The following is a 57533-nucleotide window of genomic DNA, read 5'->3' on the forward strand; positions in this document are numbered from 1 at the left end:
GTTGGTGTCGACGCCGGCGTCCTAGCTGGGATCGGGACCTTGGGGATCCAGGCAACCGACGAGGTTTGTATTGCTGAGGCTGACGACGTTGACGCAGTGGTCTACGCCGTGAACGCCGACTTTCGCCCCGAAGCGTCCCTGGAGGAGGTGGAACGGGTGCTTGCCTCCGGCACCGACGTCGTCTCAACGGCATTCCATGGTTTGCTCCATCCACCGTCGGCGCCGGAACCACTCCGGTCTCGTGTGGTCAGGGCCTGCGTTGAAGGCGACAGCTCGATCTTGGTGTCGGGCATCGACCCTGGCTGGGTTCTTGACATCTTGCCGCTACTCCTGACCGGGGTTTGTGCCGACATCACCGAAGTACGGGCCCAAGAGATCGCCAACTACACCGGTTATGACCAGCCTCAGGCGGTTCGGGACCTCTGCGGCTTTGGCCACCCGCTCGACTACCCAACTCCCATACTGAGCGAATACGGGCTAATGACAGTCTGGGCCCCAATGATCCGGGTATTGGCCGATGGTCTAGACCTCAAACTGGACTCGATAACCACTGACACCGACCGTCGAGCTCTCGAACGAACCGTGCACGTGGACGGAATGGGTGAGTTCGAAGCTGGGACACAGGGCGCTTTTCGCTTCGAGGTGAACGGAGTCATAGGCGGACGGCCGGTTCTAGTAGCAGAGCACGTAACCAGGATTGACGACAGTTGTGCACCTGACTGGCCTCAGTCCAGTGCCGATGGTGGACTTCACCGCGTCGTGATTACCGGTAGGCCGAATCTGGCCGTCTCGGTCCACGGTGAAGATGCGTCAGATCCGGGTGCAGCAGCCGGAGGAAACACTCTGGCTGCCAACCGAATCGTCAACGCGATCCCGGCAGTATGCGAAGGGGAGCCGGGGCCGATCCATCCCCTTGCTCTTCCGTCAATCGTCGGCTCCAGCCAACTTCGCCTGTCTTGACCGGTCGGTTTGACTGACGGCCCAAGACAGCGACCCGTCGATGTCGGCTGGCTTGGTTGATGTAGCCAAGTTGGCAAAAGAGTTCTCGATACTGCGTCGCACGGCTTCTGATTCAGTCGTCTGGTCGCGGCGGAGCAACTGAATTCTGAAGTGATCGTCATCGAGTACGTCTGTTGCTGTGGCTCCAACTAATAGGGGATCGTTGAGCACGCGATCTCGTTCGTATTCCACGAGATTGAAGACAAGATGGGCTTTCCCAGTGCCCTTGACCTCAGCAAGGTTGCATCGGGTGGTCTAGTCCGACTGCAGTCGGGCTTAGATGATGGCTTTTTCAAGAAAGGGCTTTCCGGCCACGATGCGGTCGTGGCCCATCTGCGACAGGTCGATGGTGCGGTACTCGTTGTAGGTGATGAGTTCGTTGAGTGCCCGGCCCACCCCGGCGCTCTGCTGAAGGCCGTGGCCGCTGAACCCGTTGCAGAAGTAGAAGTTGGGAACCGCGCCGGCCGGACCGACCACGGCGTTGTGGTCCAGCGTGTTGTAGGCGTAGTGCCCGACCCACCGGTGGGTCACCCCAATGCGCTCAAAGGCCGGGATCCGGTGCACCAGGGCCGGCCAGATATGGTCCTCCCATTCAGCCTCGCGGACGGCGAAGTCCTCCGGATCCACCGCGATGTCGTCGACTGGTGGCATACCGGCCAGGTAGTGGGGTGGTTCGGTCCGTACGTGCATCCCGGTGGTGTCGATGGTCAGCGGCAGGGTCGGGCCGTCCAGTGGGGTTCGGCAGTCGAACACCCAGGCACCCCGGATCCGGGGCTCGACGGGTAGCGGAAGGTCGACCAGGTCGGCCATCCAACGGGCCCTCGGACCGGTGCAGTTGACCACGCGGTCGCAGGCCACCACGGCTCCCGAGGCCATCTCCACGTGGGTTACCCGGTCGCGGGCCGGGGTGGTACGTAGTCCAATGACCCGGTCGGTGGCGTACTCCACGCCATTGTGTCGGGCTCGCTGCTGGAAGCCCCGCATCAACGAGTAGGCGTCTAGCGTGCCCTCGTTGCGGAGGCCGAGGCTGGCACCGGCCAGATCGTCGATGTGCATGTACCCAAACCGGTCGGCCAACTCCCCGGGTGACAGCAGGGCCACTTCGGCTCCGCATGAACGTTGTGCCTCATGGTTCTCTCGCAGTACGTCCATGCCGTCGTCGGTGGCCAAGAACAGGTATCCGGTGTCCCGGAATCCGAGGTCCGGGGACTCGCCGCCCACCTGGACGTGTTGGTGGAACTCGGCGATGAACTCGGTAGCGAACATCGATAGGCGAATGTTGACTGGCTCGGAGAACTGGTGTCGGACGCTGGCCTCCGACAGCGTGGTGGAGGCCCGTTCGTAGGTGGAGTCCATCTCTACGACCAGCACAGTCCCGTCGTAGTCGGGATTCTCCGAGAGCCAATAGGCCAGCGAGCTACCCATGACGGCACCGCCCACGATCACCGTGTCGTAGGCGGTTTCACGTGGTCCTCCGCCGCGACCGGTCCCGGTCACGTCACGTAGCCCTGCATCCGGTCGTCGTCGATGGCGTCGGGATCGCGTTCGGATGGGTTGCCGAGACCGCCGCCTCCCGGCAGTTCCAGCACCAGCGTTCGGCCTGGTGGTACAGGCTGCTTGCCCTTGGCGTCAAACGGTGTGTCGTCGTCGAGGTGTACGCCACCCGGTGCTCCATCGGAGCCGCCGCGGCGACCCCGAGCCGGGTTGGCGACCCGGTCGAACATGCATGACACGGAGATGTCGTAGCCGGCGGCCGGCCCGATCTCGATGACCTGCCCCAGGCCGCCCCGTTGGCGACCCTCGCCGCCCGAGTCCGGTCGTAGTTCCTTGCGCCATACCACGACCGGACCGGACTGTTCGGTCGCTTCGGCGGGCATGGTTCGCACTCCACTGGGAAACGCCGTGGCGCTGATGCCGTCCAGCGTGGGTCGAGCCCCCGTGCCGCCGCTGTTGAACATCAGCACCTCTCGGGGCGGAAGGCCCGACGACGGGTCCGACGCCCGGGCACTCACCTGGAAGTTCCAGAGGGCTCCGGCGCCCTCGGCGGGGACCACGTCGGGCAGGGCACTGGAAATTGCCCCAAGGCAGAGGTCGGTGACGAAGTGCCCGATGACGTGGCGCACCGCCACCGGTTCGGGATGCTTGGCGTTGAGGATGCAGCCCTCGGGGGCACTCACGGTGAAGGCGGCCAGCGACGCCCAGTTGGATGGCATCTCGGGGGCGAGGGCAACCAACATGGCGTAGGAGAAGTAGGCGTGGGCGTACGTCAACGGCACGTTCACGCCGTGGGCACAGGTTGGCGACGTTCCGGTGAAGTCGGCGTGCACTTCGCTTCCCTCTGCCGTCAACGTCACCGCCAGGTCGATCGAGTCGTTGTAGCCGTCGACCCGCATCACATTGGTGTACGTCCCGGCTGGGAGGTTGGCGAGCCGTTCCCGGGTGGCCGTGGCTGTCCGGTCAAAGACGAAGGACGCCAGGTCCTCGAGGTCGTCAATGGCGAATTCGTCGAGCATGGCGTGTAGTCGCCGGGCTCCCGTGTCGTTACAGCCCGACAGCGAGTACAAGTCGCCGACCACCTGTCCGGCCTCGCGCACGTTGTGGCGCACGATGTTCAACAGGTCCTCGTTGACCACGCCCCGCTCGGCGAACTTCATGATGGGGACGAACAGTCCCTCCTCGTAGACCTCGGTGGCGTCGGGGCCGTAGCCCCGTCCGCCCACATCGACCACGTGGGCCGTGCAGGCGAAGTAGCCGATGAGGGCGCCGGCCCGGAACACCGGGTCCACGACCGTGAAGTCATGCAGGTGGCCGGTGCCCTTCCACGGGTCGTTGGTGACGTACGAGTCGCCCTCGTAGATGCGATGTGGGCCGATGTCCTCGATGAAGTTGGCCACTGCGGCAGCCATTGTGTTCACGTGGCCGGGCGTGCCGGTCACCGCCTGGGCGATCATCCGGCCCTGCACGTCGTAGACGCCGGCTGACAGGTCGCCCGCCTCGCGCACGCTGGTCGAAAATGCGGTCCGTACCAGCGCTAGGGCTTGTTCCTCGACAATGGAGATCAGGCGGTTCCACATGACCTGATGGCGAAGCTCGCTCATGGCGTGACCTCCCCGTTCCGAGGAGTCGCCCGTGTTACCAGCAGACAGCCGTCCGGCTGCATGACGGCCTGCTGGCGCGATGACAGCAGCGTCGTGGTCTGGGTTTCGACGATGACGGCCGGGCCGACCAGCCGATCCCCAGCGGCCAGGTCGTCGCGTTCGATGACCCCGGCCGGCTGGGTGGTGCCGGTGGCTGTGTCGTGGATGGGGCGGGTGCGGTCCGGGGTGATCTCCCGGACTGCGGCCATCCGCTCAACATGGTTGACCGGGGGTTGCGGGGTGGACACCCGAACCGACCAGCCGATGGCTTCAACGGCCAGGCCGGCAATGGCCCGGCCGAAGAACTCCTCGTAGGCCTTCTCGAACCGATTGGCCAGTAGTTCGCCGCCCACTGCGTCAAATGGGGCGGCGTCGACAGGCACAGGGATCTCCCACCCCTGCCCTGCGTAGCGCATGTAGGCCCACCGCTCGGTTTCCAGCGTCACGTCGGCCACCGAAGCTCCGGTCGAGGCCAGCGCTTCGGACACGAAGGCGGTGGCCTCGTCGGCCAGGTCCACCAACATGGCGTTGACGGCTCCCGGATCGAACTGATCGATGGCGGCGTGATGGCTGCGTAGTGCCTCGTAGGCGAACGGGGCTCGCAGGAAGCCGATGGCCGACCCAACGCTGGCACCTGGCGGCACCAGCAGTTCGTCCACGTCAAGCTTTTCGCAGAGCCGTCCGGCGTGGAGGGGAGCCCCACCGCCGAAGGCGATCACGGTGAAAGCGGCGACGTCCTTGCCGTTTTCGACGGCGTGTACGCGGGCTGCGTTGGCCATGTTCTCGTCGACGACCTCAGCCACGCCTGCGGCTGCTGTTTCGGCGTCCATGGCCAGTGCGGAGCCGACCGTGCGATTCAGCGCGTCCCGGGCTGCCTCGTCGTCCAGGTCGATACCGGGAGCCCCGAACGTGTCGGCCGACAGGCGACCCAGCACCAGGTTGGCGTCGCTGACCGTGGGTTCGACGCCGCCCAGCCCGTAGGCCGCCGGCCCGGGTTCCGATCCCGCACTCAGTGGCCCCACCCGAATCTGGCCCAGTACGTCGACCGTGGCGATCGACCCGCCACCGGCCCCGATTTCGATCATCTCGATGACGGGGATGGAGATGGGCATGCCACTGCCCTTGGTGAAGCGGTGGGTGCGGGCCACTTCGAACGTCTTGGCCGTGCGAGGCATCTGGTCTTCGATCAGGCAGATCTTTGCTGTGGTGCCACCCATGTCGTACGACAGCACCCGATCGAGGCCGTGTCGGGCTGCGATGTCCGCTGCGAAGATCGCTCCACCGGCCGGGCCGGATTCCACGAGTCGCACAGGGAATCGGGCTGCCCCGTCGACGTTGATGAGCCCGCCGCCCGAGTGGATGAGGTACACGGGGCACGTGGCGCCGGTCTCGAGTAACTGGGCTTCGAGGTTTCGCAGGTATGTGGCGATGAGTGGTTGAACGTAGGCGTTGGCGCACACCGTGTTGAACCGCTCGAACTCCCGCATCTGGGGGGCAACCTCCGACGAGATCGACACCGGCACGTCGGGGAGGCGTTCCACCAGAAGGTCGCGGAAGCGGCGCTCATGGCTGCCGTCCACGTAGGCATGGATGAAGCCGACGGCGATGGCCTCGTAGGCCTCGTCGTCGGGACGGTCGGCCAGTACTTCGATGAGCGCCCGTGCCTCGTCCTCGTCGAATGGACGGAGCACCGTCCCGTCTGCTGCGATGCGTTCCCGTAGGACATGGCGGTCCCGGCGTTCGATGAGCGCGGCGGGTAACACGAGGTTCAGGTCGTACTGCTCGAATCGACTCTCGGTACGCATTTCGATGGTGTCGCGGAAGCCGTCGGTGGTGACCAGCGCCGTGCGGGCCCCGGTGCGGCCGATCAGGGCGTTGGTGGCGAGCGTCGTCCCGTGGATGAAGGTGTCCAGGTCAGCGAGGTCAGCGCCCGCTTCAGCCACCACAGTGGCCACGCCGTCGAGGATGCCCCGCTCAGGGGCGTCATAGGTGGTGAGGACCTTGGTGGAGAACATCCGCCCCTCGGACCCGTCGCCCTGACCCTCCTCGCGGTCCAGTTCAAGTACGACGTCGGTAAACGTTCCTCCGACGTCGGCGCCGATCCGCATGCTTCCCATCAGTGCTGCCTCATCCGGGTCGTTCAGTCTCCGCCGAGGACCTGTTCGAGCGACGGGAAATCGTTGGGCGGCATGATGTCGACGGTGGCTGAGCGCTGCTGGGACAGCATCCCGCCATCCACCTTGATGACGTCACCGGTGATGTAGCAAGCATCGTCGGATGCCAGGAACAGTGCTGGTCCGGCCATGTCGTCCGGGTCGCCGGGCCGTCCCAGGGGAATGTTCTCGCCCCTCAGGTTCCTGGCTGCTTCGTCCATGCCCTCGGTATCGATTGAGCCGGGCATGAGGGCACACACCCGGATGCCGTAGGGCCCGAGGTCGAGTGCCATGGCCCGGGTAAGGGCCTCAATGCCCCCCTTGGAGGCGTCGTAGGCGGTAAACGCCCGGTGGGCCCGTGTGGCTCCGCCCGACGACATGTTGATGATGACGCCGTGGCCGGCCGCCGCCATGATGCGGGCCGCCCGGTGTGAGCACAGGAAGTGACCGGTCAAGTTGACGTCGATGATGCGTCGCCACCATGCCTCGTCGGCCTCGAAGAAGTGGAGCATCGGGCTGATGATGCCGGCGTTGTTGACCAGCACGTCGACGGTGCCGTAAGCCTCGACAGCCGAGTCGAACATGGCTGCCACCTGGGTCGAGTCCGACACGTCGGCCGGCGTCCCGATGGCCGAGCCACCAGCGACGGTGATCCCGTCGACGACGGTGGCGACCCGTTCGGCGTCGACGTCGTTGACCACCACGTGGGCGCCCGCTCCGGCAAACCGTTCGGCAATGGCCTGGCCGATGCCCTTTCCGGCACCGGTGACGACGACGACTCGTCCCTCGTGTGATTCAGCCATGTCTTGCGCCCTCCGGCGATCGATCGAATGGAGCCCCAATGCGCGGAGACTACCCGTGGCCTCGTTTCGGGGTCGCCTCAGGTCCGAGTCAGGTGTCCGGCTCAGGCGGCCTGCTCGAAGAAGCGGGCAAACGAGTCGATGACGTGGTCGGCCTGTTCGTCGTCGACGTCAAGGTGGGTCACGAACCGCATGGTGGGTGCCCAGTAGGTAGCCAGGATCCCATCGGCCTTGAGGTGGTCGACCAGTGCACCGTGTACTGCGGCCGGTGGGGTGATCCACAGCATGTTGGTGGTGTGCACCACATCTAGGCCGTGGTCGGCAAGGGGTGCCAGCCCGGCACCGATGCGACCGGCCCGGACATGGTCGTCAGCCAGTCGGTCGACGTGGTGATCAACGGCGAAGAGCGCTGCGGCCGCCAGGTGGCCGACCTGGCGCATCCCGCCGCCTAGAACCTTTCGAAGCCGGTGGGCCCGGGCGATCGATGCCCGGTCACCGACCAGGACCGTGCCGACCGGAGCGCCCAATCCCTTGGAAAGGCACAGCGACACGGTGTCGGTATGGGTGGCGTAGGCATCGATGCCCACGCCTTGGGCGACCGCCGCGTTGAACAGTCGGGCCCCGTCGAGGTGGACGGCCAGCTCGCATTCCCGGGCCGCCGAAGCCAGCGACGCCACGTGATCGACCGTCTGTACATGTCCGTTCACCGTGTTCTCGAGGCTCAACAGGGTGGTGACCGGGTGGTGCTGGTCGGGTTCCTTCACGGCGGCCCGCACGTCTTCAGCTAAGAAGTGGCCGGTTTCGTCGACCTCGATGGGCCACGGGACGGCACTGCCCAGCATTGCCGTGCCGCCGGCTTCGTTTATGAGCACGTGCGAGGTGCGCCCGATCAGGTATTCGTCGCCCCGTCCACAGTGGCTGAGCACGGCAGCCAGGTTGGACTGGGTGCCCGACGAGAAGAAGAGACCGGCTTCCTTGCCGGCCATGGCAGCGAGCCGGTCCTGGAGGGCGTTGACCGTGGGGTCCTCGTCGTAGACGTCGTCTCCCACCTCGGCATTCGCCATGGCGTCACGCATGGCGGCCGATGCCTGGGTGACGGTGTCGCTTCGCAGATCGGCACGGACGCTGCTAGCCATCGACAGATCTGGGGAGGTGGGCGAGAGGTCCATCAGCGCAGGATACGCGGCACCTGTGCCACGATCTGCGTTCGCCAGCCAAACGGCAGGCCAGCTGACCGGCCCGCCAACCAATGAAACGGGGAGACGATGGGGGATACACGAGAGGCATTGCTGCCCGATGGGGTGGTGGCGCCCATCCTGACCCCGTTCGAGGCTGACCTTTCGGTGTCACACCGCCGGATGCGGGCCCATGCGCAGAGCACCCTCGACGCCGGGTGCGTGGGCCTGGCCGTCTTCGGTACCACCGGTGAGGCCCTGTCGGTGGCCTCTAAGGAGCGGGAGGCCGCTCTCGAGATGCTGGTGGACGGCGGGATTGACCCGGGGGTGCTGGTGGTGGGCACCGGCCTACCCGATCTCCCGGGCACTACTCGCCTGACCAGGCATGCCGTCGACCTGGGATGCCGGGCATGCATGGTGCTGCCGCCCTTCTACTTCAAGGATCCGACCGATGAGGGCCTGTACAGGCATTTCGCCGGGCTCATCGAGCGGGTGAACGACCACCGCCTGCGGGTCGTGCTGTACCACATCCCCCAGGTAGCAGGCGTGGGCATTCCGACGGCCGTCGCGGCCCGACTCCGAACCGAGTTTCCCGAACAGGTAGTCGGCCTGAAGGACTCGTCGGGTGACTGGGCAACCACCGAGGCCTTCCTCGACATCGACGGCTTGACCGTCTGGCCGGGCGCCGAGCTGCCCCTACTGGATGCGTTGGACCGGGGGAGCCCGGGTTGCATCACTGCCACGGCCAACGTGAACCCCGGCCCAGTGGTCGAGGTTGTCCGGCAGTACGGAAAAGGGGGTCGCGAGGCGGCCGCTGACGCCATGAGACGGGCTCGTGCCTACCGCCTGGCCCTCCAAGATCAGCCGGCCATCCCGACCATGAAGCGCCTGTTGGCGCTGGCCCACGACGATCCGACGTGGGCCACCGTCCGACCGCCGTTCGTCGAGATGGACGAGGATGAAGGTCGGACGCTGATGGACCGTCTCGCTGCGATCTGACCGACTAGCGAGGATCGGGCGCCTCGACCTGTGATGCTGTCGGTATGAGACCAGACGAGAACGAGGAACGCATAGCGGTCTTCGTCGACTACGAGAACCTCGCCATCGGTGCCCGTCAGGACCTCGGCATTGCCCGTTTCGACTTTGGACCGATCGCCAGGGCCATGGCCGAACGGGGTCGGGTCGTCTATCGGCGGGCCTATGCCGACTGGTCCGGCTTCGACGATGACCGCCGGCACCTGACCCGCCACCAGGTCGAGCTGATGGAGATCCCCCAACGCATGGGGACCAGCCGCAAGAACTCGGCCGACATCAAGATGGTGGTCGATGCCCTCGAGCTGGCATTCGAGCGCGACTTCGTGACGACCATCGTGATCTGCACCGGAGACAGCGACTTCACGCCTCTCGTCCAGAAGCTGCGTGAGCTGGACCGCAGGGTCATCGGGATCGGCGTGAGGAACTCGACCTCCAAGTTGCTGCCGCCGGCGTGCGACGAGTTCCTCTACTACGACAGCCTCGAGGGCGTGGAGGCGGTCATCGCGGCCAGCAAGGCCCCGAAGAGGAAGGCGCCCACTGGTGGCCGTTCTTCGGTCGAGTCCGACGATGAGCCGATGGCCGAGGCCCCACCGCTCGAGGAACTGGTCGTCTCGACGCTGGCCGGCATGCAGGGCTCCACCGAGGACGTACGGGCCTCGACGCTGAAGCGGGCCATCACCCGCATCGACCCGACGTTCAACGAGGCCGATCACGGGTTCCGGGGCTTCACCGAACTGCTGCGCCACCTGGCCGGGCGGAAGCGGGTGGAGTTGTCCGGTGAGAAGCGCGATCCCGAGGTCGACCTGGTAACCGGTGACGGGCCAGCCCAGGTCGGATTCGACCTGCTGGTCGACGTCGTGACCGCCAAGTCGAAGAAGGGCGGAGCGGTGCTGTCCGGCCTCAAGACCGAGATGAACCGACGGGACGAGACCTTCAACGAGCGGGCCCTCGGCTACGGCGGCTTCCTGCAGTTCTGCAAGGCCGCAGCGGCGCGCGACCTGGTGGTCATGGCCTGGGACGACGACCGGGGCGACTACCTGCTCACCCCGGCTGGTTGAGGGTCTGGTCCGGCGACCCCGAGGCTGGGGTCAGGCCGAGCGAAAGCTGAGGTTGAGCGGACGCCGCACGTAGTTGCCGGTGGCGTACGCCATGTCGTCGACGTCGACCACGTAGTCCGGGAAGCGGGCCAACAGTTCCTCGAGGGCCACCCATCCCTGTAAGCGGGCGGCGGCAGCCCCCAGGCAGTGGTGGGCCCCGTAGCTGAACGTCAGGATCCTCGCCGGGTTGCGACCCACGTCGAGGAGTTCGGCGTCGTCGCCGAACTCGCGCTCGTCCCGGTTGGCTGCCCCGTAGCTGAGCAACACCTTGGATCCCTCGGGGATAAACCGTCCATGGAGCTCGACGTCCCGGGTGGTGGTACGGGCCAGGTTCTGGACGGGGCTGGTCAGGCGAAGCAACTCCTCGACAGCGGCCGGGATCATCGATGGATCGTCCACGAGCCGTCGTCGCTGGTCTGGGTGCTGATGGAGCAGCGCTGTCGATCCGCCCAGCAGCCCGGTCGTGGTGTCGTTGCCGCCGGTGACCATGGTGAAGGCGAAACCGAGGATCCACAGGATTGACACCGCGTCCTCGCCCATGGCGATCAGCTGGCTGACCATGTCGTCGCCTGGTTCGAGCCGTCGACGCTCGATGAGGTCGGTGAAGTAGGCAAGCAGGTCGCCGATGCCTGAATCGGGCTCGTCGGTCCGGCCCTGGGCTGCGGCGGCCACGATCTGGTCGGTCCATTCGTCGAAGCGGAAGCGGTCTTCGACCGGGACGCCGAGGTAATGGGCCACCACGAAGCTGGGTAGCGGCTTGAACAGCTCGGCCACGATGTCGCCGCCACCGTCCTCGGCTATTTGATCCAGACGCTCGATGACGAATGCCCGCACGTCGCCCTCGATGGCTGAGACCTGGCGGGGGGTGAAGCCCGACCCGACCAGTCGTCGGAAGGCCGTGTGGTCGGGCGGGTCGAGGAACACGATCGGTGTGGCCTCGCCCATGTCGACACCGGCGCCTCGTTCGACGGTCAGGCCGCTCGCTGAAGAGAAGGTGGCGGTGTCCCGGGCGGCGTCGAATACGTCACCGAACCTGGACAGGACCCAGAATTCGTCCCGATGCTCGGCGCCCTCCACGCGGTGGACCGGATCATTGTCTCGCAGCGCCCGGTACATGCCGAACGGGTCGCGCCACGACTCGCCGGATCGCAGGTCGAATCGGGCCATTTGCTGGGCGATGGGGTCAGCCCGCCTTGGGGAGCACGATGAAGGCGATGGCCACGTAGTGCAGCGCTGCGGCGGTGACCGTACAGGCGTGGAACACCTCGTGGAACCCGAAGGTCTGTGGCCACGGATCCGGCGACTGGAAGGCGTAGACCACGGCACCGGCGGTGTAGAGCAACCCGCCGATCAGCAGGAGCACGAAGCCGGCCACGCCAACTTGCTGCCAGGCGTCGACCGCCACCGGGAGGAGGCACCACCCGACGACCAGGTAGGGGATGGCCACCACGGGGGTGGGCGCCTGGGTGTACCGCAGTCGCAGCCAGATGCCGATTGCCGCGCCTCCCCAGACCAGTGGCAGTACCAGTTTGGCGGCCCACGGGGATAGTGCGAAGGCGGCGATCGGCGTGTAGCTCGCGGCAATGGCGATGAAGATCGTGGAGTGATCGAACCGTTGCATGATCCGGTCGCCCCGTTCGCTCCACGGGATGCGGTGGTAGAGCGCCGAGACGCCGAACAGCGCCACGACGGCCAGCGAATAGAGGGCGATGACGAATCGGGGCCATACGTCGGGCGCCCGCACGACCATGATCGGGGTCAGGGTCAGGGCGGCCACGAACGCCATCCGGTGAGACACCCCCCGGTACCGGGGCTTGGGTGGCCTCGGTTCCGTCATCTCGGTGACTGCTGACATGGACATCAGGCTACGGGTGAGCACTGACCGACCCGGTTCGGGCAGAATCGGGGAATCGCCGGGCCTGACCAGAGGGCCACCCGGCCGGAAGGGACCAGGTGTCGGATCGCTACGACTTCGTGATCATCGGGGGTGGTTCGGCGGGCTGTGCGCTGGCCAACCGCCTGAGTGCCGATCCGGCCAACCGGGTACTCCTGATCGAGGCCGGTCGGCGCGACTGGCGGGCCGACGTGGTCATCCACATGCCGGCCGCCCTGTCGATGGGAATCGGCAACCGGTTCTACGACTGGATGTACGAGTCCGAACCTGAACCCGAGATGGGTGGCCGCCGGGTGTACCACGCCCGCGGCAAGGTCCTGGGCGGCTCGTCGTCCATCAACGGGATGATCTTCCAGCGGGGCAACCCGATGGACTTCGACCGCTGGGCGGCAACGCCGGGTTGCGAGCAGTGGGACTGGGCGCACTGCCTCCCGTACTTCAAGCGGATGGAGACCTGCCTGGCCGGCGAGGACGACTGGCGTGGTGGCGAGGGCCCGCTCAAGCTGGAGCGGGGTCCGGCTACCAGCCCGCTGTTCCAGGCGTTCTTCGAGGCCGTCCAGCAGGCCGGACATCCGATGACGCCTGACGTCAACGGCTACCGCCAGGAGGGCTTCAACGCCTTCGACCGCAACGTCTATCGGGGGCGCCGCCTTTCAGCCGCCCGGGCCTACCTGCATCCGGTCCTCCACCGGAAGAACCTGGACCTCTGGACAAAGGCGCATGCCACCCGACTCCTGATGGATGGAACACGAGTGACAGGGGTGGAGGTGAGCCACCGGGGCCGCAACCGAACCGTCGAGGCCGCCGAGGTCATCTCGTCCAGCGGGGCGATCAACACACCGCAACTGCTGCAGTTGTCGGGGATCGGGCCGGCCGGCGTGCTGCGCGACGCTGGGGTTACGCCGGTGGTGGACCTGCCGGGCGTCGGAGAGAACCTCCAGGACCATCTAGAGGTGTACGTGCAGTACGCCTGCAACGAGCCGGTATCGCTGGCGCCGCAGTTGGCCCAGTGGCGCAAGCCGTGGATCGGTCTCCAGTGGTTGTTCCGGAGGGGCCCTGGGGCGTCGAACCACTTCGAAGCCGGTGGCTTCCTGCGCAGCAATGACGACGTGCCGTGGCCGAACCTGATGTTCCACTTCCTGCCCATCGCCATCCGCTACGACGGTTCGGTATCCACCGAAGGGCACGGCTACCAGTTCCACATCGGGCCGATGTTCTCCAACAGCACCGGGTGGGTACGGATCCAAAGCGACGACCCGTTCCAGAAGCCGAAGATGCTCTTCAACTACCTGTCGACACCGGAGGACCGGCGAGAGTGGACCGAGGCCATCGAGGTGGCCCGCAACATCATGGGGCAACCGGCATTTGCTCCGTTCAACGGTGGCGAGATCTCGCCCGGTCCTCACGTAGCCAGCGACGAGGCGGTCCTCGACTGGGTTCGTGCCGACGCCGAGACGGCTCTGCATCCGTCGTGCACAGCGCGCATGGGCACAGACGAGATGGGTGTCGTCAACCCGGCGTCGATGCGGGTACACGGCGTAGACGGGCTGCGGGTGGTGGACGCCTCGGTGATGCCGACGTTGACCAACGGCAACATCTACGCGCCGGTGATGATGACCGCCGAGAAGTCCGCCGACCTGATCTTGGGCAACACGCCGTTGCCGGTCAGCGACGCCCCGCAATATCGACATGGCGTATCTGAACCGGACTGGTAGTCGATCACCGGTGGAGGGGAGACTCAGGCCATGAGGACCGTGACCTGCGACGCCGCCATGCTGGATGTCTTGATGCAGGGTGGTCGACTCGTCTTCGACCGACCTCGATGAGGTGGGTTCGATGACGTTGCAGATCGGACTGGGGTCGAGGATCCGGAAGTCGCCGTTCCACGACGCTCTGATGCGTCACGGCCTGACCCACGTGACCGTCTACAACCACATGTACATGCCGGGGTCGTTCGGCGACCCGGACGAGGAGTATCGGGCGCTTGTCGAGCGGGTGTCGTTGTGGGACGTGTCGTGTGAGCGCCAAGTCGAAGTGGTCGGGCCGGATGCTGGGGCCCTGTGCCAGTACGTATCGGCGCGGGACCTTCGGGGGATGAAGGTCGGCCGGGTGCGGTATGCACCGATGTGTGACCACGACGGGGTGCTGATCAATGATCCGATGGCGCTGAAACTGGCTGAGGACCGCTGGTGGCTGTCGATTGCCGATAGCGACGTGCTGCTGTGGTGCCAGGCGGTGGCTGCCGAGCGAGGGATGGACTGCCGGGTGTTCGAACCGGACGTGTCGCCGTTGGGCGTGCAGGGCCCGCGGGCTGACGACACGATGGCAGACCTGTTGGGGGAGTGGGTGCGGAACCTGCCGTTCTTCGCCTTCGAGGAGGTCGTCCACGACAGCATCCCGTTCGTGTTGTGCCGGTCGGGGTGGAGCGGCCAGGGAGGGTTCGAATTGTTCCTTCAGGACGGCTCGAAGGGGGTAGCGCTGTGGGACGCCGTGTGGGCGGCCGGCGAGAAGTACGGCATCCACCCGGGTGGGCCGACGCTCAACGAACGGATCGAGTCGGACCTGTTCTCCTACCGGGCGGACTGCGGGGCTGGGGCGACGCCGTTGGAGGTGGGGCTGGAAAAGTTCCTGTCGCTGGATCGTGACGATGACTTCATCGGAAAGGCGGCCCTTCTGGCCGAACGTGAGCGCGGCCCAGCGAGGCGCCTAGTCAAGGCATTGTTGTCGGGGGAGCGGTTCGCCTCCACGAGCGAGTCCCCGTGGCCGTCAGTCGGGCTGGACGGTCAGCCGTGCGGAGAGGTCCGGGTGGCCGTGTGGTCTCCGAAGCACCAATCAAACCTGTGCCTGGCGTTGGTGTCGTCGGACGTGGCCGGCGGTCCGTTCACAACGACGACTCCGTCGGGAGGGACGCTTCAGGCTACGCACCTTGCCTACTTTGCTGAGTAAGGGGGCCTGGGAGAACGAATACAGATTGCGTTTCAGAGGCTGACGTATTTGGTTCTCTTCACTGCCTGGACTGACCGGACCGCCCATTTCCTAGTACTGATTCCCGCTACTACCCTGGACTTGGAATCTGTTTGAGAACTGTAGGTAGGAGACGCTAATGCCAGACCTGCGAACAGAGCCGGTAACCGTTGCACGACTATTGCAATCTGATCACCTGTATTGGTGTCCACTGTTTCAACGTCAATACGTATGGACAACCTCAAAGATCACAACTCTTTTTGAGGATGCACTGACCGTTGATGAGGGAGAGTGTGAAAGCAGGTTTCTTGGCGCCGTCGTATTTGAGGCTGAGGAAGCGCGCATCGGATACCCAACGAGATTTTGGCTAATCGATGGTCAGCAACGACTAACCACCCTCTTCTTGTTTCTATCGGCGCTGGTGGAGGAGTTGCATGCAAGAGGCGAAGTAGAGAAGGCCAACTCGCTTACAGAGAACTACCTGACGATTTCTGCAGCTGGAGAAATGAAGAACGAAGCGAAGTTCAGGCCAACGGTTCTGGACACGAAGCAGTTCAATGTGGTGCTTCGCAAGCTTCAAGCGCCGGATGTGAGACTTGTCGGGAACGCTCAGGGGAAAGAGACAGGCAAGCTCAAGTCTGGTTATGACCTGGCTAGGAAGCTGTTGCGAAAGAGGGTGGCGGATCTTGAGCCAGAGGCGGCAACGGAGTGGCTATGGAGTTTCGCTAGTTGCCTTCTGACCGGAATGCGTTTTGTCACCATCACGCTTGGTGATGATCATGATTCGAACGAAGTGTTCGACAGACTTAACTCCAAGGCTGAACCGCTTAAGACGATCGATCTGGTGAGAAATGCGATTCTAAAAGAGGCGGCCAGAGATTTAAGCCAGGCGATGACGCTCCATGATGAGTACTGGATGCCCTTTCATGACGCATTCCTGGGGGACGAGTCAGCTGAGCAGAAGTACTTCTTCCCCTTGGGACTCTGTCGAGATAGCAGTATCAAGAAGTCTCAGACCTTTGATCTGTTGTCGAAGCGGTGGCGCGATATAAGAAGGGCAAGTCAGGATCAAAGTCCGAGGGAGTTGGTCCGGCTGGCGATGAATGACCTTCAGGAATTCCAGGAGGCATACTGTGCGGTCACATTGACCGGGCAGTTGGGTCCTGCAGGAGCGAATCTTCCAGCGCCCGACCGTAAGAGAGTGAATCTTCGAGTTTCAAGGCTTCACCGTCTCGAGGCATCAGTTGTGACGATGCCGTACTTGATGCAGCTCTTGAATTCGATTGTTGATCAGAGTGTGCCTCTTGAAGACGGTCTGGACTGCATTGACGTTGTTGAATCGTTCCTTGTGCGTCGTGCGATTATGGGAATTGAGCCGACAGGCCTGCACGCAGTGTTCAAGGGTCTATGGGATCCAGATGACTTGGAAGCGGAGTCATTGGAGCAGCGGATGACGACCGCAACTGTCAGTTTTCCTAGCAACCAGGAGTTCACGGACTATGTGAAGACCGGTCGTCTTTATGGGCGAAAAATTATGCACTACGTGCTTTGGGAAAGGGAGCTCGGATTTGAGGATGGGGACAGACACCCTCAGCCGATTGACTTTCATGCTGGTCATGTGATTCCCCGTCAGCTTGAAAAGAGCGATTTGGACGGTTGGGAAGGGTGGGGTGTTGATGACTGGGAGTCGATGAAGAACACATGGGGGAACCTTGTCCCACTGACTCCTGATGCGAACTTCCAAATGGGGCGGCTTGGGTGGCCGGCCGCTCGAGAACTCCTAAATGGAAACGTGATTTTCAAAACTACGCAACGCGTGGTCCAGGATTACCTCACTTGGACTCCCGACGATGTTCGAAATCGTGGTGACGAACTTGCAGTGTGGGCGGCCGGCCGTTGGAAGAAGTTGTGCTGATCAGTGCGTGTGCTTGAGCACCGCTCGGACAGCGTCCTCGTCGCCGTCCCGGTGCAGTAATGCCATCGCCCGGTCGATCTCGTCTAGGCCCACCACGGCACCTAGCAGGGGAGCGGTCGGGAACCCGCCCTCGTTCAAGATCCGGGCCGCCTCGTCGACAGAACCGGCATCGCCGCCGGCCCCACCGAGGACCCGCAGACCCTTCATCACGACCTTGTCGGTCACCACTGGCACGGCCTGACGATCCTTCAGGCCCGCCCAGATCACCGTGGCACGGTGGTGCACTAGGTCGAAGCACAAACTCGGGGTGCCCGGCGCACTGGCCAGGTCCACGGCCAGTGACGCACCGAACCCACCGGTCAGGTCCATCACCGCATCCACCGGATCGTCGACCATCACGTCGATTACATGGTCGGCGCCCACCTTGAGCGCTACATCCAGGCGCAACGCGTCGTCCGACGTTCCTGTCACGATCACCTTGTCGGCACCCAGCGACTTCGCGTACGCCGCGCAGGTCAGACCCATGTGCCCCGGCCCCTGTATGACGACGGTCTGGCCGGCCTGGAAGCCTGCCTGGCCCAGCCACGCCACCATGTTCGACAGCGGTTCGAACAGCGTGAGTTCTTCGGCTGACAGGTCATTGGTCAACTTCGCCAGGTGCGTGCCAGCCAGCACGGCCATGTACTCGCCGTAGCCACCCCACAGGCCCGCCCCCTCGTCGAGGCCGAACGAGTACCCGTAGCACCGCACCCCGAACGGGTTGTCCTCGCTCGGAGGCCCGTACCAGACAATGTCGACGGCCACCCGGTCGCCGACCGCCACACCCAGGTCGGCATCATCGGCCAGCGCATGCACCCTCCCGACGATCTCGTGGCCCGGTACCACCGGGGACACCTCACCCGGCACGTGCTTGTGGCCAGCCAACTGGGCGACGTCGCTGTGGCACAGCCCGACGGCCTCCACGGCCAGCACCGCTCCACCCGGCGGAGGAGTGGGCACCGAGAAGTCGTCACGCAACTCCCACGTACCGTCACCGCCGAACACCACTGCCCGGCACGTGTCGGTCATCTGTCTGCAGCCTCCCAGGGATCCCGTAACCGCTTAGAGGCGCTGGATGAGGGTGCCGGTGCCCAGGCCGCCACCGCAGCACATGGTCACCACGGCGTACTCGCCGTCCACCCGGTGCAGTTCGTGCACGGCTTTGGTGGTCAGGATGGCGCCCGTCCCACCCAGTGGGTGCCCCAGGGCGATGGCGCCACCATTCGGGTTGACGACCTCCATGTCCGGGGAGAGTTCCTTCTCCCACGCCAGCACCACCGAGGCGAACGCCTCGTTGATCTCGACCACGTCGATGTCGTCGATTGTCAGGTCGTTGTCGGCCAGCAGCTTCTGGGTGGCGCCGATCGGGCCAGTCAACATGAGTTCCGGATCCGACCCCACAAGGCACGAGTCCACGATCCGGGCCAGCGGTTTGACGCCTAGTTCGGCGGCCTTTTCGGCCGTCATCAACAAGATGGCGCCCGCACCGTCCGAGATCTGCGACGACGTCCCCGCCGTGTGCACGCCATCTTCGCGGCCCGATGGCTTCAGGTTGCTGAGCGATTCCATGGTCGTTTCCCGAAGGCCTTCGTCGCGGGTGATGGTCGTCGTCTCACCGGTTGCCTTGCCGTCCTCGCCCAGCACCGGCGCGTCGACGGGCACGATCTGGGTGGCGAAGCGGTCCTCGTCCCACGCCCGGGCCGCCCGGGCCTGGGACTGCACGCCGAACGCGTCGGTGTCGAGCCGGGTGATGCCCCACTGGTCGGCGATCCGTTCCGACCCCTCGAACTGCGACGTGAACTCGAAATGCTCGAAGTAGTTGCGGTTTACTGGCAGACCCGAGTTCGGTTCCTTCGGCGACGTCGCTCCGAAGCCAACCTGGCTCATCAGTTCCACGCCGCAACCCACCGCGGCGTCCACTACGCCGCCGGCGACCAGGGCGTACGCCAGGTTGGTGGCCTGCTGGCTCGAACCGCACTGGGTGTCGACCGTCGTGGCCGGTACCTCCAACGGCAACCCGGCGGTCAGCCACGCCGTGCGGGTCACGTTCATCGACTGCATGCCCACCTGGCCGACACAACCGCCGACCACCTGGCCGACCTCCAACGGGTCTACGCCCGTTCGCTCGAACAGGGCCTTCTGGACGGTACCCAGTATGTCCACGCTGTGGCATGTCGACAGGCCGCCCTTTCGACGACCCACCGGGGTCCGTACGGCATCCACGATCACGACTTCACGCATGTTGTTGCTCCTGTTTCCTTGACTGACGGCCACCTCGCTGGCGGCACGAGTATTTGAGATTCGCCTGTCTGGGTCGGCCTGTTCTAGATCGGTAGGTCGCCGGTGGCCCGGGCCGTGGAACCGGTGTCGGTCCATGCGGCGATCGAACGTTGGGCGATCCGCATCTGGTGGACCTCGTCGGCCCCGTCGGCGAATCGTGCCCACCGGGCTTGCTGGAACATGTGGGCCAGCGGCGTGTCGGTCGAATACCCCAACGCCCCGTGTACCTGGATGGCCCGGTCGATGATCCGGTTCAGGCTGTTGGCCACGAAATGCTTGGCCATCGACACCTCGGACTTGAAGTCGTCGCCCCGGTCGATCTTGTAGGCGGCGTGCAGCACCATGAGCTTCGACTGGTACAACTCCATTGTCGAATCAGCGATCATCCACTGGATGCCCTGCTTTTCGGCTAGCAGCGACCCGTGGCTGAAGCGCTCTAGTGACCGTTCCACCATCATGTCCAGCGCCGTCTCGGCTTGGGCGATCCACCGCATGCAGTGGGCGAGCCGGGCCGGTCCGAGCCGGTACTGGCCCAGTAGGTGGCCCTGGCCTCGGCCGCCCAGCATCTGGTCCTCGTGGAGCCGTAGGTCCTCGATGAGGATCTCTGAGTGCCCGGTCGAGCCGTGCATTGTCTCGATCTGGCGTACCTCGGTCCAACCATCGGACGGGATGTCCACCAGGAACGCCGTGTTGGCGGCCTGCGGAAGGTCTGGATCCTCCTCGGTGCGGCACACCAGGATGGCGAACTTGGCCCGGTGGGCATTGGAGATGAACCACTTGTGGCCGTTCACCACCCACTCGTCGCCGTCCTGGTACGCGTTGGTGCGGATCAGCGTCGGATCCGACCCAGCTACCTCGGGTTCGGTCATGGCGAAGCACGACCATGTGGTGCCCTCGCACAACGGCTTCAGGTACTTCTCCTTCTGGGCGTCGGTTGCCCAGTGGAGCAGCGTGTGCATGTTGCCCTCGTCGGGCGCCTGACAGTTCAGCACCCACGGTCCGTAGTACGAGCGGGCCGCCTCGGCCTGCACCATGGCCAACTCGACGTGGCCGAGCCCCATCCCACCCCATTCTGTGGGCATGTGGGGCAGCCACAGGCCCTCCTCCCGGGCCTGCTTGCGCATCCCTATCAACGCCCGGATGCGGTCCTCGCCGTCGAGGGCTGGCGTGTCGCCCTGGCCGTCGATGGCCGCCCCACCGGGACGGATCACGTCGTCAACGAACGTTCGAATACGGGTCCGGATCGCCTCCAGTTCGGGCGTCAGGCTGAAGTCGATGGACACGGGGTGCTCCGTCAGTTGGTTGGAAACCCGGCTAGATGGTCTTGCCCGGGCGTCCCGGGCCCTCGGCCGGGTTGCCACCCATGTCCGAGTTGAGTTGTGCCTCGGCCATCAGCCCGGCAATCACATCGGTCATGTCGGCCGGTTCGTCGGTCTGCATGGCCGTCGGGCCCAGATGCCACTGCTCGGAAATGCCGACGCGCTGGCCCATGATGTCAAATACCCGGCCGGTCACGTTCTGGGCGGCTTCGCTGCACAGCCACGTCGTGGTCACGGCGATCCAACGCGGACCCATCTTCTCCTGGGTTTCCTCGTCCATACCGGCAAACCCCGGTAGGTCCTTGGTCATCCGGGTGTAGGCACCGGGGGCCAGACAGTTGCAGGTCACGCCGTACTTGGTGAGTTCCATGGCTGTGATCAGGGTGAACGCCGCGATGCCCGCCTTGGCCGCCCCGTAGTTGGACTGTCCGACATTGCCGTAGATGCCCGACGGCGACGCCGTGTTCACGATCCGTCCGAATGCCTCACCGCCCGCCTTGACCTTCTCGCGCCAGTAGACGGCAGCGTGGTGGCTGGGGGCGAAGGTGCCTTTCAGGTGGACATTGATCACCGCGTCCCAGTCGGACTCAGTCATCGAGAACATCATGCGGTCACGGAGGATCCCGGCGTTGTTGATGAGGATGTCGCAGCTGCCGAACGTGTCGATGGCCTGCTGGACCATCTCGCCGGCAGCGTCGAAGTCGGCCACGTTGGCGCCGTTGACAACCGCCTCGCCGCCCATAGCCACGATTTCATCGACCACCGACTGGGCTGGGGTGACATCGGCACCCTCGCCGGTGGCATCGCCACCCAGGTCGTTGACCACCACCTTGGCACCATTCTCAGCGAGCATGAGGGCGTGCTCTCGCCCGATGCCTCGGCCGGCGCCGGTCACGATGGCCACGCGGCCTTCAACGATGTTGCCCATGGGGAAGTGCTCCTGTATCTGGTGCGGATCTTTGGTCTCTGGAGATGAAGTCTGAGCCTGCCACCGAGGTGGGGTCGGTGCCCACGCGGGGATGACCCGGGGACCACTGTCACACCCGTTGTGAATGGGTGCTCCTTGGATGCGACGAACATCCTCACTACGCAAAAGGAACTGACCCGGTCTGTCGCCGCCCTGCTTGTCGGGGTCGACACCGGTGATCGTGACCGGCCCGACGGCGGCCCCAAACGGGTGTTCCGATCGTCGGTCGGTCAGGAGTACCCGGTCGGCGGCACCTAGGGTCGGCCTGTGGCAGCGGACGCAAGACTGTCACGCGGAAGAACCGCCTACATTCCCTACGAGACCGGCCTCCATGAGGTGGCTGACGGCGTCTTCGCATATCTACAGCCTGACGGGGGATGGGGTTGGTCCAATGCCGGCCTGCTGGCCACCGCCGACGGCTCGGTTCTCGTCGACACCCTCTTCGATCAGGTCCTGACCCGGAAGATGCTCGACGCCATGGCCCCGATCACCGGCTCCCACCCCATTGGCACGGTGGTCAACACGCACGCCAACGGTGACCACTGCTATGGAAACGGCCTGCTTCCTGAGGCTGAGATCGTCACCACCGAGGCTGCCGCCCGCGAGATGGGTGCCGTGCCGCCGTCGGCCCTGGTTGCCCTGCTGGCCGCCGACATGGGCGAGGTCACCAACGACTACGTCCAGCGGGCCTTTGGCGGGTTCACCTTCGAGGGCATCGAGGTTCCCGATCCCACCCGTACCTTCACCGGCATGCTGGACCTCGAGGTCGGCGGCCGTCGTGTCGCCCTGCAGCAGGTAGGTCCCGCGCACACCGCTGGCGACTTGCTGGTCCATTTGCCCGACGCTGGCGTGGTGTTCGCCGGCGACATCCTGTTCGTGAACGGCACCCCGATCGTTTGGGACGGGCCCATTTCCAACTGGGTCGCCGCGTGCGACCGGATCCTGGAACTGGATGCGGACGTCGCCAACGGCGCAGCGGTCATCATCCCCGGGCATGGGCCGCTTACCGACGCCGCTGGTGTCCAAGCAGTCCGTGACTACCTCACCTGGCTTGAGGGCGCCTGTCGGGAGACCCACGCTGCCGGCCTCACCGCAGCGGACGCAGTGGCGGAGTTGGCTTCCAGCGAAACGTTCCAGCCCTACCGCGAATGGGGCGAGTGGGAACGTCTCGCGGTGAACGTCCGGGCCGCCTACCGTGAGATCGACGGCGGCGACGAGAGCATTCCCAACCTGTTCGAGGCAATGGCAAACCTGGCGGCGGGCCACTAAGGCCGTCCAAGGTTCACAACCCGAAAGCCGAACTCGAAACCCGAGAAGGAGATCACCACCATGCCGAACTGTGCATTCATCGGCCTCGGAGTCATGGGGTATCCCATGGCTGGCCACCTCAAGGCCGCCGGGTACGCCACCACCGTCTACAACCGCACCGCCACCAAGGCTGACGACTGGGTCGCTGAGCATGACGGCATATCGGCGCCCACACCCCGAGAGGCCGTGGCGGGCGCGGAGTTCGTGATGGTTTGCGTTGGGAACGACGACGACCTCCGGTCCGTGGTGTTTGGTGACGACGGAGCGCTGGCCGGCATGGCGTCCGGGGCCACACTGGTCGACCACACCACGGCGTCTGCTGAAGTGGCCCGTGAGATCCGAGCGGCCGCCGACGAACTCGGGGTCGGCTTCATCGACGCGCCGGTCTCGGGCGGGCAGGCCGGCGCCCAGAATGGTCAGCTCTCCGTCATGTGCGGCGGTGACGCCGATGTGTTCGCCGGCGTAGAGCCGGTCATCGACGTCTACGCAAAGGCGACGGTCCTCATTGGCGACACGGGTTCCGGGCAGCTCACCAAGATGGTCAACCAGGTTTGCATCGCCGGTCTCATTCAGGGCTTATCCGAGGCTCTGGACTTCGGGCGCCGCTCCGGCCTCGACGAGGAGAAGGTGCTGTCAGCCATCAGCGCCGGAGCATCCGGGTCATGGCAGATGGACAACCGGGCCCGAACCATGCTCGATCGGCACTTCGACCACGGATTCGCCTTGGACTGGATGCGAAAGGACCTCGGCATCGTGTTCGACGAGGCTCAACGCATCGGCGCCACCCTGCCCGTCACCGCCATGGTCGACCAGTTCTACGCCCGGCTCCAGCGTGAAGGCCACGGTCGCTGGGACACCAGCGCCCTGATCGAGCTCCTTCGAGACGATTGATTCCGGTTCTCCCATCGAACTGGTGGGGGCGCCTCCGATTCTTACAGCGAACAGGAATGGGGCCGAGCGCCGGGTCAGGTGGGACCGTCAGGTGGCTGGTTCTGACCCCGCCACCGTGGTGCGGTGCAACTCGCGCCGCTGGCCGGCGTAGTCGTTGAGTGCCACGTGCTGTGTGGACCGGTTGTCCCACAGCACCACGTCACCGTCGGACCAGCGGTGCCGCATTGTGAATCGCACATGGGTCGTGAACTCGTGCAGCCACTTGAGTAGATGGGATTCCTCGCGGGAACCTGCCTCGGTTCCATCACCCACGCCTGGACCACGGAGCGCCCGAACATAGGTGCCGTTGAAGAACAGGCTTCGCTTCCCCGTCTCAGGATGTGTGCACAGCAGCGGATGTTCCCGGGTCTCCTCGGCCGACTCCGATGTCCGGATGTCCATGCCCGACAGCCCCGAATGGAGCTCCTGCTGGGCGGGAGAGTAGCTGGCGCTCGCCGAGTGAACGCACGTGACCTCCTCGAACTGCTCGCGCATGTCGGCAGGTAGTTGGTCATGGGCCGCCGTCATCGACGCCCACACCGTGTCGCCCCCCACGTCAGGCACATCTAGAGCGTGAAGCACCGTGAACGCCGGCGGAGCATCCAGGAAGGAGAAGTCGCTGTGCCACACTCCGCCAAAATTGAACGCCTCGGTCTCGTTGGCCTCCTTGACGACCTTGATCACCTCGGGATGCTCGGGCACCGGTTGCACGAACGGCACCGGCGAGTAGTCGCCCAGCAGATGGCTGAACCCGGCCTGTTCTTCTGGAGACAAGGCCTGACCCGGCACCACCAGCACCTCGTGGTCCACCAGCGCTGACCGGAGGACTGCCACATCGTCCGGATCCATGTCCGGAGACAGCGTGACCCCGTCGAGCCGGGCGCCCAGCACTCCCGTCAGTCGAGAAATCCGAACTCCACTGGTTGCGGCCATGAGCCGGACCCTACGACGCCTCGCCCCCTGGCTCTAATCTCTAGCCATGTCACGACTGATCCTCCGCAACGGCCACGTGTTCGACGGAATCTCGGCCGGCTCACCCGAAGCAGGTCCAATCGAAGCAGACATCGTGGTTGAGGACGACCGCATCGTCGACGTCGGCCCCGGACTCGACGGCGACGAAGAGATCGACTGCACCGGTCGCCTGATCACCCCCGGCTTGTTCGACTGCCACGTTCACTTCATGGCCGACGGGGACTTTTCCGCCCAGACTCACCTTCAGTCGCCGTTCTCACTTCAGTTCTTCCAGGCCGCCGAACGTATGGAACGCACCCTCGCCGTGGGCGTGACCAGCGTCCGTGAGGCCGGAGGCGCCGATGCAGGCGTCCGAGAGGCCCGCGATCGGGGCCTCATTGCCGGCCCACGCATGCAGATCTCGCTCACCATGCTCTCTCAGACCGGCGGCCACGGCGACTCTTGGGAGATCTGCGGAGGCTTCATGCCGGGGATGGGCGATGCCCACCCTGGGCGCCCCCACAACATCGTCGACGGCCCCGACGAGATGCGTCGAAAGGTCCGCGAACTAGTCCGGGCTGATGCCGACGTCATCAAGGTGGCCACCACCGGTGGCGTCATGTCGTCTCGGTCTCGACCGCAGCAGGCGCAGTTCCACCCCGACGAGTTGGAGGTGCTCGTCGCCGAGGCCTCAGCGGCTGAACGGTTCGTCATGGCCCACGCCCAGGGCACCCGGGGCATCCGCAATGCCATCACCGCAGGGATCCGTTCCATCGAGCACGGGATCTACCTCGACGACGAGACCATCGAGATGATGTTGGCTGCCGGGACCTGGCTCGTGCCGACGCTGATTGCTCCGATGGGAGTCCTGGAAGCCGCCGACCGGGGTGTCGAGCTGGCGCCCCAGGTCATCGCCAAGGCCACGGAGACCATCGAGGCCCACCGGAGTTCGGTGGCCCGGGCCATGGCGGCCGGCGTGAAGATCGCCATGGGCACCGACTCCGGGGTGACCCCCCACGGACAGAACCTCCGAGAGTTGGCCGAGATGTCCAAGCTCGGCATGTCCGACGACCAGGTGCTCCGGTCGTCGACGTCGGTGGCCGCCGACCTGTTGGGCGTCTCCGAGGATCTTGGCAGCATCGAGACAGGCAAACTGGCCGACCTGGTCATCTGGGAAGGGTCCCGCCTCGACGTGAGAGATATGCGGTCCCGCATCCGCACCATCATTCAGAACGGCACCGTCGTGGCCGGCCGAGCCGACGACTGAAACGGGTATCTCGGGGGTCCGTATCCGAGGCACGGAGCGGCGAAGCGGACCCAGGAAACTAGAGAATCTGAGACAGGAACAGCTTCGTGCGGTCCTCGGTCGGGTTCGAGAAGAACAGGTCCGTCGTGTTCTGTTCGACGATCTGCCCACCCTCCATGAAGAAGAGCCGGTCAGCCACCTCCTTGGCGAAACCCATCTCGTGGGTCACGACCATCATGGTCATCCCAGATAGGGCCAGTGATTTCATGACGTCCAGCACCTCTTTGATCATCTCCGGGTCAAGAGCCGAAGTTGGCTCGTCGAACAGCATGATCCGTGGCTCCATAGCCAGAGCCCTGGCGATCGCCACCCGCTGTTGCTGACCGCCCGATAGTTGACCCGGGTACTTGCTGGCCTGTTCGGGGATACCGACGCGCTCCAGCAGGGCCATGCCCTGGGCCTCGGCCTCGGCCCGTGGCTTCTTGCGCACCCAGATGGGTGCCAGGGTCACGTTGTCCAGGATGTTCAGGTGGGGGAACAGGTTGAACTGCTGGAACACCATTCCGACCTCGGACCGCACCTTCTCGATGTTCCGCATGTCATTGGTGAGCTCTACGTCGTCAACGACGATCCGACCCTCCTGATGGATCTCAAGGCGGTTGATGCATCGGATCCATGTCGACTTCCCGGAGCCCGAGGGTCCGAGCACCACGACGACTTCCTGTTCCTTGATGGTGGCTGACACCTTGTCGAGAGCCTGGAAGTCGCCGTACCACTTCGATACGTCCTCGCACACGATCATGTCGCGGGCTCCGGACAGGTCCCGGGTCTGGCCACCGGTCGGTTCGGCTGCTGTTGTATCGGTCATGACATCACCTCGAAGGCCTCTGGGAGACCGTTAGCGCTCGCCCAGCCCGGTGCGCCGTTCGAGACGCTGGCTGGCCTTGGACATTTGGTAGGCGAAGATCCAGTAGATCACCGACACGAAGAAGAGGTTTTCTCTGGTGCTGCCCATGAACTCGGTCTGTCCGGGAATGACGATCCGTCCAATGTAGAGCAGGTCGAACACTCCGATGATGGCCAGCAGCGAGGTCTCCTTGAACACTCCGATGCAGTGTCCCACCAACGGTGGGATGGAAACTCGTAGGGCCTGAGGGAGGACGATGAACACCGTCTTTTGGGCGGTGGTCATGCCGACTGCCTCGGCCGCCTCGTGCTGTCCCCGGGTTATCGACTGCAGGCCACCCCGCACGTTCTCGGCCAGGTAGGCCGAAGAAAACAGGACGTAGCCAATGGCCACAGCGGCGACTTCGCCTAGGTGCATCCCTCTGGGAAGGAAGAGAGGCACCATTATCGAGAAGAAGATCAGGACCGTGATCAGCGGTATGCCTCGCACAACCTCGATGAACCCGGTCGCCAACTGCCGGAAGATGGGCATGGTCGATGTGCGAGCCAGCGCCAGAGCAATTCCGAGGGGGAACGAGATTACGAGGGCGATGAACGCGATGAACAGGGTGATCGAGAAGCCACCGATGAAGAAACCCCCCGGGACCGTGACGGTTGACGGGGTGTTGATCGAGGTGATCAGCCACGACATCACGCCCAGGATGCCCAACCAGCCGAAGATGTAGCGCCTCCGGGCCTGGGGTCCGCCTGCGAACGTTGGTGCCGCCAGAGCGAAGGTGGCCAGTAGGAGCATGTCGAGTCGTACGACCTGTCGCATCGGTGTCAGGAACGTGCAGAAGCCGGCCACCAGGATCAGCACGGCGACAATTCGACCGATTTCGCCGGTCGATGGGCGGGTGAGCCACGAGAGTAGGGCAGCGCCGCCGACTGCGTAGACGAGGAAGATTGGCAGGTCGGTGCTGAACACGTGGCCCATGTCGAAATCTGGGTCCCGCAGCACCAGGTAGGTGAGGAAGAATGGCGCTAGGAGCCAGAGCACCAGGAGGGTGGCCCGGGTCGGATTGGTCGGGAGGCGATTTCGCATCAGGCGTCCCGCGAAGTACGCCGCCACGACGATGAGCAGCATGATCGTCCACGGCAACTTGGTGGTCATTGCCACTGTGCCCGGTTCGGCCAACACCCTCGGATCGCGCTTCGCGATGTAGGTGTGGTGGCCGTAGGGGACCACCCACAACGAGCTCACCAACCCGGCCAGGGTGACCACCAGCACTGTCAGCGAACTGACCGTTCGTTCGTTTTCGCCTCTAACGGCGAAGCGACGGATGGTCTCGCCGACGGCGGCCACGGCCAGAGCGGCGACCAGCCACTGGACGGTGGCCGAGGCGCTGAACGGAGCGAGGAGGGCGAGGAGAGCGAGAAGGGCGCCGATGGCCAGAAGCTTGCGTCCGAGCACCGCCACCGGCACCGTCGAGCCGGCCTGCCATACAGCCAGCGACAGGCCTGTGAGGATGAGGAGGACGGCGACGCAAAACCAGACTCGGATGTACTGCTCATCGGGGTAGGCCCGGGTCATGAACAGCTGCATGTTGGTGGCCGTGCTGTCCCACTGGCGGACCGGATTGAAAATGAACGACAGGAAGCCACGGAAGATTGCCAACAGGATGATTGTGGTGACAACGGTCAGCACGGAGTTGAAGGGGCTCGAGAAGAGGTTCTCCTTCACCCACTCACGCGGTGCCAATTTTGGTACTTCGGGCGGCGCGGACAGAGGCGCACTCGTCGTCGCTTCGACCATGGAAGGCGTCGAGCCTTGATCCGAGAGCGACATCTACCGCTCCACCAGTTTCATGCGGACGTTGAACCAGTTGACGACCACCGAGATGGTTAGCGAACAGCTCAGGTAGAAGAGCATCCAGATGGCCACCACGGGGAGTGTCCGGCCGGTCTGGTTGAACACCGTGGTACCGACCTGGACCATGTCGCTCATGCCGACGGCGACGGCCAGCGAGGTGTTCTTGGTCAGGTTCAGGTACTGGTTGCCGGTCGGGGGCAGGATGACCCGGAGAGCCTGAGGAAGTACCACGTGGCGGAGGATCTGTCCCCGGCGGAGACCGACAGCCTTGGCCGCCTCGGTCTGACCCTTGGGCACGGCCAGGATGCCGCCTCGGACGTTTTCGCCGATGAAGGCAGACGTGTAGAACACGACAGCGAAGAACACCGAGGCGAAGCCAATCGACATCGTCAGACCGTTCTTCCCGTAGTTGGGGAATTTGCCCTTCTGGACGATGTCGGGGCGCATGGCGTCGAATGGGCGGGCTGCACCGTCGACGTTGAACTTGTCGGCTAGGACCTCGAACAAGTCGCGGCCGCTGTTGAGGGTCCAGGCTGAAAGGCCGGACCAGCGAACCACCAGGAAGACGACGGCCAGTGAGGCCACAGCGGTAAAGGCAATCCGGAACCAGTCGTCGTCGGTGAGCGAGAGGTGTCCGCGGGCACTGCGGTGGTCGGAAACGAAACGGCGGATCCAAACGGTGGCACCGCCGACAGCCATGGCGGAGAACAGCAACTGTGGGACGGCGACGGGAAGCGAGTCGAGCAGGTCAGCGACGGCACTGAAGACGGAGCCCAGCCAGGAGAACGCAGGGTGGACGAACAGGCCGATCAGCCCGAACAGGGCGATCGTTCCGAGCGCCCACAGGATCGGCGAGGTGTTGGCGCCGGTCTCGTCCTGAATTCGTTGACGGTGACGGCGGACGAAGTGAGCGGCCACCACACCGACGAGCATCACGACCGCCCACTGGTAGAAACCATCGGCTATGTGGACTCGTGGCATCGAGATGCCCTTGTTGGACACATGCAGCCAGCCGTTGATGGGTCCGGTTTGTAGGCCGAGCTTGGGAAAAGCGGCTGTCATAACCGAGTAGTAGATGACCATCTGCACCAGCAGCGGAATGTTCCGCAATACCTCGACCCACGAGGTGGCAATGCGGCGCACCAGCCAGTTGTCAGACAGCCGGGCCAGGCCGACAATCACGCCCAGGATCGTGGCGAAGAAGATGCCTGCAATGGATAGACGCAGGGTGTTGACCATGGCGGCCCATAGAGCCCGCCCGCCCGTGTCCGGGTGAGTGTCGATTCCCTCACTGATCTGGATGTCGACGGGGCGTTCGAGGAAGTCGAAGTCGGTATTGATGTTTCGTGCCCGAAGGTTGTCCCCGGCTTGACTGGCAAGGAACCACATCGTTCCGAGCACCACGAACAGCAGCACAACCTGTGTCACCCACTTGAGAACGACGACGTCGCGCCACAGCGGTACTCGCTGAGAAACCCGCTCTTGGGTGGTGGTGGCCGTCATGGTCGACGTGGGCTCAGATCGTGGGGCTGGGGATCAGTCAAAGACTTCTCTGGAAGGGTTCCAGAAGATGGACAGTATCCGCGTGCTCAAGTGTCGTTAACGCGAATGATCCCGGGGCCTGGGAGCTGGCGCCCCCAGACCCCGGGATCATCAATAGCGTTGGTTCGCCTACCTAGCGGGCCGGCGGGGAGTAGATGAGGCCCCCGTCGAGCCATCCGGCGTTGGCGCTGCCCTCGCGGTACAGGCCGACCGGGTTCAGGTTGCGGTCATAGACCTCGCCGTAGCTTCCAACCTGCCTGATCACCTGGTGGAAGGCGTCGGCGGCTAGACCCATAGCGGTCTGGAGCTCACCATCGCCGCCACACAGACGTGCCACCTCGGCCTCGGCCGTGGCGCACGTGGCATCCACGTTGGCGGAGGTGACGCCGTACTCATCCATGATGATCATGGCGTACACGGTCCAGTTGACGGCATCGGCCCAGGCCGAGTCGTTCTGACCGTATGTCGGACCGAGCGGCTCCTTGGAGATCGGCGTGGCCGGGAAGATCACCCACTCCTGATCGGCGGGCTGCTGCTTGGCCTTGCGGCCCACGAGGGCCGAACCGTCGGTGGTGGTGATGTCACACCCACCGGCGATGAAGGTCTCGTAGACCTCATCACTCGTCTCGAAGCCGAGCAACGTGATTTCGGCACCAGCCAACAGGGCGGCCTCGGCGATGTTCTTCTCCGTGGTCGTACCGACGTTGGTGCACACGATGGAGCCGTCGATGTCGGCAACCGAGCTGGAGCCCGAGAAGCCGTCGCTGACACGGGCCATCAACTGCTGGCCGTCGTAGTAGGTGGTGGGACCGAAGTCCATGCCCACCGAGCTGTCACGGCTCTGGGTCCAGGTGGTGTTACGCATGAGGACGTCCACGTCGCCCGTCTGGACGGCGGTGAAGCGCTCCGACGCGGTCAGAGCCACGAAGTTCACGGCACCAGCGTCACCAACGACGGCGGCGGCCACTGCACGGCAGAAGTCGGCGTCGATACCGGTGACCGAACCATCAGCCTGGGTCTCGGAGAACGCCACGGCAGAGCCACTGACACCACAGTTCAGAGTGCCTCGGGCCTGCACGACGTCCAGGAGACTGCCGTCGGCGACGACCTCGACCTGAGCGGTCGTGGTTGCCGCTGCTGCGGTCGTTGCCGGTGCGGCGGTCGTTGCCGGTGCGGCGTCCTCGCTGTCGCTACCGCATGCAGCGGCGACGACACCGATCGACAGGAATATGGCAAGAAACTTGAGAAACTTGCTCTTCATAAAATTTAACCCCCTCCGGGTCATTGGTTCCCGAGGGGCATCACACGCCGCCTACAGGTGCCACCCATCGTTGGACGACGTATTGAGGCTAGGTGCCGGTGGTCACACGAGCAACCTCGACTATCCGTTGCTCGCATAACCGGAGCCACTGAACCTGTGAACTATCACGCCTGTGGACCCGTTTTTGGACGATGTTGTCGGCTTCCTGCGAGTTGGAGCACCGAGCCGGTTCTGCGTGTTGGGCCTGGGTGTCGGGTCGGCGGATCGGGTCAGTGGACCGGGTGGACCTCTTCAAGAAGGCCGGTGGTCACGCAGTACACGAAGCCTCGGATGTGGTCCTTGTGTCGCACGAATGGTGACAGGTGCAGTCTCTGCATGGACTGTCGGACGCTGGCGTGGGGATCGGTGAATGCTTCGAGCGCCCAGACTGGTGCCACGCCGATCTCGTCGACCAGGTCCGCTCTGAAGTCGTCCTCGTTGACCTGCTCGAGGCCGCAGTTGGTGTGGTGCACGAGCACGATCTCGCGGGTCTTGAGGAACCGTTGGGAAAGGCACAGTGAGCGGATCACGTCGTCGGTGATGACCCCGCCGGCGTTGCGGATGACGTGCGCCTCACCATGGCCAAGGCCGAGCAGCTGGAACATGTCCATCCGGGAGTCCATGCAGGCCACTACAGCTACGTGGCGTGTCGGTTCGACCTGGAGTTTGGCGTCGGGGAACTCGACGGCGAATGCCTGATTGGCAGCCACGAACTCGTCGGCGATAGGCCTGTGGTCTGAGTCTGAGCCTGAGTCTGAGTCTGAGTCTGAGTCTGAGTCTGAGTCCTGGGTCATGGGCTTAGTTGACCTGCTTGGCCATGCCTTCCCAGTAGGGGGCACGAAGCTTGAACTTCTGGAGTTTGCCGGTGGCCGTCCGGTCCAGTTCGTCACGGAACTCCACTGACGTGGGGCACTTGAAGTGGGCCAACTTCTCCCGGCAGTGGTCGATCAGCGCCTGCTCGTCGGGCTGACCTTCAGCATCGACATCACTGCCGGAACCAGGCACCAGGACCACCAAGGCCTTGATGGTTTCTCCCCACTTCTCGTCGGGCACGCCAATGACGGCTACCTCGGCCACCGCAGGATGCGAGAAGAGGGTGTCCTCCACCTCGATGGACGACACGTTCTCGCCCCCCGAGATGATCACATCCTTCTTGCGATCGGTGATGGTGGCAAAGTTGTCGTCGGCAATTGTCGCCCCGTCGCCCGTGTGGAACCAGTCGTTGGCCAGGGCGTCGGCGGTGGCTTCGGGCTGCGCCCAGTAGCTCTTGAGCACATGGTTGGACCGGGCCAGCAATTCGCCGTCGGGAGCGGTGTCCAGGGTGACGCCCAGCGCGGGAGCGCCGGCCCGCGACAGCCGGGCGGCTCGCTCAGCCGGGGTGTCGTCATCCCATTCGGACCGGTTCCGGTTCATGGTGAGGAGCGGCGCCGTCTCGGTCAGTCCGTAGATCTGGATGAACTCCCATCCCAGTTCGGTCTCGACCCGTTCGATGGTGCGGGTGGGCGGGGGTGCACCGGCCACCACGCAACGCATGGTGCCCCGCCCGGGGATCTCGCCGCCCCAGTCGGCCGCAGCGTCCAGCACGGCGGCCAGCACGGCGGGCGCACCACACAGGAGGGTCACCCCGTGCTCGGCGATACGTCGCAGGATCTCGTGGCCGTCGACCTTGCGGAGCACGATGTGCTTCCCGCCCATGCCGGTCATGGCGTAGGGCATGCCCCAGCCGTTGCAGTGAAACATGGGCAGCGTGTGGAGGTACACGTCCCGGTCGTTCACGCCGGTCTGCCAGCCGAATACCGCAGCGTTCAGCCACAGGTTGCGGTGGGTCATCTCGACGCCCTTGGGTCGGGCCGTGGTGCCGCTCGTGTAGTTGATGGTCGCCGTGGCATTCTCGTCGGGCGTCCAGGGGCGCGGCTCGACGCCTTCCAGGAACAGCGAGTCGGACTCCTCGCCGGCCAGTAGACGGGTACCGACCTTCACATCACCCAGATCGGCCTCCAACTCGGGGTCCATGATCAGGACCTCAGCGCCGGAGTGGTCGACGATGTACTGCACCTCCTCGGCATTGAGGCGGAAGTTGATGGGCACGCCGACCCGACCGAAGGCACTGGTGCCGAACAGGAAGACCAGCAGGCGAGAAGCGTTGTGGCTCACCATGGCCACCCGGGCCCCCAGGTCCAGGCCCATCTGGTCCAGGCCGGCGGCCATGGCCCGGGACAGTTCGCCTACCCGGCGATAGGTCAGGTCGGGCAGTGGGGCGGCCACCTGGTCCGGCTCGTCAACGAAGGCGACCCGGTCTCCGTAGACGAGTTCTGCCCGGCGGAGGTGGTCGGCGATGGTCAGCGGGATCTGCATGCAGGGTTCCTCCGGCGAAATGGTGGAGCGGGTCGTCGACCCTTGGCGTCACCCGAGAGTAGGCGCGGGTGGGCCGCGGTCCGTTCCCGGGACTGGGCCCGGTCACAGGAAACAGGTCACCGGCTGTCGTGTCGGAGGCCCTACGATCCGGTGGGTGGGACAGGCCGAACGAGACGAGACGCTGGACGAGTACCGATCGAGCATCGACAACATCGATGCCGCGCTCATCCACCTGTTGGCCGAACGGTTCAAGGTGACCCGGAAGGTCGGCGCCCACAAGGCTGCAGTCGACATGCCGCCCGCTGATCTTGAGCGTGAAGCGTCCCAGGTGCAGCGAATGCGCGAGCTGGCCGAGTCAACCGGTCTTGATCCGGTGTTCAGCGAGAAGTTCCTGCGGTTCGTTATCGACGAGGTGATCCGTCACCACGAGAACGCCAGCAACGGGGACTAGCCCTCAGCCATCTCCCGGTCCTTGGACACCTCGTCGAGGTCGGCGAACTCTTCGCTGGTGTCGACCCAGTTCTCGAACTCGATTACCCCGATGTCGGTGAACCGGTCGCGTAGCCATCCGTCGCCGGCATCCAGGAGCCCCAACTTCTTGCAGTTGGGGACGATCTTGGAGAACAGCATCTTCTGGAACAGTCGCATCTCATCGGGCATCTCGAGGCTGAACTTGACCATGTCCTTGACGGGTACGCCCATGCGCTCCCAGACCTCCTGGCGCATGAACCGGTCCCGCATGCGCAGCGCCGCCTCGAAGGTGAACTCCTGTCGGTCGCGCAACTCGGCCACCGTGAGCTCCTGGTAGACCTCCTGGAGGCTGAGTACCCCGAAGGCCACGTGCCGGGCCTCGTCGGACATCACGTATCGCAGCAACTTCTTGAGTAGTGGCTCCTCGGTGGTCTGGTGCATGAATCCGAAGGCAGCCAGGGCCAGGCCCTCCACCATGATCTGCATGCCCAGGTAGGTCATGTCCCAGCGGCTGTCCTCGAGAATGTCGTCCAGCAGGGCGCCGAGGTGGGTGTTGATCGGGTACTTGATGCCCCCGAGCTTCTGGTCGAGGTACTGGGCGAACACCTCGACGTGGCGAGCCTCGTCGACCACCTGGGTGGCCGCGTAGTACTTGGCGTCGATCCACGGAACGGTCTCGACGATCTTGGCCGTGCACAACAGGGCACCCTGCTCACCGTGCATGAACTGGCTGAGGCTCCAGTTCATGGACTCCACACCCACCTCGAGCCACTCGTCCTCGTTGAGCTTGTGGAGCGGTGAATCGGGATTGTCGGCAAAGTAGGCCACCTCGGCGGGGTCGGCCGGAGCCAGCACGGCGTAGGGATCAACGTCGATCGACCAGTCCAGGTCGGTCTGGCCGTTCCACTGGGAGGTTTTGGCCTTCTCGTAGAGCTTGTCGAGGGCTGCCCGCTCTCCCTTGTCGTAGCGCCACGTGAAGATGGCGTCAGCGTTGTCTTCGACCACGCTGATCAGAGAATGGACGTCGTCGTTACTGCGGGAGAAGTCGGTGATCCGGTCCGGGTCGTTGGCATACGCCCGAAAGTCGAATGCCGCGTCGCTGACGTTCTCCGTGTCCATCTCAGCCATGGCTGCGGCTTCGGGAGAGGGGTTCTCGGTGGTGGTCATGGCTACTCCTGCTTTCTGGGGCGGGCTGTCTGGGACCGGTCAGTGGGTTGGGGTGTCGATGACCTCGACGCCCTGCAGGGCATCCGGGTCGAATGAGGCTCGGTTGGCGGCATCGTCGAGTTCCCGGTCGGCTACCGGTCCGTCGAGGTCGAGGGCTTCGGCGGTGTTCTCCCAGTCCTCGAATTGGATGATGTTCATCTCCTGGAAGCGCTCGCGCAGCCAGCCGTCTCGATGGTCGAGCAGGCCCAGTTTCTTGCAGTTGGGGACGATCTTGGAGAACAGCAACTGTTGGAACTTCTGCTGGGAGTTCTGGTCGGGCAGCAGGGCCTCGATCTCCTCGTTGGAGATGCCGTAGCTGGGCCACAACTCGGCGTTCAGGGTGCGGCGGCGCATCTGGTTGCAGGCCTCGAAGGCGAATTCCTGGCGGAGCCGGAAATCGTCGGCTGAGAGGTCGGCGTAGATCTCCTGCAACGAGAGGATCCCGAAGGCCACGTGGCGGGCCTCGTCGGACATCACGTAGCGCAGCAGATTCTTGAGTAGCGGCTCCTGGGTGGTGCCCAGCATCATGCCGAAGGCGGCTAGGGCCAGGCCTTCGATCACCACCTGCATGCCGAGGTAGACAAGGTCCCATCGTTCATCACTCAGCACCGAGTCCAGCAGCGACTTCAGGTTTTCGTTGATCGGGTAGGTGGTGGGCATCTTTTCGTCGAGATACCGGGCGAACGCCTCGACGTGGCGGGCTTCGTCGACCACCTGGGTGGAGCCGTAGTACTTGGCCTCGATCCACGGGACCGATTCGACGAGACGGGCCGTACAGAGCAGGGCGCCCTGCTCCCCGTGCAGGAACTGGCTGAGCGACGCGCACTGGGAGTTGACCGCGAAGTCGACCCACTGGTCGTCGTTCCATGAGGCGACGGGGGAGCCCTTGACGTCGAGCAGGCTGCGGGCCGGGAACCCGGCCGGAATTCCGGTGGTTTCGGCCTGGAGGCGGACCATCCTCTCCGGGTCCACGTCGATCGACCAGTCCAGGTCGTCGCTGACGTTCCACTGGGACCGCTTGGCCTTCTCGTAGAGGCGGTTCAGGCCGTCCCGACCGCGTTCATAATCCCATGTGAACTGGGTGTCGAACTCGGCCCGGACCTTGTCGATGAGCTGGTCGAAAGCGGTAGCGCCGTCGGAAGGTCCCTCAACTGGGGACCCGCCACTCGAGGTAGCGGCATCGTCCTGGGTGATTGTCATGTCTGGTCTCCGGTCAGGGAATCGTCGGTGGGAAAGTTCTCGGTGGGGAGCGCCAGTCCGGCCAGGACCCGGTCGATGACGGCGTGCCAGTTGTCGGGCTCGGGGAGGTCTAGGCCCATCGAACGGGTCAGCAGCATCCCGAAGCCGATGGCGTGGGCCAGCCGGACCACCGCCTGCTCGTCGAGGCCCGGGTCCAGGAGTCCGTCGCTGGTGCCCTCGCTGACGATCTTGCCAAGCCGTCGGTCCTCGTCGGTCACCCGACACCGGAGGCGGTCAGCCAACTCGGGGTCGCGACGGGCGGCCACCACGGCTTCGAGGAACAGCCCGTGGCCGCCGTCCAGGTCGTCGAGCAGGTGGTCGCCGAGCCGGGACAGCACCTCGGTTGCCGAGCCGCTCCCACTGCTGTTGAGCACCGTGTCGAGCGAGCCGGGCATGTGGTGGTCGGCGGCTTCGAGGAGGAGTTCGGCCTTGCCGCCGAAGCGGTTGTAGATGGCGCCGGTGGTTACGCCGGCTCGGCGGGCGATCTCGGCGACGCCAGCCTTTTCGTAGCCCTTTTCGGCGAACACCTCAGCCGCCGCTTGCAGCAGACGGTCCGTGAGTTCGCTCCCGGTGTGGGAACTGGGTGAGTCGGCCATCACACGATAATAACCGTTGTTATCAGAGAATCAAGTCAGGCACTCTCCGCGGCGGTTCCCGGGTGGTTTGCCGGACGAACCAACGGTCACCGTCGTTGGTGGTCGGGGGATCTAGGTTTCCGCAACATGCACTTCGGAGCCTGCTTCTTTCCCACCGAGTACGCCATCAGTCCCGTCGAACTGGGCGTCGCCCTGGAGGAACGTGGCTTCGAGTCGGTCTGGCTGGCCGAGCACAGTCACATTCCGGCATCCCGGGAGTCGCCGTGGCCAGGCGGATCGGACCTCCCGCAGATGTACTACGACACTCTCGATCCATTCGTGACGCTCGGCGCCATGGCAGCCACCACCAAGACGTTGAAGTTGGGCACCGGCATAGCGCTCGTCGTCCAGCGTGACCTGATCCACACCGCCAAGGAGGTGGCCAGCCTCGACGTGCTCTCCGGTGGTCGCGTGCTGTTCGGGGTGGGCGCCGGTTGGAACCTCGAGGAGATGGCCGACCACGGGACCGACCCGGACCGCCGATTCGGACTGATGCGTGAACGGGTCGAGGCCATGAAAGCCCTGTGGGCCGGGAACCCTGCCGAATACCACGGGGACCAGGTCGATTTTGACGCCACGTACCAGAATCCCAAGCCGGTCCAGCGACCCCATCCGCCGATCCACGTCGGCGGGGTGGCCCCGGGTGGACTTCGTCGGGCCGTGGCCTATGGCGACGGCTGGATTCCCATCGGCGGCCGGACCGCGGTGGACGGCGCCCAACTCTCCGCGCTACGGGCCGAGGCATGTGCCGAGGCGGGGCGGGACCCCGATGAGTTGGAGATTTCGATCTACTACGCGCCCGCCGATGCCGGCGTGCTCGCTGATCTAGCCGAACACGGCATCGAGCGAGCGGCGTTCGCTGTGCCGTCCGCTCCCCGTGACGAAGTCCTGCCCCTGCTGGATTCCTACGCTGAGATCATGGCCGGCCTTTAGCAGGAACCCCGATCAGAAGCTCCTGCGCGGGCACTCCCGGCCGGCAGTTCCCTCAGGGCCGGGTGGCCGCCAGATCGGCGGCCAGAGCGGCCCGCTGGGCCTCGGTGAGGTCAACCGTCAGTTCGAGCGCCGCAAAGTCGCTGCCCAACCGAACCGGTCCGCTCTCGAGCGAGAAGTTCAGGTACTGCACTGCGGACAGTCGACCACGACCTACCTGGGTCGGGTCGAACTCGGCGTAGATGCGAGAACCATCGGCGGTCTCGGCATACAGGCACTCCTGGAGGCCCAGCCAGGCTTCGAGCAGGGGCCGGCGTTCGGCCTCGTCCTCGATCTCGATGAGCAGGGCGCATCCCAGCTGGCCGGCGCCGCCGAGCATCCCGTTGTAGGTCTCGAGCTCCTCGTGGATGCTGGTCTCGCGCACGATCCGTTCGGCCCGCATGATCTCGTGGACCTGGTAGCGCATCGTGTCGTGGTTCTCGAACAGGAACGTGAGGTGTTCGCCGAGATGGATCCGGCGAACCGCCTTGACGGTCATCACCTCGGCGCGGACGGCATCCCGATTGTCGGCGTAGGTCTGCCAGTCGAGGATTTCGTCACGCCGGACATGGTGGGGGGCTGGGGCTGGGTAGTCCGTCATGGCGCGCCTGTCTCGTCGGCAACTGGCTCCGCGGGTGGAGCCACGGGCGTGGGGAATCCGTCCGGCTCATACGCCCGAGCCAGGATCGACATCGGGTGCATGGGTCGCTTTCCAGCGTGTTGGCTGAACTGGAGTGCGGCCAGCGGGCAGTCGGTGGCCCAGACCTCGGCATTCGGTGCAGCGAGCCCGTCGAAGGCCTTCTTTCCGATCCGGACCGAGGCTTCGAAACCCTCAACCTTCATGGCGTGCGTACCGTCGTGGCCGCAGCACTCCATGGTCGTGGACGGTTTCACACCCGGGATCTTTCGTAGCAGGTCCCGGCCCTTGAAGCCCACGGCCTGGGTTCGGAGGTGGCACGGGGCGTGGTAGGCGACGCTGTCCGGGGTCGAGGCGAACCGGTCGTCGAAACGGTCCTCGTCGCGGATCGACCACAGGAACTCCGCCGGGTCCGACACCGCGTCGGCCAGGCGTTGGGCCCGTTCCCGGTCCTCAGGGGCCACTAGTTCGGGGTACTCGCGGCGAAGCATCATCGAACATGTCGGATTGATGGCCACGACCTTCTTGCCTGCGTCGACGTGGGGCTCGAGTCGGTTGAGGTTCGTGGTGGCCCGTTCCCGAAGGGTGTCGAGATCGCCCGACTCCCAGGCAGGCATGCCACAGCAGGCCAGGCCCTTCTCACATGTCAGGTCCACGCCGTTGCGTTCCAGCACGGCAACTGTGTCGTGTCCGACCTCGGGTTCGTTGTGCTCCACGTAACAGGTCGGAAAGAGAACGGCTTCACCCTCGGTCGGATCGTCCTTGACGAGGCCGCGTCGAGTAGCCCAGGCGGTGAAGGTGGTGCGGGCGAAGCGGGGGAGGTCCTTGTCGCGGTGGACCCCCAGCACCTTCTCCAGGAAGATCCGGTGGATCCGACTGCGTGTGTTGGCCACGTTGGCCAGACCACCCGATGCACGGGCGAGGGCCGCCGTTCGGTCCGGATCACCCAGTACCCGATCCCGTAGGTCGAGCCCCTCGGCTCTGGCACGCTGGGCTTTGTAGCGATGGACCAACTTGGGGAAGTCCAACTGGAACTCGTGGCTGTCGCGCACCGTGTACGGGCACTGCACCTCGCAGAGCTTGCACTGGAAGCACTGATCCATGACTTGGGCCGTCTCGGCATCGGTGACGGCCCGGACGTTGCCGTCGTGACGGTCGTCTAGAAACGAGAACAGCGACGGAAACGAGTCGCAGTACTTGAAGCACATCCGGCATCCGTGGCAGATCTCGAACGTCCGATCGACCTCGCCCTGCAACGCATCAGCATCCCAGTACACGGGGTCGGAGGGGTCGTAGGTCAGCCCTGTAGTGGGGGCGTACGGAATGTGGTCGGCCACGGTCGTGCTTCCTGAGGGGGTTACGTCAAGTCGGTCCAGACCTGGTCAGACGCGACGCACCGGCCGTCCCGAGCGGAACGACCGGTGCGACACGTGCAGAATCTGGACAGTGGGGCTGGGCTCAGCTGACTCCGTCGAGCAGCGACTGGAAGCGACCGGCGTGGGCCTTCTCGGCCTTGGCGAGGGTCTCGAACCAGTCGGCGATGTCGCCGTGGCCCTCTTCACGGGCCGTCTTGGCCATGCCGGGGTACATCTCGGTGTACTCGTGGGTCTCGCCGGCCACCGCTGCGGCCAGATTCTCCACGGTGTCACCGATGGGCAGGCCGGTGGCAGGATCGCCGACGGCCTTGATGTAGTCGAGGTGACCGTGGGCGTGTCCGGTCTCGCCTTCCGCGGTATCGCGGAAGTTGCCGGCGATGTCGGGGTACCCCTCGATGTCGGCCACCTTGGCGAAGTAGAGGTACCGGCGGTTGGCCTGAGACTCGCCGGCGAAGGCGGCCTTCAGATTCTCGAGCGTCTGGCTGCCGTCGAGGCTCACAATGGAACTCCTGATTCTCTGGTTGCTGGGGGATTCGTTCCCGGGGGAACGTGTGTCGACAATCTAGACCGACGCCATCCAGATCGGGGGCCCCAGAACGGGTTTCGGGCACCGGCGTCGAGCGAACAGCGCTGGGCTAGCAGCGGTGGGCGCTACCCCGGGTCGTAGCGGGGGACGTTCGGCCCGACGTGGGCCGTGAACAGGTCGAGTATCTCGCCGGGTTCGGCGTGACGGCCCGTCTCGGCTTTCGAGTAGAGGATGGTGTCGTCGACGACCACATCGAACACCCCGTTCTCACCGGTCACCAGGACCAGATCATCGACGACGTTCTGGTAGGTGGCCAGTAGGTCTCCAGCCGCGCTCACGGCGCGGGAGGAATAATCTCAAGGGACGCAGTAGGTGATTCGGATGCGGTGGCTCATGACTGGGACCCTAGGCGCAGATGCCGGAAGCGACCCGGGGCGCGGCCGGGGGCGCGGCAGTCGGCTCCTGCCACCAGCAGGGAACCGGGACACACCGTGATGGTGAGAGGAAGCCGGGCGAACGGTTCACCATCGGCCCGAACGGTCGGGTCAGCGGTGTCCGTCTCGAGGCGAACCTCGGAGGCCCGATAGATCGTGACATCGGAATGGTCGAGGTGGGCGCCCGTTCGGACCTTTGGGAACGCCCGCAGGAGGGCCAGGCGACCCACGTCACCCACCAGGCACACGTCCAGCAGGCCATCGTCGGGACGGGCATCGGGACAGATCCGCATCCCACCACCGAACAGCCCGAGGTTGGCCACTACCACGACGGCTGCCCGATGATCGAGAACCACCCCATCATCAGGACCACCGGAAAAGGTGAGCCGGAACCTGCCCGGTTTCATTCCTGGAATAGCACCCAACGTGGCCAATGTGTAGCGCGAAGGGCCTCGTGGAAACCCCATAGCTTCGGCCCGGGCATTGACGAGTGCAGGAAAGCCGGCGATGCAGCTCGTCACGGCATAGAGCGGATCAGATTTCCTGGCATCCAGGCCGGAACGACAGGCCAGCAGGTCGGCGGGGGTGGGATCAGCGAGTGCACGATCCACCCGAGCGTCGAGGTCCTGTTTACTCGGACCTCCGATCAGGCCCAGGGACTCGGCGGCGTCGTTACCCGTGCCGGCAGCCACGATGCCTACCACGGTCGCTGATCCGGCTGCCGCGTTGGCTGCCATGTGGACGATCCCGTCTCCCCCGACTACGACGAGCCTCGAGATGCCGGTCGCCACGGCATGGCGGGCGGCGGTCAGAGCCTCGTCAGCAGACGCCGAGTCCAGGACCAGCGGCTCAATTCCCCGAAACCTGAGGCGTTCAAGCACCCGGGCTACGTCGTCGGCGGCCCGACCCCGCCGGGCCGCGGGATTGGCCAGCAGGGCAACCTGGGAACCCTTGCGTCGGATGGAAGAACTCGACATCGGCCCATCATCGCCCATCGGTAGCCTCCGGCCCATGAACTCATCTCGCGAATCGAGCAATGCGCGTCCTCTGGCCCGTATCGCACCGGTTGCCGGTCGTTTGGCGGCTGGCCTGATGGTGGTCGGTTTCTTGAGCACCGGCCTCCTGGCTTCGGGCTGCGGTGGAAGCGATGATGGCTCCACGGCTGACAAGCCGGCTGACGGCGTTCTTCGGGTGGTTGGGCTCGACACGCAGGACTTCCATGCCGACAGCTACATGGCCACCGCTGGCGAGGTCACCGTCGAATTCTCACTGGCCGGCTTCCAGGAGCACACGCTGGTCATCGAAGGCCGTGAGGACGAACTGCGTCTCGTCGTCGAGAACGGTGGCACGGACACCGGGACCATCACGCTCGAGCCGGGCCGCTACATCCTCTACTGCGACATTGCCGGCCACCGCCAGAGCGGCATGGAAGCTCGACTGCTCGTGGAGTAACGAGCCGATCTGAAAAGCACGAACGACCCGCCCCGGAGGGCGGGTCGTTTCGCGTCAGCGAACTTGGCGCAGCGGCCGGTGACCAGAGGTGGTACTCAGGCGAGGATCTCGAAGAGCAGGTAGAGAAGGACGGTGATGGCCAGGCCGTACTTGATCGTGTCCTGATGCTTGTCGAGCACGATCCTGTTGATCGCGCTGTCGTAGCCGCCGATCTTGCCGACGGCTGAGAGTTCCATCACGATCCAGACCACTGCGAAGATGATCCAGATGGCGATGCGAGCACCGGAATCCACCGCCAGCTTGTTCGTGACATCTCCGAAGTGCGAAGCGAAGTGGCTCGGGAACATCATGAAGAAGACGAGCGGAATCGAGAACAGCGTGTTGACCCGGCTTGCCCGACCGGCTCGCTTGGCCGCAGCTGGCGCAGCGGGGTCGGCCTCACCGCCCTCAGAGACGGCCACCGATGAACCGATGGCGATCTGCTGAGCTGGCCAGATCACCATCCACACGTTGGCGGCCATGGTCGTGCCGAGCAGGAAGCCGAATGAGATCCCCATACCGGCGGCCGAGCGGAAGTAGTCGCCACGGACCTCCTGGGCGATCAGGATCCAGATGCCCGAGAGCCAGGTGCCGAGGGCGGCCCAGCGGAACCACCACAGGGTGCGCCATGTGATCTTGCGGAGAGCCTCGCCGCGTGCGGCATCGCCCATCTCGGCGAAGGCCGAACCCTGGATGAAGTTGAAAAAGTAGAGGAGGCCAATCCAGGTGATGCCGGCCAAATAGTGGGCATACCGACCAAGGGCCTGACCGCCTCCGGTCATTCCCATGAAGTCACTGAACAATTCCACGAAGGTCTCCCTCGATTCGGTGTGGGCGGACGGGCACGATCATGCCATGAGACGCGCGTCCCGACAACGACCCGCCGGGTAGGTCCGGAGCCGACCCGACTGGATCAACCAGGCCCGATCAGTCGACCGTCACGTCGGCGAAGCGATCCCGCAGGGTCTTCTTGGAGAACTTTCCGACCGAGGTCTTGGGCACCTCATCGATGAACTCCACGCGGTCGGGCATCCACCACTTCACGACCCGCCCGTCCAGCCAGGCCAGCACGTCGTCGGCCGAGAGGTCGGCCCCCCCGACGGTCACTACGCAGGCCATGGCCCGCTCGCCCCACTTGGCTGACGTCACCCCGATGACGGCGGCCTCGGCCACTTCGGGATGGGCCATGATCTCGTTTTCCAGCTCGACCGAACTGATCCACTCGCCGCCTGACTTGATGAGGTCCTTAGTGCGGTCCACGAGCCGGATGTAACCCTCGGCGTCGGCGGTGGCCACGTCGCCCGTCTTGAGCCAACCGTCATCGGTGAACGACTCCGATGAGCGCTCGTCGTCGTAGTAGCTGCCTGCCACCCACGGTCCCCTGACCTGCAACTCGCCGCTCGTCTGGCCGTCCCACGGCAGCTCCTCGCCGGTCTCGGGTTCAGCGATGCGAAAGTCCACGCCGGCGGAGACCAGGCCGATTGCGGTGCGAAGGTCGGCCTTGGCGTCATCGTCGAGGTGGTCGAGCGTCGACTTGATGTTGCAGGTGGACGCGAGAGGACTGGTCTCAGTCATACCCCACGCCTGGAGGATGGGAAGGCCGGTGGTTTCCCGGAAGCCTTCCGAGAGTGACTTCGAGACAGCAGATCCGCCACAGATGACGGACCGCAACGACGAGGTCTCTCGGCCAGCCAGTTCAGGCAGCACGCCCATCCAGATGGTGGGGACACCTGCAGCCATGGTCACCGATTCGCTTTCGATGAGGCCGGCCAGTGCTCCGGGGGACAGGTCGGCCCCCGGCATGACCAAGGTGGCGCCGGTAGCCACGCCGGCATGGGCCAGTCCCCAGGCGTTGGCATGGAACATCGGAACTACCGGCAGGATCACGTCCCGTTCGCAGGCGCCGAGGGTGTCGGCCATCATCGTCCCGAAGGTGTGGAGCACCATCGACCGGTGGGAATAGACGACCCCCTTGGGGTTTCCCGTAGTGCCCGATGTGTACATCATCGACCCGGCGCGACCTTCGGGCACCGGCGCCCAGTCGACCGGCGAGGTAGCGGCCAAAAGGTCCTCGTAGTCGTGGACCTCCGGAGCGATCGCATCAGGATCGGGAGCCGGAGCGCCGTCGTCCATGAGCACCACGTGGCGGACCGTTTCAAAGGTCTCCATGAGCGGCCAGATCAGGCCAGCCACCGAGTGGTCGAGAAATATGACCTCGTCGGCGGCGTGGTTGACGATGTAGGTGAGCTGCTCGGGGAACAACCGGATGTTCAACGTGTGGGAGACGCGGCCAGTACACGGTGGGGCAAAGTAGAGCTCAAGGTGACGTGACGTATTCCAGGCGAAGGTAGCCACCCGGCCGTCCTCGCTGATGCCCAGGTTGTCGAGCACCCCGCCGAGGCGGCGGGTCCGTTCACCCCACTCGCCGTAGCTCATCCGCTCAAGGCCGGAGGGGGTGGCCGTCACCACCTCCTTGTCCGCGAAGAGGCGTGTGGCGCGGTCGAACAGGTGGATCAGGGACAACGGTGTGTCCATCATCAGGCCATCCATGTCGGAGTGCTCCTGGGGTCGGGAAATCCCGTCGGACGGGATCTCAGTCAGTTGGTTGCGGATCTAGCGGTATGCGGTCTATCTCTCAGCGACTCATCGTTCAGTAGCAAAGCTGTCGGCAGCGTCTACGAGGGCCACGAGTTCAGCCCGTTCATCATCGGTCAGGCAGGCGAAGTCCGCGGCATTGGCCTTGTCGGTGGCTGCTTCGATGGCATCGACCTGGGCGGCGGGGGTGGCCTCGTGATCGGGGTCCACATCCCGGTAGCCGTGGAGCCTCGCCGTTCCCTCGCCGCTGTTGGCCAGGACCATACCCAACGGTTCGACTCCCACGGAGCGGGAGGCCTCCATATGTCGACAACCCCGGAGTTCACGAACGGTGGCCAGCAGCAGGTAGGCCCTTCCGGCGTCGTCATCAGGTCGGGTGGCGTCCCTCCAGCCGGCAAACAGGGCGGCTCGGGTGTCGTCGGCCGAGTCGGCTACCTGCTCGAGGAGCTCAGCTAGCCGCGAAGCACCCGAAAATCCATCGAGATAGGAACGTCCCCGCTCCGCACAGATCGACGCGTAGACGCTGCCCGCCTCGGACTTCGAGAGGTCGCACGGCTCCTCCCAGCACCGGGTTACCAGGTCCCGGTCAAAGAAGAGCATGTTGTCGACGGCCGTCTCCGTGTCGACTCCGCCCATGACCCCGACCCGCCCCTGTACGTAGCCCGCCAGACTGGCCGGCAGCCCCATCTCGGTGGAACGAGTGAAGGTGGTCGGATCCAGCATGAACCTTGCCCCGAAACTCCCGATGGGCCCGGCCAGTCGTCGGGTCGCCGTAAGTGAATCCATGGTCGTCAGGCTCCTGGCGGATCTCGTGGAACTCAGGTAGGGCGCGGACGGTAGCAGTCGGTCCGGTTCCGGCTTCAGCCGAGGGCGGCCACCACGCCGAGGGCGACCAGTACCGCGTTAACAGCCAGGTCTCGCCACGAGAGCGGCCGCCGTGACCATGTCCCGAAGCAACCACATGGATCCCGGTGCCCGGTTGCCAGCCGTCCGGCGATCAGCGTGGTAAAGGCGACCAGCAGGGCCACCGCGCATTGGCCACCCACTCGGGGGTCGATTACCAGCAACAGGGCCGTGGCCGCTTCGGTCGCTGGTAACACACGAGACAGCAACCGAGGGCGGGGAAGACCGAACTCCCCGAGGGTGCGGCGGGTTCCCAGAGGATCCCGCAACTTGGTGGCCGCCGCGGCCATGAACACCCCAGCTAGTAGCCAGGAGGTTGTGGTGACCAGGAAGACAGGCACGGGAAACCGGGAAGCGAGCTCAGTACCCGAGTGCCACGTCGACCGGTGCCAACAGGTCTTCACCGGAGCAGAACCGCCGCACGTTCTCGGCCACAAACGGCTCCAGGAGAGCAAGACCCATCTCCGGGGTATTGGCGATGTGCGGAGTGATGAGGCAGTTCGGTGCCGACCACAACGGATGACCGTCGGGCAGCGGCTCGGGATCGGTGACGTCCAGGGCCGCACCACCGATGGCGCCGGAGGTCAAAGCGGCCACCAGGTCGTCGGTGACCACATGGCCGCCCCTGGCGACGTTCACGAGCCAGGCGTGGTCCGGAAGGGCGGCGAGCTCCGGCGCAGCGATGATGCCTGTCGTCTCGGCGGTCAGCGCCAGCGCCAGGACCAGCACGTCGGTACGAGGGAGGAGTTCGTGGAGCCGAGATGTAGTCACCGTCCGGTCGGCGCCCTCGAACGGTTCGCAGGAGCGTCGTACCACAGTGACGTCACACCCGAAGGGCGCCAGCAGGGGAAGCAGGAGCTCGGTGATCCCACCGCCACCGAGAATGGTGACTCGGCTACCGCGGAGGATTCGACCCACGGGACGGGACCAACCCGATGCCCGGGAGTACCCGTGAATATGTTTCTGGCCGGCCAGCATCAGAGCCAGAACGGTCTCGGCCACCGCCGGGGCATAGACGCCCTTTCCGCACGTCCATCTCCAACGTTCGTCCAGGTGGTCGGCAAACGGTTCGATCCCGGCGTAGGGAAGTTGGATCCATTCCAGCCTGCTGGCCTCAGCAACGAGGCTTGGAAAGGCCTCTGGGCGAGCGGGGTCGGACCAGACCAGGCCCTCGGCAACGCTGATGTCAGCCAGGGTTCCGCCACCGTCGATCACGGCCCGACACATGGCCTCGTACATCCCCGCGCGGGTGTCGGGCGCAACGGCGATCGCTCGGGCGGGCATGGGCTTTCTCAACTCTGGAGGGAGAGGCATTCGGTAGCCACGTCTTCGATGGTGGCATGCCATGCGTCGACTCCGCCGGAGGCGCTGCCCGTCGATCGGCTCGATGACCGTTCAGATGGCTCGTCCAGCGGGAAGACCACGAACTTTGATGCCCCTACGGACACGAAGGCCTCGAGACGGGACCGGATGCCGGCCACCCCCTGGGCCACTACCTCCCGGGGATCCAGGTCGGGTTGGCGAACGCGGAGCCGGGCGGCGAACCGCTCGGGCATCGACCCATGGACAAACGGGACCAGTGCGCCGAAGTGCTCGGGATCAATGGTCCGTCCGTGTTCGGTCGCGGTGGTCGACACGAGGTGGATGCCATCGGAGACCATGGCTGGTGTGGTGAACGATGGCAGCCACCCATCGCCGAGTCGGCCACAACGTCGCAGTTCGGAGGGAGCCTGACCTCCCAGCCACACCTCAAACGGATCCTGAATCGGCTTGGGCTGCACCCGCACGCCTTCGAGGTGGAATCGGTCGCCGTCATGGTCCACCACGTCCTCGGTCCAGAGACGGCGCATCAGAGGCAGGGCCTCGTCGAACCATGCGGCACGGTCACCCCGCTGGACGCCGAACGCCTGATGTTCGGCTGCGTCAGCGATTCCCAACCCGAACGCCGGCAACGCTCGGCCTCCGGACACGCGGTCCAGACTGGCCAGGGCCTTGGCGCACAGCACCGGGTTCCGCCCGGGGAGCACCATGACAGCTGGCCCGAACTTGAGACGTTCGGTACGCCCCGCGGCGAAGGCCATGGCCACCATCGGGTCGAGCGTGGTTCCGGTCGCCCGCTCGCTCACCCAGAGGGAATCGAAGCCGAGACGTTCCAGGTCATCGACGACGGCCGCGAAGATCGAATCGCCGCCCCGTTCACCACCCGGGCCGGTTGAACCGCCGAAGCCGAATCCGACGCGGACCCGCATTGATCGATCCCCGGGTTCCGTCTGGGCCAGACGGCTCAGCCGAGTGCGGCAGTGCCGGCGTAGGGAGCCGGATCGCCGAGGCTGGGGATCTCCGGACGGGACCAACTGGTCATGTCGGCCAGATCGGCCGCCGTCGCTCTCCATGCTTCCGGATCCCAACCTTCGGCCACGCCGATCACCGATCCGTCCTGACGGATGGCCACGAACGCCGGAAGGCTGCTGAGGCCCATGGAACGTGCCACGGACCGGTCGGGGTCAGCCAGGGTGAGGATCTCATCGACCAGAGGGCCGAGGAAGCTAGCGGCCCCGGCGGCATCAGCCCCGGCCACCACAAAGGCCACGCGGACATCCGCGCCGCGAAAGACGGTGAGCACGCGCCGGGCGGTGTCCAGCAGCCACGAACTCTCGTGGGTATAGGGGTCGACCACGACAGCAGCCATGGGAAAGGTGGTCAGCAACTGCGAGAGCAGGCGGGGGTCACCGCCAACGGGATGCAGTTCGATCGAGAGGTCGGGTGCGTTCGCCACGGGCGCTGACGCTAGCGCGCCGCATTCGGATCTCAGGGCCCGGCCACTGTCTCCACCCCGGGACTACCGTCGGTTCGGTGGATGGCGCTGACCCCCTGCGATCGCTGTCGGCCGGCGAACAGGTTGCGCTGTCGTTACAGAGCCCTCCGGGGCTTCCCGTCGAGTTGCTGGCGTGGGGTCGCGAGCGCCTCCGCGACCTGCCGTGGAGGGCCGTTCGGGATCGCTGGTCGATCCTGGTGGCTGAGGTGATGCTCCAACAGACACAGGTCACGAGGGTGGTCGAGCGTTGGCCCCGGTTCCTCGGGCGGTATCCGACGCCGACGGTATGTGCAAAGGCGTCGGTCGGCGAAGTGATCGCCGAGTGGTCGGGGCTGGGATACAACCGGCGGGCCGTGTACCTCCATCGGGCAGCTACCGCGGTCGTCGACCGCCACGGGGGTCAGGTGCCCGGGAACCTGGCAGATCTGCTGGACCTACCCGGGATCGGGCCCTACACGGCGCGAGCGGTGCTGGCATTTGCCGATGAGGCCGACGTGGGCATCGTTGACACCAACGTGGCCCGGGTGCTGGCTCGGTGGTCGGGTCGGGAACTCAGTCCTCGCGAGGTTCAGGAACGGGCCGACGCGTCGGTCCCAGCTGGATCCGGTTGGGCCTGGAACCAGACCGTGCTGGATCTCGGTGCAACTGTCTGTCGGGCTCGAAACCCCACTTGTGACGACTGTCCGCTCAGTGATGGCTGCGTCTGGAGGGGAGAGGGCATCGATCCCGCCATCGGGTCAGCAGGGGTCTCGGGGCGACAGGCGACCTTTGAAGGGTCTGATCGGGAGGGGCGTGGTCGGTTGGTGGCCGCATTGGCCGAGAACCCGGTAGACGACGACGGCCTGGCTACGGCAATGGGATGGCCCGACGATCCCCAGAGGGCTGAGCGGGTGGCAGCCCGGTTGGTGCTCGACGGCCTCGTCGTCACTGATGGTCGGTGTTGGCATCTGCCGTGATGGCGTTCACCACGGTGCCGACGAGCGCGTCAGCCATGGCGTGCATCTCCTCGTCGGTCCGATCCTGGATCGGATGGGGGGTGAACACGGTGGCCACCTCGAGCCCCAGTGCGCGGGACTGGGCCGCAGCGGCATCCCTGAACGGTTCCGAGGCAATCACTACCCCGGGAAGCCCTCGCCGTTCCAGATCGTCGATGTCGTGCACACTGCACGTCGTGCAGGAGCCTCAATCAGCGAGTGCTTCGATCACCGCGTCGCACTGAGTGGCGATCTCGTGGCGTAGGTCGGCGGGCGCTGGCTTGGTGAAGGTCGGCTTGGCGAAACGCAGCACGGTGGCCCCACGGCGCCCCAACTGCTGCTCGAGTCGATCGAGGAACACGTCGCCTCGTGGCTTGTTGATGTCCAGTAGACCAATGGTGAGGCCGTCTAGCGAGGGTTTCCGGGCGGTGAGGGTCCGATTGGTCGATTCGGCCTCGGAGGTCGGATCCAGGAGCATCACCGCCCCTGCGTGCTTCGCGACATCCGGATGGTGCCCGGTCGTCGGTGACGGGTCGGTGTCGCTCACGGTGTGATCTCCCTGCTGGTTGGTTCGCTTCCCATTGGGCCGTTCAACCAGCCTCCCACGATCGAGGAGAACAGGCCGGCCGGACCGCCGGCGTGGACGACAAGCAGCCCCCCGGGACGAAACTTTGGGAGGGTCAGGCCGGCCATGGCTTCGGGAAGGCCCTCCTCGATGCCGCCGGCGCCGATCACGATGGTGTCCGTGTCGACCATCAGGTGGGCGCCCAGTTCCTCCATGAACCGTGCCCGGTCCCAACCTGCATCACTGAATCGGGATAGGTGCTCGGGCGACACCACAAGCATGGCGTCCATGCCGGCCACCACTCTCGAAGACACTGCCGATCGCAGACCGTCGGCCAGTGAGCGAACCAGCGAATCGGCCGTCCGGCTGCGCTGGTCAACGACGATCCGGGGAGCTTCGCCACAGAAGGCGGTCACCACGTCGGTTGACCGGGCGAAGCCCCGTTCCTCGGCCAACGTGGTCCAGGGGCTGGTGGCCTCGTCCTCGGCGAAGCAGAAAGACAGCTTGGCCGGGCTCCCGTGGGTGGCCCGGTCGATCTCTCCGGGTCGACCGCCCCCCACGTTGCGTACAACCAGCTGGACGGCCCGTCCGATGGTCAGGTTGGCCCGGTTTCCATGGCCCAGGACGTTGATGCCGGCGTTCATGCCGATTCGTTGGGCAATGGGCCCGTTGACGACGAACACTGGTCCAACGCCCATCGTGGTGGCCAACACGCCGTGCATGTTGAACTCGTCAGTACAGATGGCCTCCAGCGCTGCCAGCACCACCGGGAGGTACTCCGGACGGCAGCCGGCCATCACCGCATTCACGGCCACCTTCTCGACCGTGCACTCGACGAGTGCCGGGGGCATGAGCGCCACGATGTCGCCGGGCGAACGGGTCGTGCCGTCGAGCATCCGGGCTACCCGCGCCTCGGTCGGGGCGACGATGGGAAGGCCGTCGGTCCACCCCCGGTCGAACATGGCCTCCGCCTCATCCTCGAGGGAGCCCACCTCCACCCGACGCGACGCCAGGCCCCAACCGTCGTAGCGGGCCCGCAGTGCGTCGATCCGCCCGGGATCGACCGTCAATGACCCTCAACCGGGTTTGAAGGGCGGCAGGTCCGGGCCGAGGTTGCTCACGCCGGTGAACTCCTCCCACCGGTCGCGGTCCCAACCGGTGGTTCGCGCCGTCTCCACACCACCTTCAATTCTCAGGAGGGTGGGGACGGCGTCGAGGTCCAGGCCCCAGCTGATGGCCAGGTCGGTGTCGTCGACGACCCAGTCAGCCTCGGTGGGGAAGGTCGGGTCGTCCTGGGTGTAAACGGTCAGGTCGGCCCGTTCAGCGAGATCGACGAACACCGGCCGGGCCAGTGCACAGGCCGGACAGCCGGCCTTAACGACGGCGATCAGCCCGTCTGGAAGCGACCCGGGATTTTGGACCTGTGACCCATTGGGAGAGGGTTCCATGGCCATGGGCCGAGTTTCGCACCGTTTCCAATGTCACACCGAGCCGGCTGAGAGATGCGTCACATTTTCCCCGTCGAGCGGGGAGGCTTCCCTACCCTTGGTCACCGATGGGGGAATCACTCGACGTCACGTTCTTCGGAGTCCGGGGTTCCACCCCGTGCCCGTGTGATGACAATCGGCGCTACGGGGGGAACACCTCGTGTGTGGTTCTCGACGTCCCCGGTGGCGAGCCGATCATCTTCGACCTGGGTACCGGCCTTCGGTTCTACGGCGTCGACGAGCGTTGCGGTTCAGGCCCCTTCCGGGCCACAGCGCTGGTAAGCCACCTCCACTGGGACCACGTCCAGGGACTTCCCTTCTTCGCTCCCTTGCACTGCCCGGATACCCGACTCGACGTGTTCGGGCCGGGCGAGGAGGGAAGCACGCTCGAGCAGTCGTTCGACATGTTCATGACACCCCCATTCTTTCCGATCTGTTACCGGGAGTTGGTCGGGCGGATGTCGCTCAACGACACACCAGAGGGAGGCTTCGACGTCGGTTCGGCAAGGGTGACCGCCCGACCGGTGCCCCACGTCGGCCGAACGCTGGGCTATCGGGTCGACTGGAACGGGCTCAGCGTGGCCTACATAAGCGACCACCAGCAGCCCATCGACGATCCGACTCGTGTCGACCACCAGGTGCTGGCCCTGGCTGACGGCGTGGACCTGTTGATCCACGACGCCCAGTTCACCCCGGAGGAGTTCGCGGAACGCCCCCACTGGGGGCACTGCACCGTGGACTACGCCATCGAGGTAGCCCATCAGGCGGGGGTCGGCGAGTTGGTTCTCTTCCACCACGACCCGGCCCACGACGACGACCACATCGACCGTCTGCTGGCTGGGGCGCGTGATCGTTCTGTCGGACTCGACGTAGACCATGTCTCTGCTGCTGTCGAGGGTCGCACGATCTCACTGGTGCCGTCCGACGACACGTTGGCAGCGGCGACTCCCCGCTAGGTTCGGTCCCCGACCTCGCCGGTCATCGGCGGGCAACGACAGAGGAAGAGCCCCGTGGCTGACGAGAACCCGAGCGGAACCCTGAACGAGATCGACGGCGACCTATACCGCAAGGTGCTGGGCCGTTACCCGACGGGCGTCACGCTGGTGACGGCCATGGATGGAGACGAGCCCCTTGCCATGGTGATCGGTTCATTCGTGTCGGTGTCGATGGACCCTCCGCTCGTGGGCTTTCTACCCGGCAAGGAGTCCTACACGTGGGGACGAATGTCGTCATCAGATGGCTTCTGCGTCAACGTGCTGTCCGACGCACAGGCCGATCTGTCCAACGCCTTCTTCCGCAAGGACGGCGACCCCTGGGAGGGCACAGGGTGGCAGCCAGCCGAGATGACCGGATCGCCGGCCATCCCCTCATGTCTGGCGTCCATCGACTGTGCCGTACATGAGGTGGTCGACGCCGGTGACCACTGGTTCGTAATGGGACGCGTGGTCGGGGTGTCCCACGTCGACGAGGGTTCGCCGCTGGTCTTCCTCGGAGGAAAGTACGGCGAGTACCGGGCGCAGGGCTGATGGCGATCTACGCGCTCGGTGACCGCGTCCCGGTGATCGATCCGACGGCCTACGTCCATCCGTTGGCCGCGGTGATCGGCAGCGTCGAGTTGGGCCCCGGTGCGAGCGTGTGGCCCCACGCGGTCATCCGGGCCGATGACAACCTGATTCGGATCGGAGCCCGGACGTCGGTCCAGGACAACGCGGTACTGCACTGCACTAGCCACCTGCCGACCATCGTCGGCGAGGACGTGACCCTGGGTCACCTGTGCCACCTCGAGGGGTGCACCATCGAGGACCGGGCGCTGGTCGGAGTGGGGGCCGTGGTCCTGCACGAGGCAGTGATCGGCCGGGGTTCGATCGTCGGAGCCAATGCGATGGTGCGCAACGGTCAGATCGTGCCGCCCCTATCGATGGCCCTGGGTGTGCCGGCTGCCGTCCGGGAAGGTGTGGTTCCCGAGGACGCCAACATGATTAACGCTGAGGTGTACGTGCAGCGGGGCCGGGAGTTCCGCGACACCCTCCGCCGATTGGATTGACCGTCGTGTCCTCCGCGGGCGATGCCGCGGCCTCCGGGGTCGACGGGTTCGATAACCACCGGTTCCCGTCCGGGGACCTGACGCTGGCTGCCCATGTCACCCGCCCAATCGGGAACGGGTCGGGGTCCGGTGGAGTGGCCCTGCCCGGCGTCGTGATCTGCCACGGGTTTCCCAGCGGACCCGACGGTGGAGCGAACTCGGTGGCCACTTTTCCGGAATTGGCCTTCCGGATCGCTACGGAGATGGGATGGGTGGCCATGGTTCCCTACCTACGGGGAATGCCCGGGTCCGACGGCGACTTCAGCCTCGACGGTTGGCGTGACGACGTGGTGGCCGCCGCCGCCGACCTCAGGAGTCAGACCGGCGTGGAGAGGGTGTGGGTCGTGGGGTTCGGCAGTGGGGCCGCGCTGGCCATCTGTGCGGCGGCCGTCGATGACGGGATCAGCGGGGTTGGTGCACTGGCTGCACCAGCCGACTGGTCGGACTGGGCGGCCAACCCGCGCCGGCTGCTCCTACACGCTCGTGACGCTGGACTTCTGACCATGTCCGACTCCCCGCCCGACTTCAATCGATGGTCGGGTGCGCTTCGGGAGCTGTCGGCTGAGCGGTCCGTGTCGGCCCTGGCGCCGCGCGATCTCCTGCTGGTCCACGGTGGTGACGATGAGATCGTTCCACCGCTGGACGCCCGGGTGGTGGCCGGGGCCCATGGAGCGGCCGATCTCCGGATCATCGCCGGGGCAGGACACCACCTGCGGCACGATCCGAGGGCCATCGCCATCCTGCTGGGCTGGTTGGATCGGCAGCGTCGCCACCACACCTGAACCGTTCCGATGGCCGATGCCCTTCTGAACGGTTCAGGGGATTGTTACTATCTACATAGGGGAAATCCCCGTCTTCCCATCCGTCAACCCCCGACTGCCACTGGCAACAGGAGTCCCGCCGATGTCCGCCACCGATCTGGGCCTCGACCTCAGCCGCTACAAGCTTGGCTGGAGCGACGAGGAGGACTACGTCTACAAGCCCACCAAGGGCGTCGACGAGAACGTCATCAAGGAAATGTCATGGATGAAGGGCGAGCCGGAGTGGATGCGGGACTTCCGTCTCAAGTCGTTCCAGCGGTTCGGAAACAGGCCCATGCCCTGGTGGGGCGGCGACATGTCGGGGATCGACTTTGACGACATCTACTACTACATCAAGCCCACCGAGTCGCTCAGCGACGACTGGGACGACGTCCCCGAGTCGATCAAGAACACCTATGAGAAGTTAGGTATTCCGGAGGCCGAACGGAAGTACCTGGCCGGCGTGACAGCCCAGTACGAGTCCGAGGTGGTGTACCACCGCAACCGCGAGGACCTAGAGGAACAGGGCGTGATCTTCTGCGACATGGACACCGCCCTGCGTGAGCACCCGGAGGTCGTGCGGGCCTACTTCGGTCGGATCATCCCGCCCAATGACAACAAGTTCTCGGCGCTCAACTCCGCGGTGTGGAGCGGCGGTTCGTTCATCTACGTTCCACCCGGCGTCAAGGTCGACATGCCGTTGCAGGCCTACTTCCGAATCAACGCGGAAAACATGGGCCAGTTCGAGAGGACGCTGATCATCGCCGACGAGGGTTCGGAGGTGCACTACATCGAGGGCTGCTCGGCGCCGGTTTACACCACGGATTCTCTCCATTCAGCCGTGGTGGAGATCGTCGTCAAGCCGTCGGCTCGAGTCACTTACACCACCATCCAGAACTGGTCGTCCAACGTCTACAACCTGGTCACCAAGCGGGCCCGAGTGGAGGCTGAGGGCCACATGGAGTGGATCGACGGCAACATCGGATCCCGCCTGACCATGAAGTACCCGGCCGTGGTCCTGGCCGGCCCGAAGGCCTCGGGCGAGGTGTTGTCGGTGGCCTACGCCGGCCCGGGACAGCATCAGGACGCGGGGGCCAAGATGACTCACGCCGCACCGGAGACCACATCCAAGATCGTGTCCAAGTCGATCTCCAAGGACGGTGGTCGGACGAGCTACAGAGGCCTAGTGCGGGTGGAGGACGACGCCTACGGCTGCAAGAGCCACGTCCAGTGCGATGCACTCATCCTCGACGACGACAGTATTTCCGACACCTACCCCTACATGGAGGTCGGTTCAGCCGACGCGGTGATCGGCCACGAGGCGACGGTGTCCAAGGTGGCCGACGACCAACTCTTCTACCTGATGAGCCGGGGGCTGACCGAGGAGCAGGCCATGTCCATGGTCGTCAACGGCTTCATCGAACCAGTCACCCGAACGTTGCCCATGGAGTACGCGGTGGAGTGGAGCCGCCTGATCGAACTGCAGATGGAGGGCTCGGTCGGCTGACCTACTTTGTTGAGGGCCCTCGCGCCTGACGGGCGGCCCCTGTTGCCGCCGATGGTGACTCCGCACGCGCCACACTGGCGTCATGCCGATGCGTGAGGACTGCAAACACTTCGAGAGCCGGAGCTACCCCAACGGGGACACGGTCCGGAAGTGCAACCTTGACCTCGCTCCCGAAGCTCCCTGGCGGTGCCCCGACGACTGCCCGTCGTTCACCAAGCGTCGTCTGGACGTCAACTGGAGTCACGGCAGCCTCGTGACCCCTGAGACACCGGACGAGCCGGTCGGTCTCGGCGATGACGACAGCATCGCAGCATTGCTGGATGCGGCCGAGGACATCATCAACGAGGCGGGTCCCCGGGTGATGGCTGACCTGGACGCCGAAAAGGCGAAGAAGGAGCGTTGGCGTCGCCTCAAGGGCGGTGGCAGGGCTGGAGGCAAGCCCGGCCGAAAGGGTCGCCGCCGGAAGTAACGGCCCTCCATCCTGTACGGGAGGGTGTTTCGGCCTGCCTGGAAACGACCGGAGCCATCTCCGCCGCGAAACCCGCAGCATTACCCTCATCCACCGTCATGGCCGGAGAGTGGGCCCAGCCGATCGGGGAACTGGTGCGAGGATCCGGCGGCGATACCCTGTGGGTCTCCCATGGAGTCGACCACGC

The 57533-nt window shown here is 65.0% G+C and carries 56 protein-coding genes and 1 pseudogene (2 of these 57 cut by a window edge); 21 read left to right on the plus strand and 36 right to left on the minus strand.

Going from position 1 to position 57533, the window contains the following annotated elements; all coding sequences use genetic code 11:
* On the plus strand, positions 1 to 960 hold the 3' portion of the coding sequence (locus QF777_02850; protein MDP6910491.1) for a hypothetical protein. Its footprint begins 117 nt before the window's first position; 960 of the gene's 1077 nt are visible here — the last part of the coding sequence; its start codon lies beyond the left edge, outside the window; the stop codon is at positions 958 to 960.
* A 315-nt stretch (positions 961 to 1275) separates the two neighbouring features.
* Here QF777_02850 and QF777_02855 read toward each other — a convergent pair whose 3' ends face one another.
* The 5 genes from QF777_02855 to ltaE all read right to left on the minus strand — a co-directional run bounded on the left by QF777_02855 (position 1276) and on the right by ltaE (position 8258).
* Positions 1276 to 2496, minus strand: coding sequence for an FAD-dependent oxidoreductase (locus tag QF777_02855; GenBank protein ID MDP6910492.1), 1221 nt, complete (start codon positions 2494 to 2496; stop codon positions 1276 to 1278).
* Complete coding sequence (locus tag QF777_02860; protein ID MDP6910493.1) at positions 2493 to 4097, minus strand: hydantoinase B/oxoprolinase family protein; 1605 nt, start codon at positions 4095 to 4097, stop codon at positions 2493 to 2495. The genes QF777_02855 and QF777_02860 overlap by 4 nt, the downstream gene beginning before the upstream one ends.
* On the minus strand, positions 4094 to 6253 hold the full coding sequence (locus QF777_02865) for a hydantoinase/oxoprolinase family protein (protein ID MDP6910494.1): 2160 nt from the start codon (positions 6251 to 6253) through the stop codon (positions 4094 to 4096). The genes QF777_02860 and QF777_02865 overlap by 4 nt, the downstream gene beginning before the upstream one ends.
* A gap of 23 nt (positions 6254 to 6276) precedes the next feature.
* Positions 6277 to 7092 carry an SDR family NAD(P)-dependent oxidoreductase gene (locus tag QF777_02870; protein ID MDP6910495.1) on the minus strand — a complete coding sequence of 272 codons (816 nt, stop codon included), beginning with the start codon at positions 7090 to 7092 and terminating at the stop codon, positions 6277 to 6279.
* A 101-nt stretch (positions 7093 to 7193) separates the two neighbouring features.
* Positions 7194 to 8258: a low-specificity L-threonine aldolase gene (gene ltaE, locus QF777_02875; GenBank protein MDP6910496.1), complete on the minus strand. Its 1065-nt coding sequence runs from the start codon at positions 8256 to 8258 to the stop codon at positions 7194 to 7196.
* Between the two features lie 96 nt (positions 8259 to 8354).
* On the opposite strand from ltaE, the gene QF777_02880 reads away from it, so the two are divergent.
* Entirely contained in the window at positions 8355 to 9263 is a 909-nt protein-coding gene (locus QF777_02880) for a dihydrodipicolinate synthase family protein (GenBank protein ID MDP6910497.1), read from the plus strand.
* A 44-nt stretch (positions 9264 to 9307) separates the two neighbouring features.
* Positions 9308 to 10357 carry an NYN domain-containing protein gene (locus QF777_02885; GenBank protein ID MDP6910498.1) on the plus strand — a complete coding sequence of 350 codons (1050 nt, stop codon included), beginning with the start codon at positions 9308 to 9310 and terminating at the stop codon, positions 10355 to 10357.
* 30 nt (positions 10358 to 10387) lie between these two features.
* Here QF777_02885 and QF777_02890 read toward each other — a convergent pair whose 3' ends face one another.
* Together QF777_02890 and QF777_02895 are read right to left on the minus strand one after the other, a co-directional pair.
* Complete coding sequence (locus tag QF777_02890; protein ID MDP6910499.1) at positions 10388 to 11563, minus strand: cytochrome P450; 1176 nt, start codon at positions 11561 to 11563, stop codon at positions 10388 to 10390.
* A 16-nt stretch (positions 11564 to 11579) separates the two neighbouring features.
* Positions 11580 to 12251 carry a hemolysin III family protein gene (locus QF777_02895; GenBank protein MDP6910500.1) on the minus strand — a complete coding sequence of 224 codons (672 nt, stop codon included), beginning with the start codon at positions 12249 to 12251 and terminating at the stop codon, positions 11580 to 11582.
* Positions 12252 to 12349: 98 nt separating this feature from the next.
* On the opposite strand from QF777_02895, the gene betA reads away from it, so the two are divergent.
* The 3 genes from betA (at position 12350) to QF777_02910 (ending at position 17169) form a co-directional block, all read left to right on the plus strand.
* Positions 12350 to 14005, plus strand: a complete 1656-nt coding sequence (gene betA / locus QF777_02900) for a choline dehydrogenase (GenBank protein MDP6910501.1) — start codon at positions 12350 to 12352, stop codon at positions 14003 to 14005.
* A 121-nt stretch (positions 14006 to 14126) separates the two neighbouring features.
* The gene (locus tag QF777_02905) at positions 14127 to 15236 is read left to right on the plus strand and encodes a hypothetical protein (protein MDP6910502.1); all 1110 of its coding nucleotides are present in this window, start codon (positions 14127 to 14129) and stop codon (positions 15234 to 15236) included.
* 157 nt (positions 15237 to 15393) lie between these two features.
* The gene (locus tag QF777_02910) at positions 15394 to 17169 is read left to right on the plus strand and encodes a DUF262 domain-containing protein (protein MDP6910503.1); all 1776 of its coding nucleotides are present in this window, start codon (positions 15394 to 15396) and stop codon (positions 17167 to 17169) included.
* Here the strand turns inward: QF777_02910 and QF777_02915 are convergent, their stop codons facing one another.
* From QF777_02915 to QF777_02930, 4 genes are all read right to left on the minus strand, one after another.
* Positions 17170 to 18237, minus strand: coding sequence for a zinc-binding dehydrogenase (locus QF777_02915; GenBank protein MDP6910504.1), 1068 nt, complete (start codon positions 18235 to 18237; stop codon positions 17170 to 17172).
* A 33-nt stretch (positions 18238 to 18270) separates the two neighbouring features.
* Positions 18271 to 19449 (minus strand): steroid 3-ketoacyl-CoA thiolase, encoded by a 1179-nt coding sequence (locus QF777_02920; GenBank protein ID MDP6910505.1) that lies wholly within the window; start codon positions 19447 to 19449, stop codon positions 18271 to 18273.
* 83 nt (positions 19450 to 19532) lie between these two features.
* Positions 19533 to 20771, minus strand: a complete 1239-nt coding sequence (locus tag QF777_02925) for an acyl-CoA dehydrogenase family protein (GenBank protein MDP6910506.1) — start codon at positions 20769 to 20771, stop codon at positions 19533 to 19535.
* Between the two features lie 31 nt (positions 20772 to 20802).
* Positions 20803 to 21735, minus strand: coding sequence for an SDR family NAD(P)-dependent oxidoreductase (locus QF777_02930; GenBank protein ID MDP6910507.1), 933 nt, complete (start codon positions 21733 to 21735; stop codon positions 20803 to 20805).
* 135 nt (positions 21736 to 21870) lie between these two features.
* On the opposite strand from QF777_02930, the gene QF777_02935 reads away from it, so the two are divergent.
* The 3 genes from QF777_02935 to QF777_02945 are packed head-to-tail and all read left to right on the plus strand — an operon-like array spanning position 21871 to position 23973.
* The gene (locus tag QF777_02935) at positions 21871 to 22032 is read left to right on the plus strand and encodes a hypothetical protein (GenBank protein ID MDP6910508.1); all 162 of its coding nucleotides are present in this window, start codon (positions 21871 to 21873) and stop codon (positions 22030 to 22032) included.
* 9 nt (positions 22033 to 22041) lie between these two features.
* The gene (locus QF777_02940; GenBank protein MDP6910509.1) at positions 22042 to 23043 is read left to right on the plus strand and encodes an MBL fold metallo-hydrolase; all 1002 of its coding nucleotides are present in this window, start codon (positions 22042 to 22044) and stop codon (positions 23041 to 23043) included.
* A 60-nt stretch (positions 23044 to 23103) separates the two neighbouring features.
* Complete coding sequence (locus tag QF777_02945; protein ID MDP6910510.1) at positions 23104 to 23973, plus strand: NAD(P)-dependent oxidoreductase; 870 nt, start codon at positions 23104 to 23106, stop codon at positions 23971 to 23973.
* Between the two features lie 87 nt (positions 23974 to 24060).
* Here QF777_02945 and QF777_02950 read toward each other — a convergent pair whose 3' ends face one another.
* Positions 24061 to 24945: a TauD/TfdA family dioxygenase gene (locus QF777_02950; GenBank protein MDP6910511.1), complete on the minus strand. Its 885-nt coding sequence runs from the start codon at positions 24943 to 24945 to the stop codon at positions 24061 to 24063.
* 46 nt (positions 24946 to 24991) lie between these two features.
* On the opposite strand from QF777_02950, the gene QF777_02955 reads away from it, so the two are divergent.
* Positions 24992 to 26230 carry an amidohydrolase family protein gene (locus tag QF777_02955; protein MDP6910512.1) on the plus strand — a complete coding sequence of 413 codons (1239 nt, stop codon included), beginning with the start codon at positions 24992 to 24994 and terminating at the stop codon, positions 26228 to 26230.
* A gap of 58 nt (positions 26231 to 26288) precedes the next feature.
* On the opposite strand, the gene QF777_02960 is transcribed toward QF777_02955, so the two are convergent.
* From QF777_02960 to QF777_02985, 6 genes are all read right to left on the minus strand, one after another.
* Entirely contained in the window at positions 26289 to 27077 is a 789-nt protein-coding gene (locus QF777_02960) for an amino acid ABC transporter ATP-binding protein (protein ID MDP6910513.1), read from the minus strand.
* 30 nt (positions 27078 to 27107) lie between these two features.
* Positions 27108 to 28838 (minus strand): amino acid ABC transporter permease, encoded by a 1731-nt coding sequence (locus tag QF777_02965; protein MDP6910514.1) that lies wholly within the window; start codon positions 28836 to 28838, stop codon positions 27108 to 27110.
* A gap of 105 nt (positions 28839 to 28943) precedes the next feature.
* Complete coding sequence (locus QF777_02970) at positions 28944 to 30470, minus strand: ABC transporter permease subunit (GenBank protein MDP6910515.1); 1527 nt, start codon at positions 30468 to 30470, stop codon at positions 28944 to 28946.
* 172 nt (positions 30471 to 30642) lie between these two features.
* The gene (locus QF777_02975; protein MDP6910516.1) at positions 30643 to 31770 is read right to left on the minus strand and encodes a transporter substrate-binding domain-containing protein; all 1128 of its coding nucleotides are present in this window, start codon (positions 31768 to 31770) and stop codon (positions 30643 to 30645) included.
* A gap of 269 nt (positions 31771 to 32039) precedes the next feature.
* A complete protein-coding gene (locus tag QF777_02980; protein ID MDP6910517.1) occupies positions 32040 to 32519 on the minus strand; it encodes a carbonic anhydrase in 480 nt (159 codons plus the stop codon).
* 88 nt (positions 32520 to 32607) lie between these two features.
* Entirely contained in the window at positions 32608 to 34164 is a 1557-nt protein-coding gene (locus QF777_02985) for an AMP-binding protein (GenBank protein MDP6910518.1), read from the minus strand.
* 154 nt (positions 34165 to 34318) lie between these two features.
* On the opposite strand from QF777_02985, the gene QF777_02990 reads away from it, so the two are divergent.
* Positions 34319 to 34615: a chorismate mutase gene (locus QF777_02990; protein ID MDP6910519.1), complete on the plus strand. Its 297-nt coding sequence runs from the start codon at positions 34319 to 34321 to the stop codon at positions 34613 to 34615.
* Here QF777_02990 and QF777_02995 read toward each other — a convergent pair.
* Genes QF777_02995 through QF777_03005 form a run of 3 tightly spaced genes read right to left on the minus strand, consistent with a single transcriptional unit; the run spans position 34612 to position 37676 of the window.
* The gene (locus QF777_02995; protein ID MDP6910520.1) at positions 34612 to 35802 is read right to left on the minus strand and encodes a ferritin-like domain-containing protein; all 1191 of its coding nucleotides are present in this window, start codon (positions 35800 to 35802) and stop codon (positions 34612 to 34614) included. The two genes, QF777_02990 and QF777_02995, sit on opposite strands and share 4 nt — an antisense overlap.
* 39 nt (positions 35803 to 35841) lie before the next feature.
* On the minus strand, positions 35842 to 37041 hold the full coding sequence (locus tag QF777_03000) for a ferritin-like domain-containing protein (protein MDP6910521.1): 1200 nt from the start codon (positions 37039 to 37041) through the stop codon (positions 35842 to 35844).
* The gene (locus QF777_03005; GenBank protein MDP6910522.1) at positions 37038 to 37676 is read right to left on the minus strand and encodes a TetR/AcrR family transcriptional regulator; all 639 of its coding nucleotides are present in this window, start codon (positions 37674 to 37676) and stop codon (positions 37038 to 37040) included. Before QF777_03005 ends, QF777_03000 begins: the two co-directional genes overlap by 4 nt.
* Positions 37677 to 37802: 126 nt before the next feature.
* Here QF777_03005 and QF777_03010 point away from each other — a divergent pair, with 126 nt between their 5' ends.
* A complete protein-coding gene (locus tag QF777_03010) occupies positions 37803 to 38648 on the plus strand; it encodes an LLM class F420-dependent oxidoreductase (protein ID MDP6910523.1) in 846 nt (281 codons plus the stop codon).
* Positions 38649 to 38700: 52 nt separating this feature from the next.
* Here QF777_03010 and QF777_03015 read toward each other — a convergent pair whose 3' ends face one another.
* The 5 genes and pseudogenes from QF777_03015 to QF777_03035 form a co-directional block, all read right to left on the minus strand.
* A complete protein-coding gene (locus QF777_03015; protein MDP6910524.1) occupies positions 38701 to 39285 on the minus strand; it encodes a DUF3501 family protein in 585 nt (194 codons plus the stop codon).
* On the minus strand, positions 39282 to 40658 hold the full coding sequence (locus QF777_03020) for a heterodisulfide reductase-related iron-sulfur binding cluster (GenBank protein MDP6910525.1): 1377 nt from the start codon (positions 40656 to 40658) through the stop codon (positions 39282 to 39284). The genes QF777_03015 and QF777_03020 overlap by 4 nt, the downstream gene beginning before the upstream one ends.
* 121 nt (positions 40659 to 40779) lie before the next feature.
* Positions 40780 to 41196 (minus strand): rubrerythrin family protein, encoded by a 417-nt coding sequence (locus tag QF777_03025; protein ID MDP6910526.1) that lies wholly within the window; start codon positions 41194 to 41196, stop codon positions 40780 to 40782.
* Positions 41197 to 41348: 152 nt separating this feature from the next.
* Positions 41349 to 41564: pseudogene (locus QF777_03030) on the minus strand (Rdx family protein).
* Between the two features lie 50 nt (positions 41565 to 41614).
* Positions 41615 to 42634 (minus strand): diacylglycerol kinase family protein, encoded by a 1020-nt coding sequence (locus QF777_03035; protein ID MDP6910527.1) that lies wholly within the window; start codon positions 42632 to 42634, stop codon positions 41615 to 41617.
* Between the two features lie 34 nt (positions 42635 to 42668).
* Here QF777_03035 and QF777_03040 point away from each other — a divergent pair, with 34 nt between their 5' ends.
* A complete protein-coding gene (locus QF777_03040) occupies positions 42669 to 43109 on the plus strand; it encodes a hypothetical protein (GenBank protein ID MDP6910528.1) in 441 nt (146 codons plus the stop codon).
* 95 nt (positions 43110 to 43204) lie between these two features.
* On the opposite strand, the gene QF777_03045 is transcribed toward QF777_03040, so the two are convergent.
* The 7 genes from QF777_03045 to QF777_03075 all read right to left on the minus strand — a co-directional run bounded on the left by QF777_03045 (position 43205) and on the right by QF777_03075 (position 49422).
* Positions 43205 to 43957, minus strand: a complete 753-nt coding sequence (locus QF777_03045; protein MDP6910529.1) for a urate hydroxylase PuuD — start codon at positions 43955 to 43957, stop codon at positions 43205 to 43207.
* A 118-nt stretch (positions 43958 to 44075) separates the two neighbouring features.
* Positions 44076 to 45698, minus strand: a complete 1623-nt coding sequence (locus QF777_03050; GenBank protein ID MDP6910530.1) for a long-chain fatty acid--CoA ligase — start codon at positions 45696 to 45698, stop codon at positions 44076 to 44078.
* A gap of 93 nt (positions 45699 to 45791) precedes the next feature.
* Positions 45792 to 46529 (minus strand): hypothetical protein, encoded by a 738-nt coding sequence (locus QF777_03055; GenBank protein MDP6910531.1) that lies wholly within the window; start codon positions 46527 to 46529, stop codon positions 45792 to 45794.
* Between the two features lie 74 nt (positions 46530 to 46603).
* Positions 46604 to 46987, minus strand: coding sequence for a MauE/DoxX family redox-associated membrane protein (locus QF777_03060; GenBank protein ID MDP6910532.1), 384 nt, complete (start codon positions 46985 to 46987; stop codon positions 46604 to 46606).
* Positions 46988 to 47006: 19 nt separating this feature from the next.
* Positions 47007 to 47930, minus strand: a complete 924-nt coding sequence (locus tag QF777_03065; GenBank protein ID MDP6910533.1) for a D-isomer specific 2-hydroxyacid dehydrogenase family protein — start codon at positions 47928 to 47930, stop codon at positions 47007 to 47009.
* Positions 47931 to 47938: 8 nt separating this feature from the next.
* Positions 47939 to 48895: an LLM class flavin-dependent oxidoreductase gene (locus QF777_03070; protein MDP6910534.1), complete on the minus strand. Its 957-nt coding sequence runs from the start codon at positions 48893 to 48895 to the stop codon at positions 47939 to 47941.
* 35 nt (positions 48896 to 48930) lie between these two features.
* A complete protein-coding gene (locus tag QF777_03075; GenBank protein MDP6910535.1) occupies positions 48931 to 49422 on the minus strand; it encodes a hypothetical protein in 492 nt (163 codons plus the stop codon).
* Positions 49423 to 49499: 77 nt separating this feature from the next.
* On the opposite strand from QF777_03075, the gene QF777_03080 reads away from it, so the two are divergent.
* Positions 49500 to 50417 carry an A/G-specific adenine glycosylase gene (locus tag QF777_03080; protein ID MDP6910536.1) on the plus strand — a complete coding sequence of 306 codons (918 nt, stop codon included), beginning with the start codon at positions 49500 to 49502 and terminating at the stop codon, positions 50415 to 50417.
* Here the strand turns inward: QF777_03080 and QF777_03085 are convergent.
* From QF777_03085 to QF777_03095, 3 genes are all read right to left on the minus strand, one after another.
* Positions 50386 to 50913, minus strand: coding sequence for a UGSC family (seleno)protein (locus tag QF777_03085; GenBank protein ID MDP6910537.1), 528 nt, complete (start codon positions 50911 to 50913; stop codon positions 50386 to 50388). The two genes, QF777_03080 and QF777_03085, sit on opposite strands and share 32 nt — an antisense overlap.
* A gap of 65 nt (positions 50914 to 50978) precedes the next feature.
* Complete coding sequence (locus QF777_03090; GenBank protein ID MDP6910538.1) at positions 50979 to 52070, minus strand: thioredoxin; 1092 nt, start codon at positions 52068 to 52070, stop codon at positions 50979 to 50981.
* Positions 52071 to 52076: 6 nt separating this feature from the next.
* A complete protein-coding gene (locus QF777_03095; GenBank protein MDP6910539.1) occupies positions 52077 to 52454 on the minus strand; it encodes a hypothetical protein in 378 nt (125 codons plus the stop codon).
* Positions 52455 to 52555: 101 nt separating this feature from the next.
* Here QF777_03095 and QF777_03100 point away from each other — a divergent pair, with 101 nt between their 5' ends.
* The 7 genes from QF777_03100 to QF777_03130 form a co-directional block, all read left to right on the plus strand.
* Positions 52556 to 53443, plus strand: coding sequence for an MBL fold metallo-hydrolase (locus tag QF777_03100; GenBank protein ID MDP6910540.1), 888 nt, complete (start codon positions 52556 to 52558; stop codon positions 53441 to 53443).
* A 54-nt stretch (positions 53444 to 53497) separates the two neighbouring features.
* A complete protein-coding gene (locus QF777_03105) occupies positions 53498 to 54013 on the plus strand; it encodes a flavin reductase family protein (protein MDP6910541.1) in 516 nt (171 codons plus the stop codon).
* Complete coding sequence (locus tag QF777_03110; GenBank protein MDP6910542.1) at positions 54013 to 54531, plus strand: gamma carbonic anhydrase family protein; 519 nt, start codon at positions 54013 to 54015, stop codon at positions 54529 to 54531. Before QF777_03105 ends, QF777_03110 begins: the two co-directional genes overlap by 1 nt.
* Before the next feature lie 5 nt (positions 54532 to 54536).
* On the plus strand, positions 54537 to 55352 hold the full coding sequence (locus tag QF777_03115; protein MDP6910543.1) for a hypothetical protein: 816 nt from the start codon (positions 54537 to 54539) through the stop codon (positions 55350 to 55352).
* Positions 55353 to 55473: 121 nt separating this feature from the next.
* Positions 55474 to 56877 carry a Fe-S cluster assembly protein SufB gene (sufB, locus tag QF777_03120; GenBank protein ID MDP6910544.1) on the plus strand — a complete coding sequence of 468 codons (1404 nt, stop codon included), beginning with the start codon at positions 55474 to 55476 and terminating at the stop codon, positions 56875 to 56877.
* A gap of 82 nt (positions 56878 to 56959) precedes the next feature.
* Entirely contained in the window at positions 56960 to 57346 is a 387-nt protein-coding gene (locus QF777_03125; GenBank protein ID MDP6910545.1) for a hypothetical protein, read from the plus strand.
* 171 nt (positions 57347 to 57517) lie between these two features.
* A protein-coding gene (locus QF777_03130; GenBank protein MDP6910546.1) for a PhoH family protein crosses the window boundary here: on the plus strand, positions 57518 to 57533 show its 5' end (the start). The gene runs 1010 nt beyond the window's last position; only the first 16 of its 1026 coding nucleotides appear in the window; it begins with the start codon at positions 57518 to 57520; its stop codon lies beyond the right edge, outside the window.

The sequence above is a fragment of the Acidimicrobiales bacterium genome (assembly GCA_030747595.1).
Lineage (GTDB): Bacteria > Actinomycetota > Acidimicrobiia > Acidimicrobiales > MedAcidi-G1 > UBA9410.

Excerpts from the sequence above, each read along its gene's own strand:
- QF777_02860 (MDP6910493.1), bottom strand. The coding sequence starts at position 4,097 with ATGAGCGAGCTTCGCCATCAGGTCATGTGGAACCGCCTGATCTCCATT.
- QF777_02865 (MDP6910494.1), bottom strand. The coding sequence starts at position 6,253 with ATGGGAAGCATGCGGATCGGCGCCGACGTCGGAGGAACGTTTACCGAC.
- QF777_02870 (MDP6910495.1), bottom strand. The coding sequence starts at position 7,092 with ATGGCTGAATCACACGAGGGACGAGTCGTCGTCGTCACCGGTGCCGGA.
- ltaE (MDP6910496.1), bottom strand. The coding sequence starts at position 8,258 with ATGGACCTCTCGCCCACCTCCCCAGATCTGTCGATGGCTAGCAGCGTC.
- QF777_02880 (MDP6910497.1), top strand. The coding sequence starts at position 8,355 with ATGGGGGATACACGAGAGGCATTGCTGCCCGATGGGGTGGTGGCGCCC.
- QF777_02885 (MDP6910498.1), top strand. The coding sequence starts at position 9,308 with ATGAGACCAGACGAGAACGAGGAACGCATAGCGGTCTTCGTCGACTAC.
- QF777_02890 (MDP6910499.1), bottom strand. The coding sequence starts at position 11,563 with ATGGCCCGATTCGACCTGCGATCCGGCGAGTCGTGGCGCGACCCGTTC.
- QF777_02895 (MDP6910500.1), bottom strand. The coding sequence starts at position 12,251 with ATGTCAGCAGTCACCGAGATGACGGAACCGAGGCCACCCAAGCCCCGG.
- QF777_02905 (MDP6910502.1), top strand. The coding sequence starts at position 14,127 with ATGACGTTGCAGATCGGACTGGGGTCGAGGATCCGGAAGTCGCCGTTC.
- QF777_02910 (MDP6910503.1), top strand. The coding sequence starts at position 15,394 with ATGCCAGACCTGCGAACAGAGCCGGTAACCGTTGCACGACTATTGCAA.
- QF777_02915 (MDP6910504.1), bottom strand. The coding sequence starts at position 18,237 with ATGACCGACACGTGCCGGGCAGTGGTGTTCGGCGGTGACGGTACGTGG.
- QF777_02920 (MDP6910505.1), bottom strand. The coding sequence starts at position 19,449 with ATGCGTGAAGTCGTGATCGTGGATGCCGTACGGACCCCGGTGGGTCGT.
- QF777_02930 (MDP6910507.1), bottom strand. The coding sequence starts at position 21,735 with ATGGGCAACATCGTTGAAGGCCGCGTGGCCATCGTGACCGGCGCCGGC.
- QF777_02945 (MDP6910510.1), top strand. The coding sequence starts at position 23,104 with ATGCCGAACTGTGCATTCATCGGCCTCGGAGTCATGGGGTATCCCATG.
- QF777_02950 (MDP6910511.1), bottom strand. The coding sequence starts at position 24,945 with ATGGCCGCAACCAGTGGAGTTCGGATTTCTCGACTGACGGGAGTGCTG.
- QF777_02955 (MDP6910512.1), top strand. The coding sequence starts at position 24,992 with ATGTCACGACTGATCCTCCGCAACGGCCACGTGTTCGACGGAATCTCG.
- QF777_02960 (MDP6910513.1), bottom strand. The coding sequence starts at position 27,077 with ATGACCGATACAACAGCAGCCGAACCGACCGGTGGCCAGACCCGGGAC.
- QF777_02970 (MDP6910515.1), bottom strand. The coding sequence starts at position 30,470 with ATGACGGCCACCACCACCCAAGAGCGGGTTTCTCAGCGAGTACCGCTG.
- QF777_02975 (MDP6910516.1), bottom strand. The coding sequence starts at position 31,770 with ATGAAGAGCAAGTTTCTCAAGTTTCTTGCCATATTCCTGTCGATCGGT.
- QF777_02985 (MDP6910518.1), bottom strand. The coding sequence starts at position 34,164 with ATGCAGATCCCGCTGACCATCGCCGACCACCTCCGCCGGGCAGAACTC.
- QF777_02995 (MDP6910520.1), bottom strand. The coding sequence starts at position 35,802 with ATGACCACCACCGAGAACCCCTCTCCCGAAGCCGCAGCCATGGCTGAG.
- QF777_03000 (MDP6910521.1), bottom strand. The coding sequence starts at position 37,041 with ATGACAATCACCCAGGACGATGCCGCTACCTCGAGTGGCGGGTCCCCA.
- QF777_03005 (MDP6910522.1), bottom strand. The coding sequence starts at position 37,676 with ATGGCCGACTCACCCAGTTCCCACACCGGGAGCGAACTCACGGACCGT.
- QF777_03010 (MDP6910523.1), top strand. The coding sequence starts at position 37,803 with ATGCACTTCGGAGCCTGCTTCTTTCCCACCGAGTACGCCATCAGTCCC.
- QF777_03015 (MDP6910524.1), bottom strand. The coding sequence starts at position 39,285 with ATGACGGACTACCCAGCCCCAGCCCCCCACCATGTCCGGCGTGACGAA.
- QF777_03035 (MDP6910527.1), bottom strand. The coding sequence starts at position 42,634 with ATGTCGAGTTCTTCCATCCGACGCAAGGGTTCCCAGGTTGCCCTGCTG.
- QF777_03040 (MDP6910528.1), top strand. The coding sequence starts at position 42,669 with ATGAACTCATCTCGCGAATCGAGCAATGCGCGTCCTCTGGCCCGTATC.
- QF777_03050 (MDP6910530.1), bottom strand. The coding sequence starts at position 45,698 with ATGGATGGCCTGATGATGGACACACCGTTGTCCCTGATCCACCTGTTC.
- QF777_03055 (MDP6910531.1), bottom strand. The coding sequence starts at position 46,529 with ATGGATTCACTTACGGCGACCCGACGACTGGCCGGGCCCATCGGGAGT.
- QF777_03065 (MDP6910533.1), bottom strand. The coding sequence starts at position 47,930 with ATGCCCGCCCGAGCGATCGCCGTTGCGCCCGACACCCGCGCGGGGATG.
- QF777_03070 (MDP6910534.1), bottom strand. The coding sequence starts at position 48,895 with ATGCGGGTCCGCGTCGGATTCGGCTTCGGCGGTTCAACCGGCCCGGGT.
- QF777_03095 (MDP6910539.1), bottom strand. The coding sequence starts at position 52,454 with ATGGCCATGGAACCCTCTCCCAATGGGTCACAGGTCCAAAATCCCGGG.
- QF777_03100 (MDP6910540.1), top strand. The coding sequence starts at position 52,556 with ATGGGGGAATCACTCGACGTCACGTTCTTCGGAGTCCGGGGTTCCACC.
- QF777_03110 (MDP6910542.1), top strand. The coding sequence starts at position 54,013 with ATGGCGATCTACGCGCTCGGTGACCGCGTCCCGGTGATCGATCCGACG.
- sufB (MDP6910544.1), top strand. The coding sequence starts at position 55,474 with ATGTCCGCCACCGATCTGGGCCTCGACCTCAGCCGCTACAAGCTTGGC.
- QF777_03125 (MDP6910545.1), top strand. The coding sequence starts at position 56,960 with ATGCCGATGCGTGAGGACTGCAAACACTTCGAGAGCCGGAGCTACCCC.